At 33.9% G+C, this 54,042-nt stretch carries 51 protein-coding genes (1 of these 51 running past the window's edge); 28 read left to right on the top strand and 23 right to left on the bottom strand.

From position 1 onward, the window contains the following. Positions 1–138: 138 nt before the first annotated feature. From ACM55F_RS13330 to ACM55F_RS13315, 4 genes are all read right to left on the bottom strand, one after another. Entirely contained in the window at positions 139–756 is a 618-nt protein-coding gene (locus tag ACM55F_RS13330; RefSeq protein ID WP_416854290.1) for a hypothetical protein, read from the bottom strand. Between the two features lie 175 nt (positions 757–931). Beyond that, positions 932–1,594, bottom strand: coding sequence for an FEKKY domain-containing protein (locus tag ACM55F_RS13325; RefSeq protein ID WP_416854289.1), 663 nt, complete (start codon positions 1,592–1,594; stop codon positions 932–934). A 1,551-nt stretch (positions 1,595–3,145) separates the two neighbouring features. After that, on the bottom strand, positions 3,146–3,298 hold the full coding sequence (locus tag ACM55F_RS13320) for a hypothetical protein (RefSeq protein ID WP_416854288.1): 153 nt from the start codon (positions 3,296–3,298) through the stop codon (positions 3,146–3,148). Positions 3,299–3,444: 146 nt separating this feature from the next. After that, on the bottom strand, positions 3,445–4,488 hold the full coding sequence (locus ACM55F_RS13315) for a tyrosine-type recombinase/integrase (RefSeq protein ID WP_416854287.1): 1,044 nt from the start codon (positions 4,486–4,488) through the stop codon (positions 3,445–3,447). 307 nt (positions 4,489–4,795) lie between these two features. Between ACM55F_RS13315 and ACM55F_RS13310 the strand changes: the two genes are divergently transcribed. After that, positions 4,796–6,205, top strand: a complete 1,410-nt coding sequence (locus ACM55F_RS13310; protein ID WP_416854286.1) for an APC family permease — start codon at positions 4,796–4,798, stop codon at positions 6,203–6,205. 180 nt (positions 6,206–6,385) lie between these two features. On the opposite strand, the gene ald is transcribed toward ACM55F_RS13310, so the two are convergent. Then, complete coding sequence (ald, locus tag ACM55F_RS13305; protein ID WP_416854284.1) at positions 6,386–7,510, bottom strand: alanine dehydrogenase; 1,125 nt, start codon at positions 7,508–7,510, stop codon at positions 6,386–6,388. A gap of 200 nt (positions 7,511–7,710) precedes the next feature. Here ald and ACM55F_RS13300 point away from each other — a divergent pair, with 200 nt between their 5' ends. Then, complete coding sequence (locus ACM55F_RS13300) at positions 7,711–8,169, top strand: Lrp/AsnC family transcriptional regulator (RefSeq protein ID WP_416849119.1); 459 nt, start codon at positions 7,711–7,713, stop codon at positions 8,167–8,169. Positions 8,170–8,497: 328 nt separating this feature from the next. Here the strand turns inward: ACM55F_RS13300 and ACM55F_RS13295 are convergent, their stop codons facing one another. Together ACM55F_RS13295 and ACM55F_RS13290 are read right to left on the bottom strand one after the other, a co-directional pair. Further along, positions 8,498–9,940 (bottom strand): glyceraldehyde-3-phosphate dehydrogenase, encoded by a 1,443-nt coding sequence (locus tag ACM55F_RS13295; protein WP_416854283.1) that lies wholly within the window; start codon positions 9,938–9,940, stop codon positions 8,498–8,500. Between the two features lie 153 nt (positions 9,941–10,093). Beyond that, a complete protein-coding gene (locus ACM55F_RS13290; protein WP_416854294.1) occupies positions 10,094–11,494 on the bottom strand; it encodes a S1C family serine protease in 1,401 nt (466 codons plus the stop codon). A 136-nt stretch (positions 11,495–11,630) separates the two neighbouring features. On the opposite strand from ACM55F_RS13290, the gene dapF reads away from it, so the two are divergent. The 5 genes from dapF (at position 11,631) to ACM55F_RS13265 (ending at position 15,708) form a co-directional block, all read left to right on the top strand. Then, on the top strand, positions 11,631–12,413 hold the full coding sequence (gene dapF / locus ACM55F_RS13285; RefSeq protein WP_416854282.1) for a diaminopimelate epimerase: 783 nt from the start codon (positions 11,631–11,633) through the stop codon (positions 12,411–12,413). A 25-nt stretch (positions 12,414–12,438) separates the two neighbouring features. Continuing rightward, positions 12,439–12,987: a GNAT family N-acetyltransferase gene (locus ACM55F_RS13280; RefSeq protein WP_416854281.1), complete on the top strand. Its 549-nt coding sequence runs from the start codon at positions 12,439–12,441 to the stop codon at positions 12,985–12,987. Positions 12,988–13,008: 21 nt separating this feature from the next. Then, positions 13,009–14,049 carry an endolytic transglycosylase MltG gene (gene mltG, locus ACM55F_RS13275; protein ID WP_416854280.1) on the top strand — a complete coding sequence of 347 codons (1,041 nt, stop codon included), beginning with the start codon at positions 13,009–13,011 and terminating at the stop codon, positions 14,047–14,049. 2 nt (positions 14,050–14,051) lie between these two features. Continuing rightward, complete coding sequence (locus tag ACM55F_RS13270) at positions 14,052–14,969, top strand: DUF2279 domain-containing protein (protein ID WP_416854279.1); 918 nt, start codon at positions 14,052–14,054, stop codon at positions 14,967–14,969. A gap of 97 nt (positions 14,970–15,066) precedes the next feature. After that, positions 15,067–15,708: a peptidoglycan-binding protein LysM gene (locus ACM55F_RS13265; RefSeq protein WP_416854278.1), complete on the top strand. Its 642-nt coding sequence runs from the start codon at positions 15,067–15,069 to the stop codon at positions 15,706–15,708. 72 nt (positions 15,709–15,780) lie between these two features. Here ACM55F_RS13265 and ACM55F_RS13260 read toward each other — a convergent pair whose 3' ends face one another. The 5 genes from ACM55F_RS13260 to udk form a co-directional block, all read right to left on the bottom strand. Further along, positions 15,781–16,296, bottom strand: coding sequence for a hypothetical protein (locus tag ACM55F_RS13260; RefSeq protein ID WP_416854277.1), 516 nt, complete (start codon positions 16,294–16,296; stop codon positions 15,781–15,783). A gap of 319 nt (positions 16,297–16,615) precedes the next feature. Continuing rightward, positions 16,616–18,754 (bottom strand): methylmalonyl-CoA mutase, encoded by a 2,139-nt coding sequence (gene scpA / locus ACM55F_RS13255; RefSeq protein WP_416854276.1) that lies wholly within the window; start codon positions 18,752–18,754, stop codon positions 16,616–16,618. A gap of 67 nt (positions 18,755–18,821) precedes the next feature. Then, complete coding sequence (locus ACM55F_RS13250; protein WP_416854275.1) at positions 18,822–20,186, bottom strand: methylmalonyl-CoA mutase subunit beta; 1,365 nt, start codon at positions 20,184–20,186, stop codon at positions 18,822–18,824. 126 nt (positions 20,187–20,312) lie between these two features. Next, the gene (locus ACM55F_RS13245; protein WP_282710459.1) at positions 20,313–20,633 is read right to left on the bottom strand and encodes an FtsB family cell division protein; all 321 of its coding nucleotides are present in this window, start codon (positions 20,631–20,633) and stop codon (positions 20,313–20,315) included. A gap of 140 nt (positions 20,634–20,773) precedes the next feature. Then, positions 20,774–21,382: a uridine kinase gene (udk, locus tag ACM55F_RS13240; RefSeq protein ID WP_099714582.1), complete on the bottom strand. Its 609-nt coding sequence runs from the start codon at positions 21,380–21,382 to the stop codon at positions 20,774–20,776. A gap of 153 nt (positions 21,383–21,535) precedes the next feature. Between udk and ACM55F_RS13235 the strand changes: the two genes are divergently transcribed. The 4 genes from ACM55F_RS13235 (at position 21,536) to ACM55F_RS13220 (ending at position 23,954) form a co-directional block, all read left to right on the top strand. Further along, positions 21,536–22,117 carry a Crp/Fnr family transcriptional regulator gene (locus ACM55F_RS13235; protein ID WP_416854274.1) on the top strand — a complete coding sequence of 194 codons (582 nt, stop codon included), beginning with the start codon at positions 21,536–21,538 and terminating at the stop codon, positions 22,115–22,117. 90 nt (positions 22,118–22,207) lie between these two features. Then, positions 22,208–22,960, top strand: a complete 753-nt coding sequence (locus ACM55F_RS13230; RefSeq protein ID WP_416854273.1) for a pirin family protein — start codon at positions 22,208–22,210, stop codon at positions 22,958–22,960. Between the two features lie 80 nt (positions 22,961–23,040). After that, positions 23,041–23,571, top strand: coding sequence for a YceI family protein (locus tag ACM55F_RS13225; protein WP_416854272.1), 531 nt, complete (start codon positions 23,041–23,043; stop codon positions 23,569–23,571). A 71-nt stretch (positions 23,572–23,642) separates the two neighbouring features. Beyond that, entirely contained in the window at positions 23,643–23,954 is a 312-nt protein-coding gene (locus tag ACM55F_RS13220; protein WP_416854271.1) for a response regulator, read from the top strand. Between the two features lie 78 nt (positions 23,955–24,032). Here the strand turns inward: ACM55F_RS13220 and ACM55F_RS13215 are convergent, their stop codons facing one another. From ACM55F_RS13215 to dnaA, 6 genes are all read right to left on the bottom strand, one after another. Next, positions 24,033–24,914 carry an SDR family oxidoreductase gene (locus tag ACM55F_RS13215; protein WP_416854270.1) on the bottom strand — a complete coding sequence of 294 codons (882 nt, stop codon included), beginning with the start codon at positions 24,912–24,914 and terminating at the stop codon, positions 24,033–24,035. Between the two features lie 76 nt (positions 24,915–24,990). Then, a complete protein-coding gene (locus ACM55F_RS13210) occupies positions 24,991–26,118 on the bottom strand; it encodes a methionine aminotransferase (RefSeq protein ID WP_416854269.1) in 1,128 nt (375 codons plus the stop codon). Positions 26,119–26,307: 189 nt separating this feature from the next. Then, positions 26,308–26,844 (bottom strand): hypothetical protein, encoded by a 537-nt coding sequence (locus ACM55F_RS13205; RefSeq protein ID WP_416854268.1) that lies wholly within the window; start codon positions 26,842–26,844, stop codon positions 26,308–26,310. A gap of 494 nt (positions 26,845–27,338) precedes the next feature. Next, on the bottom strand, positions 27,339–28,061 hold the full coding sequence (locus ACM55F_RS13200; RefSeq protein ID WP_416854267.1) for an SAM-dependent methyltransferase: 723 nt from the start codon (positions 28,059–28,061) through the stop codon (positions 27,339–27,341). A gap of 115 nt (positions 28,062–28,176) precedes the next feature. Further along, complete coding sequence (locus tag ACM55F_RS13195) at positions 28,177–28,644, bottom strand: low molecular weight protein-tyrosine-phosphatase (RefSeq protein WP_416854266.1); 468 nt, start codon at positions 28,642–28,644, stop codon at positions 28,177–28,179. Positions 28,645–28,651: 7 nt separating this feature from the next. Next, positions 28,652–30,079: a chromosomal replication initiator protein DnaA gene (gene dnaA, locus ACM55F_RS13190; protein ID WP_035674283.1), complete on the bottom strand. Its 1,428-nt coding sequence runs from the start codon at positions 30,077–30,079 to the stop codon at positions 28,652–28,654. A gap of 184 nt (positions 30,080–30,263) precedes the next feature. Between dnaA and ACM55F_RS13185 the strand changes: the two genes are divergently transcribed. After that, the gene (locus ACM55F_RS13185) at positions 30,264–30,668 is read left to right on the top strand and encodes an acyl-CoA thioesterase (RefSeq protein ID WP_416854265.1); all 405 of its coding nucleotides are present in this window, start codon (positions 30,264–30,266) and stop codon (positions 30,666–30,668) included. A 29-nt stretch (positions 30,669–30,697) separates the two neighbouring features. Here ACM55F_RS13185 and ACM55F_RS13180 read toward each other — a convergent pair whose 3' ends face one another. From ACM55F_RS13180 to ribD, 3 genes are read right to left on the bottom strand one after another with little or no spacing between them, the layout of a single operon-like run. After that, positions 30,698–31,327: an IMPACT family protein gene (locus tag ACM55F_RS13180; RefSeq protein ID WP_416854264.1), complete on the bottom strand. Its 630-nt coding sequence runs from the start codon at positions 31,325–31,327 to the stop codon at positions 30,698–30,700. Positions 31,328–31,341: 14 nt separating this feature from the next. Further along, entirely contained in the window at positions 31,342–31,944 is a 603-nt protein-coding gene (locus ACM55F_RS13175; RefSeq protein WP_416854263.1) for an HAD family hydrolase, read from the bottom strand. Continuing rightward, positions 31,937–32,980 (bottom strand): bifunctional diaminohydroxyphosphoribosylaminopyrimidine deaminase/5-amino-6-(5-phosphoribosylamino)uracil reductase RibD, encoded by a 1,044-nt coding sequence (gene ribD / locus ACM55F_RS13170; protein ID WP_416854262.1) that lies wholly within the window; start codon positions 32,978–32,980, stop codon positions 31,937–31,939. Before ribD ends, ACM55F_RS13175 begins: the two co-directional genes overlap by 8 nt. 140 nt (positions 32,981–33,120) lie before the next feature. Here ribD and ACM55F_RS13165 point away from each other — a divergent pair, with 140 nt between their 5' ends. Together ACM55F_RS13165 and prmC are read left to right on the top strand one after the other, a co-directional pair. Beyond that, positions 33,121–33,606, top strand: a complete 486-nt coding sequence (locus ACM55F_RS13165) for a GNAT family N-acetyltransferase (RefSeq protein ID WP_416854261.1) — start codon at positions 33,121–33,123, stop codon at positions 33,604–33,606. A 46-nt stretch (positions 33,607–33,652) separates the two neighbouring features. Beyond that, entirely contained in the window at positions 33,653–34,513 is an 861-nt protein-coding gene (prmC, locus tag ACM55F_RS13160; RefSeq protein WP_416854260.1) for a peptide chain release factor N(5)-glutamine methyltransferase, read from the top strand. Positions 34,514–34,622: 109 nt separating this feature from the next. Here the strand turns inward: prmC and ACM55F_RS13155 are convergent, their stop codons facing one another. Next, positions 34,623–35,867 (bottom strand): ABC transporter permease, encoded by a 1,245-nt coding sequence (locus ACM55F_RS13155; RefSeq protein WP_416854293.1) that lies wholly within the window; start codon positions 35,865–35,867, stop codon positions 34,623–34,625. Positions 35,868–36,257: 390 nt separating this feature from the next. On the opposite strand from ACM55F_RS13155, the gene hisS reads away from it, so the two are divergent. From hisS to aspA, 12 genes are all read left to right on the top strand, one after another. Then, complete coding sequence (gene hisS / locus ACM55F_RS13150; protein ID WP_416854259.1) at positions 36,258–37,628, top strand: histidine--tRNA ligase; 1,371 nt, start codon at positions 36,258–36,260, stop codon at positions 37,626–37,628. Positions 37,629–37,931: 303 nt separating this feature from the next. Next, positions 37,932–38,510 carry a nucleotide exchange factor GrpE gene (locus ACM55F_RS13145; protein WP_416854258.1) on the top strand — a complete coding sequence of 193 codons (579 nt, stop codon included), beginning with the start codon at positions 37,932–37,934 and terminating at the stop codon, positions 38,508–38,510. Positions 38,511–38,589: 79 nt separating this feature from the next. Continuing rightward, entirely contained in the window at positions 38,590–39,705 is a 1,116-nt protein-coding gene (gene dnaJ / locus ACM55F_RS13140; protein WP_131992288.1) for a molecular chaperone DnaJ, read from the top strand. Between the two features lie 238 nt (positions 39,706–39,943). Beyond that, the gene (locus tag ACM55F_RS13135) at positions 39,944–40,867 is read left to right on the top strand and encodes an ABC transporter ATP-binding protein (protein WP_416854257.1); all 924 of its coding nucleotides are present in this window, start codon (positions 39,944–39,946) and stop codon (positions 40,865–40,867) included. 70 nt (positions 40,868–40,937) lie between these two features. Next, the gene (locus ACM55F_RS13130; RefSeq protein ID WP_416854256.1) at positions 40,938–42,254 is read left to right on the top strand and encodes an ABC transporter permease; all 1,317 of its coding nucleotides are present in this window, start codon (positions 40,938–40,940) and stop codon (positions 42,252–42,254) included. 246 nt (positions 42,255–42,500) lie between these two features. Further along, complete coding sequence (locus ACM55F_RS13125) at positions 42,501–43,664, top strand: sigma-54-dependent transcriptional regulator (RefSeq protein WP_416854254.1); 1,164 nt, start codon at positions 42,501–42,503, stop codon at positions 43,662–43,664. A gap of 247 nt (positions 43,665–43,911) precedes the next feature. Further along, positions 43,912–44,637 carry a DEAD/DEAH box helicase gene (locus ACM55F_RS13120; RefSeq protein ID WP_416854253.1) on the top strand — a complete coding sequence of 242 codons (726 nt, stop codon included), beginning with the start codon at positions 43,912–43,914 and terminating at the stop codon, positions 44,635–44,637. A gap of 16 nt (positions 44,638–44,653) precedes the next feature. Further along, positions 44,654–44,872 (top strand): DUF2007 domain-containing protein, encoded by a 219-nt coding sequence (locus ACM55F_RS13115; RefSeq protein ID WP_416854252.1) that lies wholly within the window; start codon positions 44,654–44,656, stop codon positions 44,870–44,872. A gap of 34 nt (positions 44,873–44,906) precedes the next feature. Then, a complete protein-coding gene (locus tag ACM55F_RS13110; RefSeq protein WP_416854251.1) occupies positions 44,907–45,152 on the top strand; it encodes a hypothetical protein in 246 nt (81 codons plus the stop codon). A 1-nt stretch (position 45,153) separates the two neighbouring features. Further along, on the top strand, positions 45,154–45,459 hold the full coding sequence (locus tag ACM55F_RS13105; RefSeq protein ID WP_416854250.1) for a type II toxin-antitoxin system RelE/ParE family toxin: 306 nt from the start codon (positions 45,154–45,156) through the stop codon (positions 45,457–45,459). Positions 45,460–45,497: 38 nt separating this feature from the next. Beyond that, entirely contained in the window at positions 45,498–46,295 is a 798-nt protein-coding gene (locus ACM55F_RS13100; RefSeq protein WP_416854249.1) for a Cof-type HAD-IIB family hydrolase, read from the top strand. Between the two features lie 204 nt (positions 46,296–46,499). After that, the gene (aspA, locus tag ACM55F_RS13095; RefSeq protein ID WP_416854248.1) at positions 46,500–47,897 is read left to right on the top strand and encodes an aspartate ammonia-lyase; all 1,398 of its coding nucleotides are present in this window, start codon (positions 46,500–46,502) and stop codon (positions 47,895–47,897) included. 217 nt (positions 47,898–48,114) lie between these two features. On the opposite strand, the gene ACM55F_RS13090 is transcribed toward aspA, so the two are convergent. After that, positions 48,115–50,148, bottom strand: coding sequence for a S9 family peptidase (locus ACM55F_RS13090; RefSeq protein WP_416854247.1), 2,034 nt, complete (start codon positions 50,146–50,148; stop codon positions 48,115–48,117). A gap of 618 nt (positions 50,149–50,766) precedes the next feature. On the opposite strand from ACM55F_RS13090, the gene ACM55F_RS13085 reads away from it, so the two are divergent. Both ACM55F_RS13085 and ACM55F_RS13080 read left to right on the top strand, forming a co-directional pair. Further along, on the top strand, positions 50,767–53,511 hold the full coding sequence (locus ACM55F_RS13085) for a class I SAM-dependent DNA methyltransferase (protein WP_416854246.1): 2,745 nt from the start codon (positions 50,767–50,769) through the stop codon (positions 53,509–53,511). Position 53,512: 1 nt separating this feature from the next. Beyond that, a protein-coding gene (locus ACM55F_RS13080) for an SIR2 family protein (protein ID WP_416854245.1) crosses the window boundary here: on the top strand, positions 53,513–54,042 show its start. Its footprint extends 697 nt past the window's final position; the window shows 530 of its 1,227 coding nt (coding positions 1–530); its start codon is at positions 53,513–53,515; its stop codon lies off the right edge, out of view.

Here is a 54,042-nt window from a genome sequence, read left to right as displayed (position 1 = left end):
GGAGATTTACATGGAACTCAACCCATCACTTTGCGAACCGCCGTATACGAGACCCGTACGTACGGTGGTGTGAGAGGCGCACTCCGTTAGTTTCTAGCGGAGCCGTCTACTCGATTATAGCCAGTTTCTTTACATAGGTTATTTGTAAAACTCTCCATTCGTTATCACTTGGAAATCGGGCATATTGAAGCACAATATAATCATAGTAGTTATGAAAATTATAATCGCAATGATATCAAACGGAATAGCATATGATTTATTGTTAAATTTATAATATGGTCTTTTTTTAAAAAACTGAACTATAATACAGAGTGGAATGTTTGGAATAAATAGGTATGCAATAAAATAAACTACTAATCCACGGTTAGTTTCGGCTTTAGCATAGTTTAAATAGTTAAATCCATTTTTGGATAAGCAATGAATTTCATTAGAAGTCCGTGCAATTTCCAGTGTGTCACCAGAATTGATTTGTATGAAGTCTTCATATCGAAGAAAATTATAGTCAATTCCAGTAATCCTATATTCTCGTTTATCTCCAACGAAATTTAATTTTACAAAATGTTCAGTTCCACTTTTACCATGACTTTCTTGATCAAAAAATGGTTTTGACTGGAGAATTACAGTTTCTCTTATAAAATCTTCTTGTGATGTATCTATTTTATTCCCTGGCCATATTAATGATGCAAACACTATAATAGAGGAAGCAATCAGACCAGTTCTGAATTGCTTTTTAGTTTCTAACCATTCATTATACATTCTTGTAAATCTTTTGTTTCTATTAAATTGGCTATAACGTTCCCTTGCTACAAGAGGTTTGGGACTAAATTAAGCCTTGTTTTCGGATTTGCCTAAACATCCCAAACACAAAACCATTTTCAAATTAAGCCAATTGCCCAAATCTCTTGTGAGCAAGTGTTACCTGATGTTTTTTTTATCTGTACTGATTCCATTCCATTTCGGCGTCTTCTATTTTCCTCACTTTATTCGCTTTTATGTCCACCGTAACTCTCATAAAACTTACATTAGATGAATCGTTATAGATTTTGCCTCTCCATTCAATACTAATTATTTTTAGAAATTTTTCAGGCGTTGCATAACATTTATAATTTGGATAAACTTCATACTTATATTTCTTGGATTTTACTTTAATTCTGTTCTTTACAGAAATATCATTTTTAGCAATATTTACGGAAGTTGTATCTATAATATACAAACTATCAACAGTTTTTTCAAACTTCTCTTTCCAATTTTTTCCAATTCTCTTTTTTAAAATACTGTCTGTTATGTTATTATGTTTATAATCTATATCATTATTACTTGGATCAGTACAAGTAGTTCCATTTACTTCAAATCTAAAATTATACCATTTTGAAGCTACTAAAAAACGGTAGTGGTCATCTACTTTTGGAAAACCTCCTTGAACAGAATAAGTTGGATGATTATTTTCATATTCTCTTTCTTCATTTACTTGTGCAGTGTCTATTTCTTTTTCATTTTCTGAAATTGAGCTGTTTTTAAATTTTGTTTTGCCTATCCAAATTCCAATTAGAAAGGTTAATGAAATTACTAAAATTATTGTTATTCGTTTTTTCATAAAATATCAGGTAACGTTTGGCAGCTACAAGTGGTTTGGGACTAAATTAAGCCCATTATTCGGATTTGCCAAAATATCCCAAATACAAACCGATTTTTCCATTAAGCCAATTACCCAAATCACTTGTAGGTGCGGTTGTGAGCTGGTTGTTTCTAACCGATATTCCAATTAATAACCGATTTTAAACCTATTACTGGCAGACACAAAAACTAATTCTTTTCCAAATATTGGCTAATTTTCGCTCCCTTTTTTAATCGATTTCCAACCTATTTTTGGCGTATTAAAAGCCCAATTCTTGCCTAAATATTTGCCCAATTTCACGCTTCTTTTTCACGGCAATTCGAGAATCAAAACGATATGTTTTTTTCCATTCGAAAAACGCAAAATTTGCGTTTCTGCTTTCCCGATTAGAAACCCCGTAATTCAAGTTCTGTATTTCAAGTTTCAATTAGAAATTCCAATATTCACGTTTGCTTCGCCTATTCGCTTTCGCTTGAGTCTGCTTTTCAAGTTCCGATTAGAAACCCCAATATTCAAGCTTCTGCTTTTTTGTTATTCTGAGCAATTGATTGGTTTTAAAAACCTGATTTTAACTGAAATTCTCTTCTTCAACTAGCTCACAACGTTCCCACGCTACACGCAGGTTGGGGTTAACATTCTCTATTTTTCTGTTTTGCCGAATCTCGGCTGGTATGCACATTCTTTAAATTCAACACTTTGTCCAGCTTGCTTGTAGCGTGTGTTAGCCGTCGTTGTTTCTGTTGGGCGTGTGTATTTTTAAATATTCCGCAATTCCAAATAATTTATGTTAAAAAAATTAGGTTCGTATTTAATCAAACACTATATTTGTATCTTAAAATGAAAAATTTGAGAAAAAGTAATTGATGTAGTAATTTTTAGCGGTACACGACTCTTCTGTTGATAGGTAGACGTCGTGTTTTTTATTGCCTTTTTACCAACTGTTAGCGCAGTCTGGCTGTAACTTGTTGTGCATTTTTGGCACACTCTTTTTGCCGAGGCAGACGTTAGTTTCTGTCCATGTTAACCCTTAAACAACTAATTAAGCTAATGGAGTTTACAGAACATTATATCTATTTAGCCGTTTATCTTATCTACAAGTGTTACAAGAAGTACTTAAAGCACTTAGATAAGAAGATTAAAAACTGTGGATGCTAGACAGCTTTTAATTAGATTCTTCTAACGAAAGTCATTAATCGTACTTGTTTAACTTGAGAGGTCGTTAGTTTTCGACGACAGCGACTTCTCATAATTTTTATCTTTTACGATGGTGCAAATATAAATACAACAGATTAATAAACAATACTTTTTCTCAAAAATTTCAAAGAACTCAATTTAACCTTTAATAATAAAACAAAATGAACGTAATTAAAATAATAGACTGCAACGACAACGAACAAAACTTAAATGTAAATTTTATCTACAATGTATCTCCTTATGATCCTGGTTTTAAGCAACCAATTATTACAGAAATCTGTTTACACCGTAAAGGAGAGAAACAGCCATTTTCAATATTTAAAACTTATGAAAGTGTTAACTCTCTTCTGTCAAGATTGGCAGCTTACAACTAGTTTCTGCTATTTTTTTAAGGTATCTTGCGGTTTCAATTACGAAGTCGTAAGATTTTCCTTGTAAGTATTTTTCGGCAAACATTCCTGCTAAATCATTCGGATTTTCTTTGGGCATTACTCTGTTATTTATACTCAGTCTGCTATATAATGACGGCTAACTTGTATATAGGCGCTACAAAATAGCGCATATACATCTTATTTTGGGTGGATAGGCGCTACTGCGTAGCGTATTACTTTCAAATATACACTTTAATTTTTATCTTACAAATCATCAAATGGACTTTTTATTTGTTGGATACTTTTGGTACTCACATGGGTGTAAATTTCTGTAGTTTTACTGCTATTATGGCCTAGTAATTCTTGTATATAACGCAAATCGGTTCCGCTTTCTAGTAAATGAGTGGCGTAACTATGTCGCAACCAATGTAGTGTAGCTGGTTTTGTAAGTTGGGCTTTATGTAATGCTTGTTTGAGTACTTGTTGTAAACTCCGACTATCATAAGGAACTCCTGCTACTTGTCCTTCAAACAAATATTTTTTTGGTTTATATAAGGAGTAGTATTCTCTTAGCATATCGAGTATTTTTGGGCTTAAGGGCACAATTCTATCTTTTTTTCCTTTTGCGTTTTTAAGTAATACAATATTCCTTTTGGAGTCAATATGAACGGGCTGAAGTGCTAATAATTCACCACAACGCAAGCCACAACTATAAATTAAGCTTAGCATCATTTTATGCTTGATATTATTGTGTGCGTTCAAGATTAATTTTACTTCCTCTTTACTCAATACGTTAGGTAATAACTTTGCTCTCTTTGGCCGATGAATTGTATCGATGTCAATTTTAGTTCCTCTTACTGTTATAAAGAATAATTTAATGGCGTTGACCGTTTGATTCTGGTACGAAGCCGAAAGATTATTCTTTAGTATATACTCGTTGTTATAGATAATAACGTCCTCATTATTGATTTCTACAACTGATTTTTCTCGATAGAAAATCAGGAAAGATTTTAAGGCTTCGCTATAGGTAGTAATGGTGCTTTCGCTATAGCGTTTAGAACGAAGCCATTGTTTGAATTTCTCTATTTGAACAATCCCCTCGGCGGAAGGGAGCGAATTTGCAAGGGGTTCTATTTTAAATCGTTCTCTGTTTTCAATTGTATCCGGAATGTGCCAAACGGTATTTTGCTGGCTCCATCTGGCTCCTTCAACTTGTTTAATACGTTCAATAAAATCAGCATTTTTTTCAAAATAAACAGCAATTCTGTTTTCTCCCTTATGTTTTATCAGTTTTGCTGCCCAAGTCATATAGCGTTGATTTTGTGATTGAAAGATACTGAATATTTTAACAAATGCTGTTTTATTGTAGCAATGGTTCTTGTGGTATTGAAGGGGTTGTTTTGCGTGAGTGATGGAAGCGGCATCCTTTATTTACTTTCTTTAAGAAAATAAAGATATAGCGTACAGCACGACCCGTAGTTTTTACGGAGGGTCACGCCCAAATAAATAGTTTTCTTTCTCAATCATCTAATTTATTTGTCATCTGTTCCTCCATTTTCTTAAATTTCCAAAAAAAGTATATCTTTAGCCAACTAAAACCCCAAAACCCAAAAATATGGAAGACCAAAAACCAGAAGATTTTAAAAGAGAATTAGGATTGCTCGATGGAACCATGCTTGTGGTGGGTTCTATGATAGGTTCAGGGATATTTATAGTAAGTGCTGATATTGCGCGACAAGTAGGATCAGCGGGTTGGTTGATTTTGATTTGGTTGATTTCGGGATTGATTACCATGATTGCGGCGGTGAGTTATGGTGAATTGAGCGCTATGTTTCCCAAAGCGGGTGGTCAATATGTGTATCTTAAAGAAGCGTACAATAAACTGATTGCTTTCTTGTATGGTTGGAGTTTCTTTGCCGTGATCCAGACGGGGACAATTGCGGCGGTTGGTGTTGGTTTTTCAAAATTTGCTGCTTATTTGATTCCGCCATTAAGTGACGAAAATATTCTGTACGAAATAGGTTCTTTCAAGCTCAATGCAGCGCAAATTGTTTCTATAATCACGATTATTTTATTAACCTACATCAACAGTCGCGGGGTGAAGAACAGTAAAATAATGCAAACAGTTTTGACGGTCATTAAAATTCTATCATTGTTTGGTTTAATAGTTTTTGGATTTATTCTTGCTGCCAAAGCGGAAATTTGGAATGCCAACTGGACGAATGCTTTTAGTTCCAGAGCATTTGATGTTGAAAGTGGTTCTTGGATGCCAATAGGTGGAGCAGCTTTGTTAACTGGAATTTCAGCAGCGATGGTGGGTTCTTTGTTTTCCAGTGATGCTTGGGTAGGAGTTACTTTTATAGCGGGTGAAATTAAAAATCCAAAACGAAATGTTGGTTTGAGTTTGTTCTTGGGAACTTTCATCGTTACTATTATTTATGTTCTTACCAATTTGATGTACCTCGCCGTAATTCCTTTGGACGAAATTGCAACGGCAAAATCAGACAGGGTAGCGGTTGTGGCTTCTCAATATACTTTTGGCGACATGGGGACGATTATCATTGCGGTGATGATTATGATTTCGACTTTTGCCTGTAACAACGGATTGATTATGGCAGGTGCGAGAGTCTATTATACGATGGCAAAAGACGGTTTGTTTTTTAAGAAAGCAGCAGTGCTAAACGATGCCAGTGTTCCGGCCTGGGCTTTATGGATACAGTGTGTTTGGGCTTCGTTATTATGTTTGACAGGGAAATATGGTGATTTATTGGATTTTGTAATTATCATTGTATTGATTTTTTACATCTTGACGATCTACGGAATTTTTATTCTTCGCAAGAAGATGCCAGATGTGGAACGACCTTACAAAGCGTTTGGATATCCTTTTCTGCCGTTTTTATATATTATTGTAGCTTCGGCAATATGTATTTCTTTATTGTTGACTAAATTCTCGACTTGCGGTTGGGGAGTGTTGATTATGCTTACAGGAATTCCGGTTTATTATATGACAAAACCAAAAGAGTAGTTTTTGGAGTGATTAGTATTCAGATTACAGATTTTAGATTGTATCTGAGACTGAATACTGGAATCTGATTTCTGGTTTGATTGAGGTCACGCGAAAAACACTTTACTTTATAGTATAAAAACAGAAAACCCGCCTTGAGACAAGGCGGGTTTTTCTAGTGTAGTAAGCACTTGTTTAATGTTAGTTAACTACGTTTTCTAACACTAAGTCTTCATGAAAAGGTAGATTCCAAGCTTCGGCAACTCCTTTGTAAAGAATTTTTCCATTAGCAATGTTTAATCCTTTTTTCAATTCTTCATTTTCAGCACACGCTTTTTGCCATCCTTTGTTTGCTAATTGCAACGCGTAAGGTAAAGTAGCATTTGTAAGGGCCAATGTAGAAGTATAAGGAACGGCACCTGGCATGTTAGCCACGCAGTAATGTACGATATCGTCTATGATAAATGTTGGGTTTTCGTGTGTTGTAGGAGTACATGTTTCGATGCAACCTCCTTGATCAACAGCTACGTCAACTACTACCGTTCCCGGGCTCATTAATTTCAACATATCACGAGTGATTAAATGCGGCGCTTTGGCTCCTGGAATTAAAACGGCTCCAATAACTAAATCAGCAGTTGCTATTGCTTCACGGATATTATAGTGATTTGAGATTATAGTGGTAACATTCGCCGGCATCACATCAGATAAATAACGCAAACGCGCTAAGCTTACATCCATAATGGTTACTTGCGCACCAAAACCTGCAGCCATTTTTGCTGCTTGTGTTCCTACGATTCCACCACCTAAAACCAATACTTTAGCAGGAGGAACTCCCGGAACGCCACCTAAAAGGATTCCTTTTCCTTTCAATGGTTTTTCTAAATATTTAGCACCTTCCTGAATTGACATACGACCTGCCACTTCTGACATGGGTACCAATAAAGGCAAGCTGCGGTCTGCTTTTTCAACAGTTTCATATGCTAAGCATACTGCGCCACGCTCAATCATAGCATGAGTCAATGGTTCAGATGATGCAAAGTGGAAATAGGTAAATAATAATTGGTCTTTTTTGATCAAAGGATATTCAGAAGCAATAGGTTCTTTTACTTTGATTATCATTTCAGCAATGCTGTAAACGGCTTCAATTGTTGGCAATAACTCCGCTCCAGCTTCAGCATATGCTTTGTCGCTAAAACCACTATTTTCACCAGCACTTGCTTGTACATAAACGATATGACCTTGTTTTTTGAATTCGGCAACACCTGCAGGAGTAAGTGCTACACGGTTTTCGTTATTTTTGATTTCTTTAGGAATTCCGATTATCATAGTGATGAGTTTTAATGTTTGAATTTAATTGCATTACAAATTTATATATAAAGAAAATATTATTGCTATATGGTATTAAATTAAGAAAATATTCATTTTATTTAGTAATTTAGCATAAAATATTTCTGAATATGAGTTTTTTTATATTTCTAAAAAGAAAAAAAGACTGCTTTTGTACCTAAAAAAAGAATCAATAAATTATGATACTGGACGAAACCGACAAAAAAATCTTACGTCTTCTTCAGGAAGATGCCCATTTAACTTTGAAAGATATTGCCAATCAAATCAACCTTTCGCTGACACCGGTTCATGACAGGGTAAAACGATTGGAAAAAGAAGGCATTATTGAAAAGTATGTCTCTATTTTGAATAAAAAGAAACTGGGGAAAAACCTGACGGTCTATTGCCAGGTGACACTTGTAAAACAGACCTATGATATCTCAGAAGGATTCAATCAAGCGATACTGAATTTACCCGAAGTAGTGGAATGTAATTTCGTTTCGGGAAGTTTTGATTATATGTTGAAAATTGTATTGCCGGATATGGAAAGTTACCATCATTTTCATCAGAAAAAATTATCAGTTTTACCGGAGGTTTCTTTAATTAATAGCTTTTTTATTATTTCGGAAGTAAAGAGTACCACTGTTTTGCCGATTTAAATTATAGGTTTGTTCTGGATGTGTTCTAAAAAGCTAAAAAATGGAACACAGATGACACGGATTAAGCGGATTTCCACTGATCTCAAAAGTATAAAATTAGTGAGATTTGTGTAATTCGTGGCGGAAAATAATGTAGTATGAATTACGGATAGTCACATTAAATTAAATAATATCCTTATTTTGGATGATTCAGTTTAGAACAAAAAAAATCCGTCCCGATTTATCGAGACGAATTTTTCTATTTAATTCAGGTTGGGTTGCTATTATCTAAAACTAAAAAAAAAACTAAAAACTAAAAAAAGGCAACGCACAACCTGTAATCTAAATGCTAGTAATACGTAAAACGTCTTACTTTGGCAATGTATTTTGCTAATCGGATTACTTGGTGACTGTACCCATATTCATTGTCATACCAAATGTACAGTACAATATTCTTCCCATCATTGGAAACAATAGTTGCATTACTGTCGTAAATTGATGGTGCCGAAGTACCTACAATATCCGATGAAACCAATTCGTTATTCAAGGAGTATTTGATTTGTTCTACCAATTCACCTTCTAAAGCATATTTTTTCATGATGGCATTAATTTCCTGAATTGAAGTTGTTCTTGAAACTTCAAGATTCAGAACTACCAGTGAACCGTTAGGAACCGGGACTCTGATGGCATTGGAAGTCAGTTTGCCTTCAAGCGATGGTAATGCTTTTGCAACAGCACTTCCTGCACCCGTTTCGGTAATTACCATGTTTAATGCTGCGGCTCTACCACGACGGTATTTTTTATGCATGTTATCGACCAAATTCTGGTCGTTAGTATACGCATGAATGGTTTCTAAATGTCCTTTTACAACGCCTAAAGTGTCTTCGACCGCTTTCAAGATTGGAGTTATCGCATTCGTTGTACATGATGCGGCCGAAAAAATATTTATTTCATCCGGATTATATTCATTTTGATTTACACCGTGAACGATATTTGGAACTCCTTTTCCAGGAGCGGTAAGCAAGACTTTATCTACTCCTTTTGAAACTAAATGCCTGCTTAAAGCTTCATGATTTGTGAAAGCGCCCGTATTATCAATAACCAAAGCATTGTCGATTCCATATAATGTATAATCAATTTCTTCGGGTGCATTTGCCGTGATAATGTGAACGGTTGTGCCATTAATTATCAAAGCATTGTTTTTTGAATCAGCAACTACCGAACCTTGAAAATCACCATGAATAGAATCATAACGCAATAATGAAGCTCTTTTTTCCAGCGAAGTTGCGTCGTTTTTATCACGGGTTACAATGGCTCTCAATCGCAATTGATTTCCTTTTCCTGTTTTCGAAAGTAACTCACGTGCCAGTAATCGTCCAATTCTACCAAAACCATATAAGACTACATCTTTAGGTTGAATTTCTTCAGAGTTTTTAGCGTCTTTTAATTTGTCAATTACAAAATGCCTTGTGTCGGGATATTTTTCATCTTCCAAACGATATTCATAGGTAAGTTTGCCAATATCCAGTTTTGAAGGCGGTAAATCCAATTCTAAAACAGCTCTGGCAATTTCTACTGAATCAAATACAGAAATTGGTTTGCCTACAAATTCACCCGCATAATCATGCAAGTTGATGATTTCGCTTACGTTTTTGTCAATTAGTTGATTTCTAAATAAAACCATTTCAATTGATTTGTCATACCATAAATCACTGATGATTTTTATCAATTCTACTCCTGCACGTCGTCTGTCGGCTTGAAAAGAAACTTCTTTTTCGTATGTAATGCTCATGTGAAAATTTGTAAAATAAATTAATAATTTTTTTAAATTTTGCGCAAAATTACCTATTTCAATCGATTTCGTAACCTATTTTGTGATTTATTTTTAAAATAAAAAAGCCACCTTGGTTTTACAAGATGGCTTTCATTTTTGAGATTAGAAGTATTAGATGATAATTTTTATAATTTCTCCGTTTTTATTTATCATTTCAATTCGGATACTTTGATTTTCCTCTTTTTTGTCTAAAAGTTTAGATACGGTTTCGATGTCTTTAGCTTTTACATTATCAATGCTCAGAATGATATTTCCTTTAAGTTCTTCTTCATATTGCTTCAGATTCTGATTGGTTATGGATTTAATTTTAACACCATAGTCCAGATTGAATTTCTTTTTGTCAGTTGTATCTATGTTTTCTAATTCCAGGCCTTTAAATTCGGTACTAAAAAACTCATTTTTGCTCAAAATTACGGGTACAACTCTATTTTTCCCGTCTCTTAAAATAGTTACTTGAACCTTATCATTCGGTCTTTTGGTATTGATATAACCCGATAGATCGGCATAAGTAGCCACATTCTGATCGTCTAATTTTACAATAATATCTCCTTTTTGAAGACCGGATTTTTCTGCACCGGAATTTTTGGTAACCCTATTGATGTAAAATCCTTGTGTTTGCGAAATACCTAATTCTTTTGACGCAGTTCCATTTAATTCGCCTCCTTCAACCCCAAGAATACCTCTTTGGACATTTCCATACTCCATGATATCTTCAATTATTTTGCGGGCATTATTTGATGGAACGGCAAATGAATAGCCTACATAAGAACCTGTCATGGAGGAAATCATCGTGTTGATACCAATTAATTCCCCGCGGGTATTTACCAATGCACCACCACTATTTCCAGGATTTACGGCAGCATCCGTTTGTATGAAAGATTGAATTCCACTAGTGTCCAGATTTCTGGCTTTTGCCGAAACAATTCCTGCGGTCACCGTAGAAGTTAAGTTATATGGATTTCCCACTGCCAAAACCCATTCTCCAATTTTCACCGAATCAGAATTAGCAAAAACAGTATACGGTAATTTTTCGTCAGCATCGATTTTCAATAGCGCGATGTCCATTTTAGAATCGGTTCCAATGAGTTTGGCTTTATATGATTTTTTGTTGTTTAAGGTGATTTCAATTTCCGAGGCGTCTTTTATCACGTGATTGTTAGTCACGATATAACCATCTTCAGAAATAATTACACCGGAACCCGTTCCCACTTGTTCTTGTTGCTGCTGTCCGCCGTAGCCATAAAAATATTCAAGCATTGGGTTAGTGACGGTTTTACGGGATACATTTTTTACGTGAACCACGGTATGAATGGTTTTTTCGGCAGCTTCCGTAAAATCAACATTCTCGGCTGATAATCCCACGTGTTTTCCATACGAATCAGAGGCGACGGTTGTGATTGAGTTTTTGTTATTCGAGAAATAGCCATCATTGTCAAATAATAATTTGTAAGCCCCTAATGTTACGGCTCCACTCAGCAATGATATTAAAAATAGTGTTGAAAATCGTTTCATATTAGAATTCATTTTTAAATTATTTTAAGGTAAAAATAGCGTTAATTTATTTTTTTGAAAAACAGTTTAACGCTCTTTAACAATGATTAACATTTCATTAATAGTTTGTACTTTTGTATCTCTCAATTTAAAGAAAATGCAAATAGAATTTTATAAATACCAAGGAACAGGAAATGATTTTGTGATGATTGATAACCGTCAGGAGATTTTTCCAAAAGAGGATACTAAACTTATAGCTCGCTTATGCGACAGACGTTTTGGGATAGGTGCGGACGGACTTATTTTATTAGAAAATGACCCTGAAACTGATTTCAAAATGGTGTATTACAACTCAGATGGGAATCAAAGTTCCATGTGTGGGAACGGGGGAAGATGTTTAGTGGCTTTCGCCAAAAAGCTAAACGTTATTGACGATAATACTACTTTTATAGCGACAGATGGTTTGCATCATGCGGCAGTTGCTGACAATGGCATAGTTTCTTTGCAAATGATAGATGTTGCGGATGTAAAAATCACTCCGGAATATGTCTTTATGAATACGGGTTCGCCTCATCATATACAATTGGTTGATGATTTAGAACACTATAATGTGAAAGAAAACGGAGCAAGCATTCGATATGGTGAGTTATATGGAAAACAAGGAAGTAATATCAATTTTGTAAAAAAAATAGATGAAACTACTTTTTCATTAAGAACGTATGAAAGAGGAGTTGAAGATGAAACATTGGCTTGTGGAACCGGAGCAACTGCAGTAGCAATAGCGATGAATGTATTAGGTGAAACAAAAGCAAACTCGATAGATTTGAATGTTGAAGGTGGAAAATTAGTCGTTTCTTTTGATAAAAAAGATGGACATTTCACCAATGTTTTCTTAAAAGGACCTGCTGAATTTGTGTTTAAAGGAACGATTGAGATATAACCTAAAACCAAGACCTAATACCTAAATGATAACATTAAAAGGAGAAAACATATATATTCGAGCATTAGAACCCAATGATCTGGAGTTTGTCTATGCTATTGAAAACGACCAAAGTATTTGGGAAGTGAGCAATACGCATACACCTTACAGTAGGTTTTTGGTAAAGCAATACTTAGAAAATGCGCATCAGGATATTTATGAAGCCAAGCAATTGCGATTGGCCATTTGTCAGGATCAGGATTTTCCGGCTTTGGGATTAATCGATTTATTTGATTTTGATCCAAAGAATAATAGGGCAGGAGTTGGGATTGTAATTCAAAGCAATGAAAATCGCAAACACAATATCGGTTCGGAAGCATTAGGACTATTAATTCGGTATGCTTTTCATCATCTTAATTTACATCAATTATATGCAAATATAGGTACTGAAAATGCAGCTAGTAATGCTCTTTTTACTAAATTTGGTTTCCAAAATATAGGAATAAAAAAAGATTGGAATTTAGTTAATGGCGTTTATAAAGACGAAGCTATTTTTCAATTAATTAATCACACGAGCGTCAGCGAACTGGCGTAGCAATTTTAAAAAATAATTATTTTGAACTTAAAGAAAATTATAACAATCGTATCTGTTGTTTTGATATCCGTATTAATGATTTACGGATTTATTTTGTTGCGTCAGATTTTTTCGGCTAATACAAAATTTGCAGACAAAGAGGTTTATGTATTCATTCCAACAGATTCTGAATATGAAGATGTCAAAAAAATAATAGCTCCTTATGTTGAAAATATGGACCGTTTTGAAACGGTTGCAAACAAAAGAGATTATCCTGAAAATGTAAAACCAGGTCGTTTTTTGTTTACAAAGGGAATGAATAGTTATGAATTGGTAAAAACCTTGAGATTAAATGTACCGGTAAATTTAGCTTTCAATAATCAGGAACGATTAGAAAATTTAGCGGGACGCGTGGGTTCTCAAATTGAAGCGGACAGTTTATCTTTGTTGACCACTTTTAAAGATTCTGTTTTTTTGAAAGAAAATGGATTTACCGAAGAAAATGTTTTGGCGATGTTCATTCCTAATACATATGAGATTTATTGGAATACTTCGGCTGAAAAGTTTCGAGATAAAATGATTAAAGAGTATAGAAATTTTTGGAATAAGGAACGTGTAGAAAAAGCTAAAAAACAGGGATTAACCCCAATTGAAGCAACTATTCTCGCTTCCATAGTGCACAAAGAATCCGTAAAAAAAGACGAAAGACCTAGAATTGCCGGTGTGTATTTGAATCGTTTGAGAGCTGGAATGCCACTTCAAGCAGATCCAACCGTTATTTATGCTATAAAAAAGAAAGCAAACGATTTTGATCAGGTTATCAAAAGAGTTTTCTACAATGATTTGACAATGGCGCATCCTTATAATACGTATATGAATCTGGGACTTCCCCCTGGACCTATTGCTATGCCTGATATCACAGCATTAGAAGCTGTTTTAGATCCTGAGAAAAATAATTTTATTTATTTCTGCGCCAGTGTGGAACGTTTTGGATACCATGAATTTGCTGCTACTTTAGAAGAGCACAATAAAAACGCCAAAAAATATTCGGATTGGATCAACAGCCAAGGTGTAAAAAGATAGTTTTGAAATTTAAAAGACTACTTTTTTTATTCTTATTCTTGATTGGGTATCAAACGGGTTTTTCACAAAATATAATTGATATTTTCCTTACACCATCGGATTCTTTAAATAAGAAAAGACAAAATACCGTTGTGATTTCTGAAGCGATATTGACTTCAGGAGTTTTGGTAGGTTTAAACCAACTTTGGTATACCAATTATCCCAAGTCTGATTTTCATTTTATAAATGATAATTCCGAATGGCTTCAAATGGATAAACTGGGGCATTCTTTCTCTTCGTATCATTTAGGCAGGTTTGGCGCCGAAATGTTGCAATGGAGTGGAGCCAATAAAAAGAACCAATTAATTTACGGAGCAGGTTTGGGATTTGCTTTTTTGACGGCTGTTGAGGTTATGGATGGATATTCTTCTGAATGGGGCGCTTCATCCGGTGATATAATTGCAAATGCTTCTGGAACTGCTTTATTTGTTTCGCAAGAATTAATATGGAAAGAACAACGCATAACTCCCAAATTTTCTTTTCATTCAACCCAATATGCCAGTCAAAGACCAGAAGTTTTAGGGAGTTCATTTACGGAACAAATTCTAAAAGATTATAACGGACAAACCTATTGGCTTTCGATCAATTTATATTCCTTTGCTAAAGGCTCAAAAATACCAAAATGGTTGAATCTTGCATTGGGTTATGGAGCCGAAGGAATGATAACCGGAAATAGACAAAATGAGGTTCAATTTTCGACTCCAAATCCGCAAACATTTCGACAGTTTTACCTCAGTTTTGACGTCGATTTGACTAAAATTAACACCAAATCACATTTTTTAAAGACTCTTTTTTCAGTTTTGAATACGGTAAAAATACCAGCTCCAACGATTGAAATGGTGCACTTCAACGATGTTAAATTACATTTAATCTATTTTTAGTAAACTTTAACTTGTTGATTATCAGTATAATTATTTTTTACGTATATTTGCACGTAGAAATTTCTTAACGGGACAGCGTTTTGAAGAAAAACAATTTATGATAAAGAAATGGTATTTTTATACAGGTTTGACAATTATTATTGCCTTTTTAAGCTCGGGTTTTAAACCCTTTAATTTAGACACCAACACTTGGTTTCTAGTTCACGAAGAAGATGGATCACACTACTTATTTCCATCTGAAAAACAAGAAGATTACATCAATTTGAATATCCCTTTTACTGGAAATTTCTTCATTGGCTTCAGAGAAGCGATCGGATACAGAGAATCTGAAAGCAAATACAAAAAAATTAATTCACTTGGATATTTAGGAAAATATCAGTTTGGTATAGAAACACTAAAAACAGTCGGCGTACATAATAGATCCGCTTTTTTGAATAGCCCTGAAATGCAAGAAAAAGCATTTATTGCCCTTTTAGCAAAAAACAAATGGGAGTTAAAAAAGGAGATTGAAAAATATGCGGGTACAATAATGAACGGAATTCATATAACTGAATCCGGAATATTGGCTGCTGCACACCTTGGTGGTGCAGGTTCTGTAAGGAAATATTTCAAAAATAAAGGTAAAAGATATTTTAGAGATGCTTATGGTACATCTATAAGAAGTTACATGAAAGCGTTTGGAGGTTATGATACATCATTTATCGTTGCTGACAGCAATGCAACTGTGAAAAATATATAAAATACAACTTCACTAAAAAAAAGGCTATCAGAAATTATTTTTCTGACAGCTTTTTTTTTACCCTAAATTGGATTATTTTTCTTTTAGAATTTCGCCATCAGGACGAACTATTAATTTAATAGTTTCCTTGTCTTTTTTAATCTTAACATTATACTGTTTCTTAATAACATCCCCTTCCGATTGGGTATATAGGAATTGATCATTTACAATTGCCCATCCTGGGTAAGCTCTGTAAATAGAATAAATTACCTCACTGGGAAGTCTCACATTTTTATATTCTTCAACTACACGCATTAATTTTCCATTTTCATCATAAGTTGCTGATAAAGTTCCTTTTTTGGTGCTCATAACTAAAAGATATTCTTCAAACCCTTCATTATCTTTACCGAGATCATAGGCGATAAATTTTTCTTCTACCGCTCTAACGGTTTGATCTGGGTTATTGTCAGGAAGATAAACTGAAAAATCTTTTCCCGCACTTTTGATTACAACACCTGGTAATTCTTCGATTTTAATTTTCCCCTCGTCTTGTGAATAAGACGGCACAGCAAAACCGAGAAATAACAAAATAATAATTAATGATTTCATGATATTTGGTTTTAAATTAATATTGAATAAAATAAAATTTTTATGAACAAATAAATACTAAGGCTTATCGTTTTACGTCCCTTTTTTTATATGTCGTAATTAGCTATTAGTCAGTATTTTAAAAAAAAATACCTTATGTAAATTTAGCTTTTTTATTTAACGATAACCGTTAAATTTTACAATAAATTATGTTAATAAAATAGCGTCAATATTCTTTATTTTAATAGGAATTAAACATCATTTAGTTGGATTGAAAACAAAAAAAAACACCAATCGAAAGATTGGTGTTTTTACTATTTCTAGATGCTGTTCTTTTTATTTATTCGAAACTTTCCATTAAGATTTCTAATATTTTGATAGCCGCTTCACTAATTTTTGTTCCGGGTCCAAATACGGCAACCGCACCGGCATCAAATAAAAACTGGTAATCTTGTGCAGGTATTACTCCGCCTACTACCACCATGATATCTTCTCGACCGTACTTTTTTAGTTCTTCGATCACTTGCGGCACAAGGGTTTTGTGTCCTGCCGCAAGAGAGGAAACTCCTAAAATGTGAACGTCGTTTTCTATGGCTTGTTTGGCCGCTTCGGCTGGTGTTTGAAAAAGAGGGCCAATGTCTACATCAAAACCTACATCAGCGTAACCGGTAGCCACCACTTTTGCGCCACGATCGTGCCCGTCTTGTCCCATTTTGGCAATCATTATTCGAGGGCGACGTCCTTCTTTTTTAGCAAATTCATCTGCTAATTGTTTTGCTTTTTCAAAACTTTTGTCGTCTTTTATTTCTTTACTATACACACCGCTAAAGGATTTAATTTGTGCTTTGTATCTTCCAAAAACCGCTTCCAACGCATCACTGATTTCTCCTAATGTTGTTCGGTTTCTAGCGGCTTCTACGGCAATTTCCAATAAATTACCTTCTCCTGTTTGCGCACAAAGGGTTAGTTTTTTTAATGAATTTTGGACTTTTTCAGTATCTCGAGTCGCTTTGATTCGGTCTAATTGTTCCAATTGTTGCTTGCGAACCATTTGGTTATCTACATCCAGAATCTGTAAAGGATCTTCTTTTTCTAATCGGTATTGATTTACGCCCACAATAATATCCTGACCGCTGTCTATTCTGGCTTGTTTTCTGGCCGCAGCTTCTTCTATTCGAAGTTTTGGAATTCCGGATTCAATGGCTTTGGTCATTCCGCCCAGTTCTTCCACTTCTTCAATAAGCTTCCAAGCATTTTCGGCAATCTCATTCGTCAAGCTTTCTACATAATAACTACCGGCCCAAGGGTCAACGGTTTTGGTGATTTTAGTTTCTTCCTGTAAATAAAGCTGTGTGTTTCTGGCAATTCTTGCCGAGAAATCCGTTGGTAAAGCGATGGCTTCATCCAAAGCATTGGTATGTAAAGATTGTGTTCCTCCAAAAGCGGCTGCGGCTGCTTCAATACAGGTTCGAGCCACATTGTTAAAGGGATCTTGCTCCGTTAAACTCCAACCGGAAGTTTGACAATGGGTTCGCAAGGCTAATGATTTATCATCTTTTGGTTCGAATTGTTTCACCAGTTTCGCCCATATCATTCTGCCGGCGCGCATTTTGGCAATTTCCATAAAATGGTTCATTCCAATCGCCCAGAAAAAGGATAATCTTGGAGCGAATTCATCAATTTTCATTCCGGTCGCTAATCCTGTTCTAATGTATTCCAATCCATCGGCTAGGGTATAAGCCAATTCAATATCTGCAGTGGCTCCAGCTTCTTGCATGTGATATCCTGAAATGGAAATCGAGTTAAATTTGGGCATTTTTTTGCTGGTGAATTCAAAAATATCAGCAATGATTTTCATCGAAGGTGTTGGTGGATAAATATAAGTATTGCGCACCATAAACTCTTTCAGAATGTCATTTTGTATTGTTCCGGAAAGTAACTCCGGTTTTACGCCTTGTTCTTCGGCAGCGACAATATAGAAAGCCATAATGGGTAAAACGGCACCGTTCATGGTCATGGAAACTGACATTTCGTCCAGCGGAATTTGGTCGAATAATACTTTCATGTCTTCCACGGAATCAATCGCAACTCCTGCTTTTCCTACATCGCCTACCACACGTTCGTGGTCCGAATCATACCCACGATGTGTAGGTAAATCAAAAGCGATGGAAAGTCCTTTTTGACCTGCAGCCAGATTTCTTCTGTAAAAAGCATTGCTTTCTTCAGCAGTCGAAAATCCTGCATATTGACGCACAGTCCATGGACGGCGGACGTACATTGTTGCATAAGGTCCGCGTAAATTTGGTGCGAAACCAGCTCCAAAATCAAGATGGTTAAGATTCTCAATGTCTTGTTCCGAGTACGTTGGTTTTAGTTCGATTCCCTCTGCTGTAAGAAATACATCAGCCAAAGAATTTTCATTCTCTACTTTCAAGGGCGTACTTTCTAATTTTATATGTTGTAAATCTTTTCTTTTCATTTGTTTAGTACCAAATTACACGAATGCTGATGAATTTTTAATTTTGATTAATCGAAATTGGGGAATGTTATTCAAGATCCAATCGCTCTTGTTCTATTTTTTCTGCCAGACGTTTTTCGATTATTGGTGTAATCAATGTTTTTCTTGGTTTGACTTTTACAAAAGGGAACAGCTCTAAATCATGTTTCATCTTATCCTGTTTGTTTGGATGATTGTTTGTTCCCAATAAAATTTCTTTACCGTTGTCAAATAATGCTTGTGCGGTATCAGCACTTTCCTGAATTTTTCTTTTGATGATTCCATCATTAAGTTGTTTCAGGAAACCGCCATTTGCCTCAATATCTTTGAATAAAGCCAATGATTTTTCGGCTAATTGATTGGTAAGATTTTCGATATAATAACTGCCGTCAGCCGGATTATTAACTTTGTCAAAATAACTTTCATTTTTGAGAATCAACAATTGATTTCTCGCGATTCGGTCGCCAAATTCATTGTCTTTGTGATACAACGCATCGTAAGGTAAGTTGGCAATAGCATCTGCTCCTCCAATAATAGCACTCATACACTCGGTTGTGGTTCGCAACATATTCACGTTATAATCATATAATGTTTTGTTTCGTTTGGTAGGCGAAACGATGATGTTGCAATCTAAGTTGTGGTTGTATTCTTTGGCAATTAAATTAAAAAGTAATCGTAAGGCACGCAGTTTTGCAATTTCAAAAAAGTAATTTGTCCCAACGGCAACTTCAAAAACAATGGGTTTATTTATAGCATCAATTCTATTGAAATATTCATTAACATGTCCTAAACTATAGGCAATTTGCTGCACCATGTTGGCACCGGAATTTTGATACAATGACGCATTGATGCTTATTAACGATACAGAAGTTGTCGCTGCTGAAAGTAAATTCAGGGTGTCAAAATTGCTCTTTTCTTTGGTTATAAACCAGTTTCCGTCTTTGGCTAATTGCCCAATTGGATCCAGATTACAGAAAATAGTAGTATTGTTTTTCTTTGCAAAAGCATCAATTTTTTTGACGAAATCGATTGAGATGAAATCCAAATGAAAGTAAACGGTAACTTTTTTTAAAGGTAATTTCTCCAATAGATTGGTAACATCAATCGATTCGTTTTCTATTGTAAAACGAAGGCTGTCAGCACCACGACTCAAGGAATCTAATGCTCTTTCGATTGATTTATCAATATCGTAAACAAATATGTTTTGGCAAATTCTGAAATTTGTCGCTTTAGTAGTTACCGAAAAAACTTTTGAGAACTCATCTTTGTGATAAAAAGGTTTCACTTGGATGTCTTCGGGAGAATTCCAAACTAAGGTTTCATTATAATCAGCTCCATTGAGTTCAAACTGAATTTTTTGTTTCCATTGTTTGGAGGAAATGGGATTGAAATCATCGAAAAGATTTGTTGTCATTTTGTTTATGGTTTTCCTAATCCCAGCATCACCAAAGGAAAGTGAGCTGAAACTGGGTGTTGCGTTTTCAATAATTACTATAAATTTTACACTCCCTTCCCTTTGGGAAGGGTTGGGGATGGGATTTTATTTTTCAATCGTGTCGCCTTCGAATTCAATGATATAAATATCTTCACTATCTTTTTTCATATAGTACTTTTCTCGGGCGTATTTTTCTATCTGTTCTGAATTTTTTAATTGCTTGATATTCTCTTGGTCTTTTTTTATTTCTTCCTTATAATAATTGGCATTGTCTTCCAATTCGTTGATTTGTTTGTCTAAAACACGATGTCCGAAATAAGAATAGTTATCCAGAAAAATCATCCAAGTAGTAAAAAATAACAAGACCCAGACATATTTGTTACTTAAAAATTTAAACCAAGGTTTGTCTTTATACGGATTTGTCATTTTTTATTTTTTTTAGCCCCGATTAAAGTGAAAATCCTTTTAGGATGTGATGATGACGAAGGAAGATTCACATACTAAAAGATTGAAACGGAAAGCGGGAAATAGCTCCTAATAATTATTACACTAAAATTACAACTAAATTATAGAATTTTTTGATTTATTACCGCACGAACTACATCAATGGCGACCGTATTGTACTTGTCGTTTGGTATGATGATGTCTGCAAATGCTTTGGTAGGTTCTATAAACTGTTCGTGCATTGGCTTCAATGTTGTTTGGTATCTGTTGATTACTTCATGCATATCACGGCCACGTTCAGCGATATCGCGTTTCATACGGCGGATTAATCTTTCGTCAGAATCAGCATGAACGTATATTTTTACATCAAATAATTCTCTTAATTCTGGGTTTGCCAAAATTAAAATCCCTTCTACAATCATCACTTTTCGAGGATGTGTAAAAACGGTATCGTCCGTTCTATTGTGCGTTACAAACGAATAAACAGGTTGATGAATGTTGTTTCCTTCTTTTAATTCCTTAAGGTGAGTTACCAATAATTCGAAATCAATGGCACGTGGATGATCAAAATTAATTAATGCTCTTTCATCAAATGACAGTCCGTGATTTTCTTTATAATACGAGTCTTGCGAAATAATCCCTACTTCGGTTTCTGGTAATTCATTCATAATCTGATGCACTACGGTTGTTTTTCCGCTTCCTGTACCACCTGCAATTCCTATAATGAGCATAAAAGATGTATTATTTATTTGTCAAAGCAAAAATAGGAATTTAATTGCGAGTGGTTTTTGTTTTTTGAGGAAATGTTGCTAATTTAATATATTTATTGGGTGTTATTAATTAGCATTTTTTTCTACCTTTAGTTTTCTAAAAATAGAAGAATTTTGTATTCACAAATCAATAAAAATATTAGTCGTTATGTCACTTTTGAACCGGAAGAATTAGAAATTTTTAATTCTTTATTGGAATATAAAACGGTTCCTAAGAAAACGATTTTGCTTCATGAAGGCGAGATGTGCAATTTTGAAGCTTTTGTTATCAAAGGTTGTGTCAGGAAATATTATATTGATGCCAATGGTTTTGAAGTCATTCTACAATTTGCCATCGAAAATGCTTGGATTAGCGATATTTCTTTTAGTATTTACGAAGATAAACCGAGTCGGGTATATATTGAAACATTGGAAGATTGTGAGTTCTTTATGTTCAACCCAGACACTAAAGAAGAGTTATTCGCTAGAGCACCAAAGTTTGAACGCGCTTTCCGCATCCTAATGCAACGCAATCTGGCGGTTACCCAAGAACGCTTATTCAATACTATTTCTAAAACTGCCACCGAGAAATATTTGGAATTTCTCGAACATTATCCCACACTTTCACAGCGCGTTGCCCAGCATTACATTGCTTCCTATTTGGGTATTTCGGCGGAGTTTCTTAGTAAAATAAGAACTAAAATAGCCAAACACTAAATTCTCGTTATTTTTCATTTCTTGTCCTAGTTCAATGCATGCGCTTTTTTTTTGACGCAACTTTGTACCACAATATTAAAGAACAGAACAATGGAAAATACAGATAAAATAATAGAAGGAGCAATTACGAATTCCGTTTTGCATAAAGCGGATACTCGCGGTCATGCGAATCACGGTTGGTTAGAATCCTTTCACACTTTTAGTTTTGCAAATTACCACAATCCAGAACGAATGAATTTTGGAGTGCTGCGCGTTTTGAATGATGACAGAGTCAATCAGGGAATGGGTTTTGGGAAACATCCGCATGACAATATGGAAATTATTTCCATTCCGCTCGAAGGTGATTTAGAACACCAAGACAGTATGGGAAATACTACCGTAATCAAAGAAGGCGATATTCAAGCGATGAGTGCCGGTACCGGAATTTTTCACAGTGAATACAATAAAAACAAAGACCAGTTGGTTAAATTTTTACAGATTTGGATTTATCCAAATCAGAAAAATGTAACGCCTCGTTATGACCAAATCACTTTAGACTTAAAGGATCGTCACAATAAATTGCAGCAAATTTTGTCACCAAATCTAGAAGACGAAGGGGTTTGGATTCATCAGGATGCTTGGTTTCATATTGGGAAATTTGACAATGATTTTTCTATTTCGTATGAATTGAAAAAACCGGGAAATGGAATCTATGCTTTTGTTTTGAAAGGGGATTTCACTATAGGGAACATCGTTCTAAATGAACGTGATGGATTAGGAATTTGGGATACCAATACTATTAAAATTACCGCTAATTCCGCCAATGCCGAAATCCTATTGATGGAAGTACCGATGAGTATTTAAGGTAATTTCAATGGCAATGGCAATGGCAATGGCAATTTCAATGATAATAAATAATAACAATTTCAATAAAAAATAATACTATGTCAACAACAAAATGGGTAATTGACCCAACACACTCAGAAATTGGTTTTAAAGTGAAACACATGATGTTCACCAATGTTTCAGGTAAATTTTCAAAATTCGATGCAACGATTGAATCAGAAGATAACGATTTTGAAAATGCAAAAATTGAATTTACCGGAGCAATTGATTCCATAACAACAGGAAATGCAGATAGAGATACTCATTTATTGAGTCCAGATTTTTTTGATGCTGCACAGTTTCCAGAAATTAAATTTAGCGCTACTTCTTTCACCAAAATTAATGAAGGTGAATATGAATTGGTTGGTGATTTAACCTTACACGGTGTTACAAAATCAGTAAAATTAGCTGCAGAATACGGAGGATTAATGAAAGATCCATGGGGAAATACTAAAATGGCACTTTCGTTAGAAGGAAAAATCAATAGAAAAGATTGGGGATTAAACTGGAATTCGGCTCTTGAAACTGGAGGTGTTTTAGTAAGCGAAGAAGTTCGTTTGAATATCGAATTGCAATTTGTGCAACAATAATTTTAAAATAAATAAGCACAAATCTCAAAGAATTATTTCTCTTGGGGTTTGTGTTTTTTAAAAGTCGAATGATGGAAACCATAAATATTTTATACATAGGAAGACATCTGGAAATTTTGGCAACTGTAGTCCGATTAATAAATGCAAATGATAATTGGAATGGAATAGGTGTTATGAATGATGAGGAAGCGAAGGATATTTTTCTAAAAAAAGATTTTTCCCTTGTATTGTTGGGTTCCGGAATTCAGGAAGAAAGCGAAACTGAATTGTGCGCTTTTTTCAAAAATCAAAATCCGAATATAAGTATTGTACAGCATTATGGCGGTGGAAGTGGTTTGCTGAAAAGTGAAATTTCACTCGCCTTGGATAATAATAAAAATTAAACCATTAAGAAAGTAAGTTTTATTAAGCGTTAATTCTTAATTTTTCTTAATCTCTTAATGGTTCAATTTATAAAAATATTATTTATTCTTTTTTGCTTTAATCATCATTTCCAGCTGATCCCAAAGTTCTTCGGGAATAGCTTCCAGAATATTGAATTGTCCGGCTCCTTTCAGCCATTCGCCTCCATCAATAACAACCACTTCACCGTTTACATAAGCTGAGAAATCAGAAACTAAATAAGCCGCTAAATTGGCTAATTCCTGATGATCTCCAACACGTTTTAACGGCACTTTTTTTGCCATATCAAATTTTTCGGCTAAATCTCCTGGCAATAATCTGTCCCACGCACCTTTAGTTGGGAATGGTCCCGGAGCAATGGCATTAGAACGAATTCCGTATTTTGCCCATTCTACCGCAAGACTTCGTGTCATGGCCAAAACTCCAGCTTTTGCAGTTGCGCTAGGCACTACATAAGCCGAACCTGTCCAAGCATAAGTCGTAACGATATTTAAGATGGTAGATGATTTTTGTTTGGTGTCAATCCAATGTTTACCAAAAGCAAGGGTGCAGTTTTTGGTGCCTTTTAAAACAATATCAATTACAGTATCAAAAGCATTGGCAGATAATCTTTCGGTTGGAGAAATGAAATTTCCGGCAGCATTATTCAGTAAAACATCTACTTTACCAAAAGCTTTCAACACTTCTTGGAGCATGTTTTCGACTTCTTCATAATGACGCACATCACATTGAATGGGAAGACAAGTTCCGCCTGTTTCCGTTTCAAGTTCTGCAGCAGTATTTTTTAGTTTTTCTAAATCTCTGGAAGTGATGGCAACTTCTGCACCCAATTCCAAGAAATATTTAGTCATTGCTTTTCCTAAACCGCTTCCGCCTCCGGTTACGACAATCACTTTGCCTTTTAGGGCATCGTCACGTAACATTTTATCTGTATAACTCATATTTTCGATATTTTTTTATTGTAAATATAATAAAATTAAATAGTATGCATGCATAATAAAAACAAAATAGTTTCTTTTAAATAGCATACAATCTTTTAGCGGCTTCTTCCAGCGTTGCATTGTCTTTGGCAAAACAGAAACGTATTAATTTCAGGTCTTTTCCATCGGCATAAAAAGTAGAAATAGGAATTGCAGCTACACCATGTCCAATGATGAGGCGTTTACAAAAATCAACATCATTCTCATTTGATATAGCTGCATACGAAGCCACCTGAAAATAAGTTCCCTCGCATGGCATGAGTTCGAAGCGGCTGTCTTTTAATAATTGTCTAAAGTAATCCCGTTTTTCCTGATATAATTTCCCAATTTCAGCTATAGAAACGATATCTAAATATTCGCTAATGGCAAACTGACAAATGCTATTTACGCTAAAAACTAAAAACTGATGTACTTTTTTGATTTCCTTCATTAAGTATTCAGGAGCTACTAAATAACCCACTTTCCATCCCGTAACATGGAACGATTTTCCAAAAGAGGAAACCATCACGCAACGATTTAATAGTTTCTCGCGTGTATGAGCCGAAATATGTTTTTCCTCGAAAGTGATGTATTCATACACTTCGTCAGAAAGAAGCAGGATATTAGGATATTTTTCCAACAGGATTTCCAAGGCTTCAAAATCAGATTCTGTCAAAATTTTCCCCGTTGGATTATGCGGATTATTAATGATAATCATTTTGGTTTTTGACGTACACGCTTTTTCGATAATTTCCCAATTTGCAGTATAATCATCGTTTAGCGCTACCCGAACCGGATTTGCGTTGCATAATAATACGGGTGCTTCATAGCAATCATAACTTGGATCTAAGATAATTACGTCATCATTATTTTTTATTAAAGCTGTTATAGTGGTGAAAATGGCTTGGGTCGCTCCGGCGGTAACCAGCAATTCTGTTTCAGGTTGAACAGTTCTTCCATAGGAGTTCTTAACTAGTGTCGCTATTTTTGATAATAATGGTGCGTAGCCAGACATTGGTGTGTATTGATGCACATTTTCTTTAGCCAGTTTGGCTACTATATCAGTTAATCTTTTGTCAACGGGAAAGTTTGGAAAACCTTGTGAAAGATTGATGGCGTTATATTCAGCGGCCATTTTTGACATAACCGTAAAAATACTCGTGCTGATATTTGGAAGTTTACTCATAAAATGATTGTAATTTATTATGTTATAAATGTACTGGTTTAATCATGATTTTGATTTTCGGAAACTATTATTGTCAACTAAAAATATCCATTTGCTGTTTAGATTTACGTAAACGTCAAGATGAATATTTGTATTTGTTTAAAAAAAAAGCTACCCGAACGATAGCTTTTAATTTATAGTTATTTGTGATTAGATTCCTTTAACAATATCTCCATTTGTATTGACAACTAATTTTCGAGTTTCTTTGTCTTTTTTTATTCTGAGATTATATTCTTTTTTAATTACATCACCTTCTTTTTGAGAATATAAAAATTTATCATTTACAATTTTCCATCCAGGGAAAGCTTTGTAAACAGAGTAAATTACACTACTAGGAAGTCTTACATTTTTATAGTTTTCTACAACACTAGTTAATTTTCCGGTTTCATTATAAGTAGCTGATAAAGAGCCTTTTTCGGTTTCCATAACCAGTAAGTATGTCTCATATCCTTCATAATCTTTCCCCAAATCATAAGCTATAAACTCTTCTTGCAGAGCTCTTACGTCTTTATCGGGATTTCTATCTGGTAAATATACAGAGAAGTCCTTTCCAGCACTTTTAATTACAACTCCCGGTAATTCTTCCATTCTGATATTCCTGTCTTCTGAGTCACTTTCTTTTTTATCTTGTGAATAAGACGCTGTGGTTATGCTTAAAAATAACAAAAAAATAATAAAACATTTCATGACATTTAGTTTTAAATTATAATCAAGTCAGGCTACTATTATGATTAAAATATATTTGTCAAGGTTTATAATTTTCTTCCCCTTTTTGTTTTTTAGGTTGTTTAAATCATAATAGTTAAAAACATTAGAGGTTTTGTTTTTTTTGAATTTTAAATCAAAAAATGATATAGGGCACTAGTAAAGTTACTGTTTTTTTCAAAGTCATTGGGTTAATTTTTTCTGTAAATAACGTTAATATGACAGGGAGATTTGTCTTTATTTTTAGCAAGAAAATCCTCTTGTGACTATGAAATAAAGAAGAATTGTCGTTTTTTATTTCCAATAAAAAAATAAATTTTCGGCAAGTGATATTTTTGCAATACGTGGACATTTTCCAAACGTTTAATTTTGGAGATTAATTTTTTAGAGCAAAGCAAGTGTATCAGTATAATTTTCAAAACCATTGATTCGTAAATACGACTTTGGTATGACTTTGAATTCTAAAACCTTTGGTTCTACATTTTATGAATTATAAAAATAGTAGGGCGATTGTGTAAATCCACCTGTGTTTTTTTCCAATCAGAAGCTCGCATAGTTTTGATATATTCTGTAGGCAAAGTAATATCAGTTGCAATACAAAGATAGGTTGCAGGATTTAAGGCTTGTAAAATATCCTCCAACATTTTATTGTTTCTATAAGGAGTTTCTATAAAGATTTGAGATTGGTTTTTGTCTTGAGAAAGCTTTTCCAGCGTTTTAAGAGCCGTTTTCTTTTCGCCTTTTTCTATTGGTAAATACCCATTAAATGTAAAACTTTGTCCGTTCATTCCAGAAGCCATCATTGCCAAAAGAATAGAAGAAGGACCTACGAGAGGAACAACTTGTATTCCTTTTTCATGAGCCAGTTTTACAATTACTGCGCCAGGGTCGGCAACGCCAGGACAACCAGCTTCACTCATTAATCCTACATTTTTTCCTTCTAACAAAGGCTTGATAAAATCTAAATGCGCTGCAGTTTCAGTGTGTTTGTTTAAAACAAAAAGTTTTAGCTCCGATTGTTTCTTTTCAGGGCTAACTCCTTTGATTGATTTTCGGGCTGTTTTTTCGTTTTCAACGATATAATAATCAATAAAATCGATACTTCTTTTTATGGTTTGTGGCAAGACATCCATAGGGTCACTATCTCCCAATGTAGTTGGTATTAAATAGAGTTTTCCTAAAAGAGGGATTGATTTCATCAGTTTGATTTTATGTTTTTAAAGTAAATTGTTTGTGGAACTTTTTTTGTAAATACTAGAATTGCTTTTAAATCAACACTAAGTCCTTCTAAAATAAATTTTTAAAACCGAGAGATTATTGATGTTTGGCTATTAATTTTTTAGCAATTAGGTCACAAACTTCATCAAGCATATTGTAAACTATTTCGAATCCGTTTGGTAAACCAAAATAAGGATCAGGGACATCTACATTTTCATTTGGAAATAACTCATTCAAAATAAGGTTCACTTTTTCTTTTTGATCTTTGGTTTCAGCCAGCTCAACAACATTTTCGTAATTAGAATTATCCATTACAAAGATATAATCATAAGTGTCAAAATCAGATGTGCTGAATTGTCGTCCTTTTTGATTTGAAATATTTATTTTATTTTTTTTTGCAACAGCAATAGAACGAACATCAGGTGAATGACCAATATGCCATGAACCTGTTCCTGCTGAATCAACTGTGAATTTATTTTTTGGGAGTTTTGATGCTAATATACCTTCGGCTAAGGGAGACCGACAAATATTTCCTAAACAAACCATTAAAATTTTTATGGACATGATGCTCTTATAGCGTTAATTTTTTATTGATATCCTCAACAAATTTTTTGAATTGTTTGTCGGTAGCAACTAAATTGTCAACGGTTTTGCATGCATGTAATACTGTAGCGTGATCTCTATCTCCAATTTGTGAACCTATGTTCGCCAAAGATGCTTTTGTGAATTTTTTAGCAAAAAACATAGCTAATTGCCTCGCTTGTACAACATGCCTCTTTCGAGTTTTTGATTGTAGCGTTTCTAAATCCAATTGAAAATAATCGGAAACAATTTTTTGAATATAATCGATAGAAATTTCTCGTTTTACATTTTTTACAAATTTTTCAACAACACTTTTAGCAAGTTCTAAAGTAACTTCTTTTTTATTAAAAGACGATTGTGCAATCAAGGAAATAATTGCTCCTTCCAATTCTCTTACATTTGATTTGATGTTTCTTGCAACGTATTCTATTATTTCTTCAGGTATTTCTACACCATCTCTATATAATATATTTTTCAAGATAGAAATTCTGGTTTCATAATCCGGTTGGTGCAATTCTGCAGACAATCCCCATTTGAAACGAGATAATAAACGTTGTTCAATATCTTGCATGTCAACTGGTGCCTTGTCAGATGTCAAGATTACCTGTTTTCCATTTTGGTGCAAATAATTGAAAATATGGAAAAATACATCCTGAGTTCCTGATTTTCCAGAAAGGAATTGTACATCATCAATAATTAAAACATCAATTAATTGATAGAAGTGTATGAAATCATTTCGGTTATTTTTCTTTACCGAGTCAATGTATTGTTGCGTGAAAATTTCAGCAGATATATATAAAACAGTTTTTTCAGGGTATTTATCTTTTATTTCCACACCAATAGCATGCGCTAAGTGGGTTTTTCCAAGACCAACTCCTCCAAAAATTAATAATGGATTAAATGAAGTTCCCCCAGGTTTATTGGCAACAGCCATACCAGCAGAACGCGCTAATCTATTAGAGTCTCCTTCAAGAAAATTATCAAAACTGTAATTTGCATTAAGTTGAGATTCAATTTTTAAATTCCGAATTCCCGGGATTACAAATGGATTTTTTAATTCAGGGTTCAAGTTTTTAAATGGAGCATCAACTTCTTGGGGCTTCATAGGAACTCTATTAGCACTTGGCAATTGTTCAGTAAACGGTTGTTTATTGCCATAAGTGTTTTCCATTCTGATTTTATAAAGTAACTTTGCATTTTTTCCAAGTTCTTTGGTAAGCGCCACTTTTAATAATTTCACATAGTGCTCTTCCAGCCATTCGTAGAAAAATTTACTTGGAACTTGAATATATAATGCGTTATCGGTAAGTTCAACTGATTTGATTGGTTCGAACCAAGTTTTGTAAGCTTGATCCTGAATGTTGTCTTTTATGAAAGACAAACAGTTTTCCCATACTGATTGAGCAGTTTTGTTCATATATTCTGTTAAATTATTTTTATTCGGTAATTATTGTCCTACTAAAAAAAGTGTGAAATTTTATTGTTTTTCGGGGTAACAAATATGTGAACAAATTTCTGTAAAAAAAAATAATTTAGGGGATAATTTTATAAATTATTGTTGTAAGGCGCTTTTTAAATTTATAATTTTTAATACATAATTAATGAAAGATCATCAAATTCAAGTTCGTGTACGTTACTCAGAAACGGACCAAATGGGCGTTGTATATCATGGAAATTACATCCCCTATTTTGAGATAGGAAGGGTGGAATGGCTTAGAAATAAAGGGGTTTCATATAAAAGTATGGAAGAAAGTGGTATTGGGTTGCCAATTGTTTCGATGAATATAAATTATAAAAAATCAGCTCGGTATGATGAGTTGCTTACCGTTCATACCACTTTCAAAAGTCAGAGTTCTGTGAAGATTGAATTTGATTGCGCTATTTATAATGAGTCTGATGAGTTATTAACAACTGCCCAATTTATTTTGGTTTTTGTGTCTCTAAAAACGGGTCGTCCAACAGCTCCTCCAGATTATATTTTAGAATTGTTAAAAAGGATAGAATAAATTATAAAAATAGCAATTTCGAATAGAAATTAGAGTCGTTTTATATCGATTTCAAACATCAGATTGAAAATGTCGAATACCATTTCGGCATTTTTTTTTCGGGTCTTTATTTCGATTTTGCCTATCGGAAGCCCGGAATTTTCGTTTATTTCCATTTCTTGAGTTACAATTTCCAACCTTTTCTCCTTAATTATGCGCATCACTTTGTTCATGTTTTTATAATCAAATGTGATCGAATAATGAATATTTATAGTTTTTTCGATTATTTCACAAGTTTGAAGAACCATTTGAGCGGTCATCTTATAAGCAGATATCAATCCACCAACACCTAGTTTTACACCACCAAAAATCCGAACTACTACAATTAGTACATTGGTTACAGAAAATGACAGAATTTGTCCATAAATAGGCGTGCCAGCAGTGTTGCTGGGTTCGCCGTCATCATTAGCTCTATAAATTACGGTTTCAGTGCCTATTTGGTAAGCATAACAAAAATGTCCTGCGTTGGGGTGCTGTTTTCGTAAAATTTCGATTAGCGGTTTTACTTCGTCTTCAGATTGTATTGGGTAAGCATAACCAAAGAATTTGCTGTTTTTTTCTTTGAATAGTATTTCTGAAGAGGGAAATTCAATGGTGTTGTACGTGTCTTTAAAGTCCAAAAGGGGATTATTTTCTAAATTATTTTTTTGTCAAATAAATTAACGACATCTTCTTTTCCAACTTGTAAATTCCAAACTTGAAATCCTAATGCGAGTGCCGCATCTGTATTTTCTTTTTTATCATCAATGAATAAAGTGCGTTTTGGAGCCAAATCATGTTTGTTTGCCAAGTAATTGAAAATTTCAGGATTTGGTTTTCTCATTTCCACCTCAAATGAAAAATATACTTTCTCAAAACATTGATAAAAATCGCTGTAAAATGAAATTCCGTTTTTTTGTTCGAAAGTTTCTATATGGATGGCATCAGTATTGGACAATAAAAACAGACGGTATTTTTTGGAAAGCATTTGAAGAAATTCTAATCGATACAATGGAAAATCAAGAAGAATAGCATTCCAAGCGGCTAAAATTTCTTTTATAGAAGCATTTGGAATGTGTTTTTGAATACCGAGAAGGAAATTTTCACGTGAGATTTGACCTGTTTCAAACTGAATATTCAAATGATCTAAGTCTTCATTCCACTCGGGTAGGCCTAGTTTTTCTAAGGCATCCATAGTGGCTTGTTTATCTAAATTGATAAAGATATCCCCAAAATCAAAAATAATAGCATTAATCATGGTTTCTAGAAATTATAAGTTCATCATTGTCAATCGAATATTTTTCGAACGGATTTTTATCTAATATTGGGGCTTTTGTACCTGCAGTAAATTGAACGTTTCCAATAAAGATTCTTGCTTCGTCCCAAAGATTGGTATCGATAAAAGTCTGTAGGGTTTGTCTTCCGCCTTCAATAATTACGGATTGAATTTGATGCTGATATAGCGCTTTTATTATTTGTTCTGCTATGTTTTGTTCAAAATCAATTACTTCAAAGATAGTGTTTTCTTTTTCAATTTTTGTTTTCGATTTTGAAAACAGGATAGTTTTTACCCGATTGTCAAAGATATGACCGTCCTCAGGAATGCGATTGTTTTGGTCTAAAACTAATCGGATTGGGTTGTTTCCATGCCAATCCCTTGCATTTAGTTTTGGATTGTCATCAATAACGGTTTGCGTTCCCACTAAAATAGCTTGTTCTTCAGTTCGCCATTTGTGTACTAATTGTCTCGAATAAAGATTGGTAATCCAGACTGGTTTTTTTTCGTTTTTTTCTAAAGGAGCAATAAAACCATCCTGAGTTTCGGCCCATTTCAAAATGATGTACGGTCTTTTCTTTTCGTGAAAAGTAAAAAAGCGTTTGTTCAGTTCATGACATTCTGCTTCCAGAATGCCAACGGTAACCTGTATTCCAGCTTCAATAAGTTTTTTGATTCCGTTTCCAGCCACTTTAACATTAGGGTCAATAGTACCGATAACCACATTTGGAATTTTATTTTTGATAATCAAATCGCAGCAAGGTGGCGTTTTTCCAAAATGACTGCATGGTTCTAAACTTACATAAATAGTCGCTTTTTTCAATAACGATTTATCTTTTACTGAATTCACGGCATTTACTTCGGCGTGTGGTTCTCCAGCTTTTTTATGCCAGCCTTCGCCAATGATTTTATCTTCATAAACAATCACACTGCCCACCAAAGGATTGGGATAGGTTGTCCCTAAACCATTTTTGGCTAACTCGATGCATCGTTTTATATATTTTTCATGTATTTTCACATTACAAAAGTAGTAATTTTTGAGTTTAGCCCCAATCCCGTCCCGAAACTTCGGGATCGGGACGGGATTAGTTTTGAAACTTTCGAAAATAACAATAAACAATTTCTATTTTTGTACGTAAAATTAGTTTCTGAAAGAAAATGGAAGAGTACAGCATTAGAAAAATAAAAAAAGAAGACAATCAGGCGGTTGCACAATTGATACGAGCTGTTTTTGACGAATTGAATATTCCAAAAGTAGGAACTGCCTATGAAGACCCTTATTTAGATTTAATGTTTGAAGAGTATAATAAACCTAAATCAGTTTATTATGTTGTTGAGAAAGACGGAAAAATAATTGGCTCTGCCGGAGTAGCCCCACTAGAAAATGAAGCAGAAACTATTTGTGAATTGCAAAAGATGTATTTTCTACCAGAAACCAGAGGTCTTGGAATTGGCAGTAAAATGATGGCCATGTGTTTGCAAAGTGCTAAAGATTTTGGTTTCGAAAAATGTTATCTGGAAACTATGCCATTTATGCATGATGCCCAGAAGTTATACAAAAAAGTAGGTTTCGAATACATTTGTTCTCCAATGGGAAGTACAGGTCATATCAGTTGTCCGGTTTGGATGTTGAAAGAGTTATAAGTTTTGAATTGATTAACAATAATTCACAGAACCGATACCTAATAAAATGAAAATAAAAGAATACAGGACTCAATTTATTTATGCGCTTACTCCAATTTACGATGCCGATGAAGCCGAGAGTTTTTTCTATTTGATTTTAGAAGAAAAAAAGCAGTTGAAAAGAATTGATCTGGCGTTGCATCCTGATTTAGTTTTTTCGGAAGAGGAAATTTCGGTTTGGAATTCTATTTTGGAACAATTGTTACAGGAGATTCCAATACAGTATTTATTAGGTAAAACCAGTTTTTATGGATTGGATTTTGAAGTCAATGAAAACGTTTTGATTCCAAGACCGGAAACGGAAGAATTAGTTGAATGGGTTTTATCTAATAATCTAATAATCCAAGAGTCTAAAAATCTAAAGATTCTGGATATTGGAACAGGAAGTGGCTGTATTGCTATTTCATTGGCGAAAAATATTCCTAATGCAAAGGTTTTTGCAATTGATGTCTCCGAAAATGCTTTGGCTACAGCCCGGAAAAATGCAGCAATCAACGAAGTGAATGTTACTTTTATAAATCAAAATATTCTTGAAACGGAGGATTTAAAGCAAGAATTTGATATCATTGTTTCGAATCCTCCTTATGTTCGAAATTTAGAAAAAGAGGAAATCAAGAAAAATGTTTTGGAGAATGAACCGCATTTGGCACTGTTTGTAGAAGATAATGATGCGTTGATTTTTTATAAAAAAATAGCTGAATTGGCTCAAAAAAATCTTGTGCCAAACGGACAATTGTATTTTGAAATAAACCAGTATTTAGGAAAAGAGATGATGGAGTTGCTCGAAAAAATGGACTTTGCAACGATTAAATTACGTAAGGATATTTATGGAAATGACAGAATGATGAAAGCAGATTTAAGTGTTTAAACTTCTGAAATGCTTCGCCTGTTCGCACTTTCAGGCTCGGGTCAAAAATCGTTAATCAGCATTCAAAAATCAAAAAAAAGAGCATTCAATAATTTTTTTAATCTGCTAACTACTCATATCGCAACGCCTCAATTGGGTCAAGCATAGCTGCTTTTACTGCCGGATACAAACCGGAAACAATTGCCACGATAAAACTGGTAATAAAAGCTGCCATAATAGCTCCCCACGGAATTACAAACACAAAATTCATTGCGGTAGCGATTCCAAAGCCAATTAAGATTCCAAAAATAATTCCTGCCAAACCGCCTAATTGCCCAATAAGTAATGTTTCTATAAAAAACTGAAAAGCAATCGTAGTTTTTTTGGCTCCCAAGGCTTTTCGAACTCCAATTTCTCGGGTACGTTCCGTTACCGAAACAATCATGATATTCATTAAAGCAATCGAAGAACCAAGAACGGTGATAATACCAATAAGCCAGGATGCAAGTCCAAGATATTTCGTAATTCCTAAAATTCTATTGATAAGATCATCACTACGAACGACTCCGAAATTATTGTCTTTTACAGGGCTTAATTTGCGAACTCTGCGCATAGTGCTTGTTGCATTGTCAATGGCCTGATCCAGTAATTCTTTTTTGGAAACCATGATGCTCATCGTGTAATTTATGTTAGGTGCCGTAAACAAAGAGCGAGCCACTTGAATTGGAATTAAAACTCTTAAATCTTGGCTATTTCCAAAGGTAGATCCCTTTTCTTTCAGTACGCCGATAACTTTAAATTTAGCACCACGAATAGAAATTATTTTGTCAATAGGATTCACATCTTTCAGCAATCCTTTTTCAAAGTCAGATCCCACGACACAAACATAAGAATTGTTATCGATATCAAATCCGGTAAAATTTCGTCCCAAACTGGTTTCTAAACCGGAATTAGTTATAAAATGCTGATCAACACCTAATATACTAATTTCAGGATCGGTTTCTGTGGCTTCATATTTCACTTCGGCAGTGGAAGTTGCCGTAAAAGAAAGTGAGGTTTCGGTAAAGGGATAGTTGAATTTGTTTTGGAATGCAACAGCTTCGGGATAGGAAATGATTGGATTTATAATTTCACGTTCCTGTCCGCCACGATTTCGGATTTCGTTTTCATATTGATTAATATTAAAAGTATTCGCTCCCATCGAAGCAAAATCAGATGAAATAGTGTTTTCTAAAGCAGAAACAACGGTTAGGATTCCAACTAAAGCGGTAATCCCAATTGCAATAATCAGCACCGTTAGTATGGTTCGCAACAATTGTGTTCTGATAGAACCAAAGGCAATTCGGATATTTTCTTTGAATAATTTTAGCATCATACGAGTTTGACACGAAAATACAATTTTTGTTACAAATTTTCTTTTCAAAAATCCTAATTTATTTTTAGGAGCTATTTCCAGCTTTTCGCTATAATCGGTTCATGAAAATAATTTGTTTTCAATTGCCTGAAAGGAGCTTCCTTTGGTCGCTCTTTCAGGCAAGAAAACAATATTATTTTTCACTTCCGGATTTTCGCTGTAAACGAAGTTCACTGAACTCCTATGAAAATAGAAATTAAGTGAAGTAATCTGGGCTAGGCTATCGGGTAATAAAATGCGAAAATTTGTAAACAGATTTATTTTAAAAATAAGATATTTGCAAAGAATTAGAATTTGGAGTTTTTTCAACAATTCCTAAATCTGAAAATCTAAAAATCCAATAATCAAAAAATGGCATCAAAACCGAGCATTCCAAAAGGGACTAGAGATTTCTCACCAACTGAGGTGGCAAAACGTCAATATATCATTCAGATTATAAAAAGTAATTTCGAAAAATTTGGTTTCCAACCTATAGAAACACCTTCATTTGAAAATTCCGAAACCTTAATGGGGAAATATGGAGAAGAAGGCGATCGTTTGATTTTCAAAATATTAAATTCCGGAGATTATTTGGCGAAAGCCAATGCAACTCATTTAGAAAATAAAGACAGTACTAAATTAACAGCAAGTATTTCTGAGAAAGCCTTGCGTTATGACTTAACGGTTCCGTTTGCCCGTTATGTAGTACAACATCAAAACGAAATTGAATTTCCATTCAAAAGATACCAAATCCAACCGGTTTGGCGTGCTGACCGTCCACAAAAAGGGCGTTTCAGAGAATTTTTTCAATGTGATGCTGATGTGGTGGGTTCTAAATCCTTATGGCAGGAAGTAGAGTTGGTTCAATTATATGATACAGTTTTTACGACTTTGGGTTTAGAAGGTGTAACTATCAAAATCAATAACAGAAAAATTTTATCGGGAATTGCAGAAGTAATTGGCGCATCAGATAAATTAATAGATTTTACAGTAGCGCTTGACAAACTGGACAAAATAGGCGAGGACGGCGTGAAAAAAGAAATGATGGAGAAAGGCATTTCTGGTAAAGCTATTGAAAAAGTACAACCGTTATTTAATTTCACCGGAACGATTTCGGAGAAAATAAACCAACTTTCTGTTTTACTTGCTGAATCCAGTGAAGGGATGAAAGGGGTTGAGGAGTTGCGTTTTATTTGTGACAACGTGACGAAACTTGGATTGAACACTTCTATTTTAGATTTAGATGTCACACTGGCAAGAGGTTTGAATTATTATACAGGAGCAATTTTTGAAGTGGCTCCGCCAAAATCAGTTGCCATGGGATCCATCGGTGGTGGTGGAAGATACGATGATTTGACCGGGATTTTTGGACTTAAAAATATGAGCGGTGTTGGGATTTCTTTTGGATTGGACCGAATTTATTTGGTTATCGAAGAATTAAATTTATTTCCTGAAACCGTAACAGCAACTTCTAAAGCGTTGTTTATTAATTATGGTGACACAGAAGCGTTTTATGGATTGCAAGCCATACAAAAATTAAGAGCTTCCGGAATAAAAGTAGAATTGTATCCTGATAATGCAAAGGTGGCCAAACAGTTTCAACATGCGGATAAACGAGGCATTCCTTTTGCTGTAATTGTAGGAGCGCAAGAAATGGAATCTAATTCTTTTTTGCTTAAAAATTTAGTGACAGGAGAGCAGGTTTTTCTGGATTTTGAAGGTCTAAAAAACGCATTGTTATAGTTTTTATTTTAAAAGCATAAAAAAAGCTTCGTCTATCAAACGAAGCTTTTTTTAATATAAGGTAATGGTGAATTAATAATTTTTTAGTGGGCAACCTTTTGTGTTTTCTTTAAAAAAACATTAACAAATTTATGTAATCTTTATCGATATAGTCTTAAAATTATATTAAAATTTCAGTGCGATCCATTAAAAATATTTTGCTGAAATGAATTAAAAACAAAAGAGTGTTTCAATAGTAAGGTGACAATTTGACATTTTATAAGATTTGGCAGTACTTTTGCAATCCAAAGAAAAGAATAAAAAATGAAGTTTAAGAATTTTTTTAAAAACACAAGTAATATGACTACTGAAAATACAGAAATCGATCAAGAAATAGATGACCTAACATTAGAACAGAATGCGAATGGTGAGCAGCTTATTGTTGAGGAATTAGGTGTTGAAGAACAATTAACTCAAGACTTAGCCAAAGAAAAAGATAAGTATTTACGATTATTTGCTGAATTTGAAAATTACAAACGAAGAACTTCAAAAGAACGTATCGAGTTGTTTAAAACAGCAAATCAAGAAGTTTTACTTGCTATGTTGCCTGTTTTAGATGATTTTGACAGAGCTATTGTGGAAATAAGCAAATCTGAAGATGAACTACTATTAAAAGGAGTAGAGCTTATTCATGAAAAATTAAAAAACACATTAGTTTCTAAAGGATTAGAACAAGTTGAGGTTAAAGCTGGAGATGCATTTGATGCTGATTTTGCTGAAGCAATAACTCAAATTCCTGTGCCATCAGACAAAATGAAAGGTAAAATTGTCGATGTTCTTGAAAAAGGATATAAATTGGGAGATAAGATTATTCGTTTTCCAAAAGTTGTTATAGGGCAGTAATAGATTCGCGATTTATCGCGTCTTTAACATCACGCGTAGAGGTGCACTGCAGTGCGACTCAACAAAAGAAAAAATAAAAATGAAAAAAGATTTTTACGAAATATTAGGCATTTCAAAGAATGCTGATGCTGCCGAAATTAAAAAAGCATATAGAAAACAAGCAATAGCGCATCATCCTGACAAAAATCCTGGAGACAAATCGGCAGAAGATAAATTTAAATTAGCTGCTGAAGCTTACGAAGTATTAAGCGACCCTCAGAAAAAAGCAAAATACGATCAATATGGTCATCAAGCTTTTGATGGTTCTGGCGGTTTTGGCGGAGGTGGTCACGGCGGAATGAATATGGATGACATTTTCAGTCAGTTTGGTGATATTTTCGGAGGCGGTTTTGGTGGTTTCGGAGGCGGTGGAGGCGGCGGCGTTCGTCGTGCTAAAGGAAGCAACCTTCGTATCAAAGTAAAATTGACATTGGAAGAAATTGCCAATGGAGTTGAGAAAAAAGTAAAAGTAAAACGTAAAGTTCAAGCACCTGGAGTTACCTATAAAACGTGTTCTACATGTAATGGTCAAGGACAAGTGATGCGAGTTACGAATACAATTTTGGGTAGAATGCAATCTGCTTCTACATGTCCAACATGTAGTGGTTCAGGTCAAATTTTAGATAGAAAACCATCAGAAGCAGATTCACAAGGAATGATTCTTGAAGATGAAACTGTTTCAATAAAAATACCTGCAGGTGTGGTTGACGGAATGCAATTGAAAGTTTCTAATAAAGGAAACGATGCTCCAGGAAATAGTATTCCGGGAGATTTGATTGTTGCTATTGAAGAATTGGAGCATGAGTTCTTGAAACGTGAAGGTGAGAATTTACACTACGATTTGTACATTAGTTTCGCTGAAGCTGTTCTTGGAATTTCCAAAGACATCGAAGCTATAAACGGAAAAGTGAGGATCAAACTGGAAGAAGGAATTCAATCCGGTAAAATTCTGAGGTTAAAAGGAAAAGGAATTCCTAGTATCAATGGGTACGGAAACGGAGATTTATTGGTGCATGTAAATGTTTGGACTCCAAAAACGCTGAACAAAGATCAAAAACAGTTTTTTGAAAAAAATCTTACTGACGAGAATTTTATTCCAAATCCTGAAAAATCAGACAAATCATTTTTTGAGAAAGTGAAAGACATGTTTTCATAATAAAAAAGTTAGACTCGATTTATCACCTCTAATTTAAAAAATACATTCCCCCATCCTTGTTAAAATAAGGATGGGTTTTTTATGAAATCGCCACTAACAATTTGTTTGTTGCAAACAAACACCAATAAATATAAGGCGATAACATATATGACCGCTAAAAATTAAATGCTACATATATGAAACTATTCTAAGTATTTCGGTACTAATTATTTACTTTTACACCAATTAAAAAATGAGCATGAGTACTATTCTTGAAGTGAATAAAGTTGTCAAACAATACGGTGATTATGTGGCACTTAACGAGGTTTCATTAATAGTTCCAAAAGGAAGTATTTACGGACTTTTAGGTCCAAATGGAGCCGGAAAAACATCACTTATCCGAATTATAAATCAAATTACATTGCCTGACAGTGGCGAGATTATTTTGGATGGTGAAAAATTGCAACCCAAACACGTTCAATATATAGGCTATTTACCGGAAGAAAGAGGATTGTACAACACGATGAAAGTGGGAGAACAATGCTTGTATTTGGCTCAAATGAAAGGACTTTCTAAGGCTGAAGCCAAAAAACAACTGGAGTATTGGTTCGAAAGATTAGAAATTCAAGGTTGGTGGAATAAGAAAATCCAGGAACTTTCTAAGGGAATGGCGCAGAAAATTCAGTTTGTGGTATGTGTGTTGCACAAACCAAAACTGTTGATTTTTGATGAACCTTTTTCTGGTTTTGATCCCGTAAATGCCAATATTATCAAAGATGAAATTCTGGCGTTGCGAGAAGAAGGAGCGACCATAATTTTCTCGACCCACCGTATGGAAAGTGTAGAAGAATTATGTGACCATATTGCACTGATTCATAAATCGAATAAACTGATTGAAGGAAAACTGGATGATGTCAAGAGACAATTTAAAACCAATAGTTTTGAAGTGGGTATTTTATCAGAGAATGTAGAAGGTTTGATGTACGCTATAACACAAAAATTCACCGTGGGATCGGCTAATTTTAAATCATTGAACAACGAATTAAAACTGGAAATCCAACTCGGGAATGCCACGCCAAATGAATTATTGAATATCCTGACACCACGCGGTCAGGTAACGCACTTTGTGGAAAAAATACCAAGTGTCAATGATATTTTTATACAAACTGTAACAGAAAAATAAAAAACAATAAGGAAATTCCAAATTCCAAAGTATTGGATTTTGGAATTTTAAAATTTGAAATTTGCGAAGCATGAGTATAATATCATTAATTATAAAAAGAGAGTTTATTGCCAAAGTGCGCAATAAATCTTTTATTGTTATGACTTTTTTAAGTCCGTTACTATTTGTGGGAATAGCTGTTTTTGTGGCATATTTAAGTTCCATGAAAGCCGATACAAAACGAATCGCTATTCATGATGAATCGGGCATGTTTGTAAAAGAATTTACGTCACAAAACAATAAAAACAGAGAATATAAATACCTTGATTTGTCTGTAATAGATTTAAAATTCCTGAAAGACAGTATCACAAATGAAAGCTATGAAGGATTGTTATACATTCCAAAAGCGAGTAATGCCAAGGATTTCGAAAGTAAAATCCAGTTTATTTCAAACAGTAGTCCTAGTATTTCATTCATTGAAAATGTTCAGGATGTAATTGCAAATAAACTGACCAAAAATAATTTAGAAAAAGCACATTTAGATACGCTAGCTATTAAAAATGCCCAATCAAAAGTGAATATCAGCTTAACAAAAGCATCTGGTGAAGAAAGTGTCAAAGGACTTAACGAAATCAAAATCGGGATTGGCGGTGCATTTGGATATCTTATAATGATGTTCATAATTATCTACGGAAACATGGTCATGCGAAGCGTCATTGAAGAAAAAACCAGCCGAATAGTAGAAATCATAATTTCCTCAGTGAAACCATTTCAATTGATGATGGGAAAAATCATAGGCACTTCATTAGCAGGATTGCTACAATTCCTTATTTGGGCAATAATCGGAATGTCATTAATGTTTGCAGCCTCTGTATTTTTTGGAGTAAATGTGGGGCTAACAGCCAGCGTTTCACCTGAATTGATGCATTCTGCACAGCAAGAAATGACTGGAACTGCCCAAATGTATATTAAGGAATTATGGAATTTACCCATTGCAAGTATCCTTGTTGGCTTTGTAATTTATTTCATTGGCGGCTTTTTTCTGTATAGTTCATTTTACGCGGCAATTGGCGCTGCAGTCGATAATCAAACGGATTCACAGCAGTTTCTGTTGCCTATCATTATGCCATTAATGTTGAGTGTTTACGTTGGATTTTTTACTGTTATCAATGATCCACATGGGACAATTGCAGTCGTTTTTTCAATGATTCCGCTTACTTCCCCAATCGTTATGCTGATGCGAATTCCGTTTGGCGTACCTTTGTGGCAAATCGCAATATCAGTAACGTTATTATTCGGAAGCTTCTTTTTTGTAGTTTGGTTTGCCGCAAAAATATACCGAATAGGAATACTCATGTACGGCAAAAAACCAACGTGGAGTGAAATGTATAGATGGTTGAAATATTAAATAAAGCTCGGTTCAACTTCCGTTAAAATTTAATTAATTTATGGAGCTATTTCCCGCTTTCCGTTGCAAACGAAGTTCACTGAACTCCGCTGAAAATAAAAGTTAAGTGAAGTAATCTTTTTATTTTTAAAGAAAAATAAAAAGGATTTTCACTTTAATCGGGGCTAGGGCATCAGTTTTCAAAAAACATTGTCTGTTATTAGAAATAAAAATTTTGTGCCTTCGTGGCTAAACAAAAATAAAAATATGTCAAAAATACTAATCATAGAAGACGAAGCCGCTATTCGAAGAGTACTCACAAAAATACTCTCTGAAGAAAACGACACCTATCAAGTTGAAGAAGCCGAAGACGGTGCTGCAGGTTTTGAAAAAATAAAAAACAATGATTACGATTTGGTTTTGTGCGACATCAAAATGCCAAAAATGGATGGTGTTGAGGTACTTGAAGCAGTCAAAAAAATCAAACCCGAAATCCCTATAGTTATGATTTCCGGTCACGGCGATATGGAAACGGCCATCAATACAATGCGTTTAGGTGCCTTTGATTACATCTCAAAACCACCAGATTTAAACCGATTATTGAATACGGTTCGCAACGCTTTAGACAAAAAACAACTCGTAGTGGAGAATAAAATTCTGAAGAAAAAAGTCAGCAAGAACTACGAAATGATTGGCGAAAGCGAAGCTATCAATCACATCAAAGTGATGATTGAAAAAGTAGCACAAACCGAAGCCAGAGTTTTAATTACGGGGCCAAACGGAACCGGAAAAGAATTGGTCGCGCATCAATTACACGAAAGAAGTGAAAGAGCCAATTTTCCTTTAATTGAAGTGAACTGCGCCGCTATACCATCTGAATTGATAGAAAGCGAATTATTTGGTCACGTAAAAGGAGCGTTTACATCGGCAGTGAAAGATCGTGCAGGAAAATTTGAAGCAGCTGATAAAGGAACTATTTTCCTGGATGAAATTGGTGATATGAGTCTTTCGGCGCAAGCCAAAGTATTACGTGCTTTACAAGAAAGTATGATTACCAGAGTGGGAGCAGATAAGGACATTAAAGTCGATGTTCGTGTTGTTGCGGCAACCAATAAAGATTTGAAAAAAGAAATTGCCGAAGGGCGTTTCCGTGAGGATTTGTACCATCGTTTGGCTGTTATCTTAATAAAAGTGCCATCATTGAACGACAGAAGAGAGGATATCCCGATGTTGATTTCGTATTTTGCTGATAAAATTGCTTCAGAGCAAGGAAATGCTATAAAAAAGTTTTCAAAAGAAGCGATTCATTTATTGCAGGAATACGATTGGACAGGAAATATTCGTGAATTACGAAATGTAGTGGAGCGTTTGATTATCCTTGGCGGAAGCGAAATTTCCGAAAATGATGTGAAGTTATTCGCAAGTAAATAAGTAATAGCCACAAATTCTGATAAATTGAATTTGTGACAGGAAAATATAAAATTACAAAAAGAAAGGAAATAGTATTGATTGTGATAGTAATCGCAACATTTTTTTTGAATTTAAAATATTCCGATTTATTCAAATAGATAATTGTTTTAGATAAAAGTGAAAGTGGATTATGAAAAATGTGAATGTGAAAACACATAATTTTTTTATCAAATCCTAAATCTAAAAATCTTAATTCCTAAATTAAAATATGAAACTAAAAAAAATAAACGAAGCGTTACAAGAAGCCCTAATTGAAAACGGTTTGACTGAGGCCAATGCAATGCAAAAAGAAACATTTTCGACAATGAAAAGTGGTTCGGATTGTATTATTATTGCACCAAAAGGAAGCGGAAAATCGACAACAATTGTGCTAAATGTAATTCAGAGATTGGCAGGCGCAACCGAAGAATCACCAAGGGCTTTGATTATTGTAGAAGACAAAGCCAAAGTATTGGAAATGGAATCACTTTTTGAAAAATACGGAAAGAATTCTAATTTAGAAGTCTATGGTGTTCATGATAAAGGAGATATGGAATATGATAAAAATTATATTTCTAGCGGAATTGACGTGTTAATTGGGACGCCAAATAAGTTAAGTGAAATGTTTACCACAGCTGGATTTAATGTAAACCGATTGAAAATGTTTATCCTTGATGATGCTGATCCAATTTTGAAATTGCGTCATGAAACTAAAATCATGCGTATTTCGAATAGCATTGTCAGAACCCAACGTATTATTTTCTCGGAACAATTTACAGATCGAATAGAAATCCTTGCTGAAAAAATGTTAGTGGAGCCTTTTGAATTCGATTTTGATGGAGAAGATGAGGACGAAGAAGGTGATGAAGATTTTGAGGACGAAGAAGATTTCGAACCTGAAGTTGGAGATGACTTCGAGGAGCAAGAAGGTGATGAAGAAAATGGTAATAAATAATTAAATAAAGAAAAAGATGGGATTAATGAAAGTGTTTTCGGGAAGTGAAATTTTAGCTTTAGCGTTACAACAGAAAATTGAAGCAATAGGAGTAGATACCGTTTTAAAAAACAACATACAATCAGCTCGATTAGGAGGTTTTGGAAATTCAGACTTGGCAGTGGAATTATTTGTTCAGGAAACGGAGTTTTCAAAAGTGAATCCAGTTATTGAAGAATTCAGAATGAGTATTTAAATTTGTATATTTGTTATTCAAATAACTCTGTAAGATGGACATAGCTGCAAAGAAAATAGAATTGATGGATTGGTTACTTCATATTACTGATGAAAGTAAACTAAAAAAAATAATAGCGCTTAAATCTGTTTTAGATAAAGAAGTTGTTGCTCATACTATTAGTGGTTATCCAGTTGACAAAGAAGAATACATCAATATGGTTAAAGAAGCTGACGAACGAATTTCATTAGGAAAATATACAACTATTGAAGATCTAGAAAAAGAAATCGAGAAGTGGTAATATGCAAAAGCCAATTACCATACTTTGGGATAATCAAGCCAAAGCCGATTTGAAATTAATATTTGAATTTATCAAGTTAAAATCTCCTCAAGGAGCAAAAAACGTTATTAGAGATATTGTGGTTCAAAGTAAAAATATTCATTTTGCGAAGCAATATCAAGAGGATGAATTTTTAGGAGAACCTTATAGAAGAATAATTGTTCGAGATTATAAAATCATTTATAAAATTCATTCTGAAAGGGAAATTCGTATTCTTCAAATTTTTGACACAAGACAAAATCTAAGTAAATTAAAAAATAATTTGTGAATTTCGGTATTTGAAATACTGCTTTTTAAAAAATAAAAATGAAATATAAAATGTTAGTTTTGGACATGGATGACACTTTGTTAACCGATGACCATATCATTTCAAAGGAGAATGCAGCAATGTTGTCTAAGGCACAGGAACTGGGTGTTTATGTTATTTTGGCATCTGGAAGACCAACACCTGCGATGATTGCTTATGCCAAAGAATTGAAATTGGATAATTCCTATATGATATCATATAACGGAGCCGTAATTACTGATTTAAAAGAAGATAAAATCATTTTTGAGCAGACGTTAACACAGGAACAAATTCATGAATTGTACGATTACAGTTTAAAAAGTAAGACCCATATTATTACATACCTTGATGGGAAAATTGTGAGTGAGACGGATTCTGAATACATTGATATTGAAAAAAACATCACCGGTTTAGAACACAATAAAGTCGTTAGTTTTAAAGATGAGGTTAAATCAGCAGCCATAAAATGTATTTTATTGGAAGAGCCAGCCTATCTAAAAGAAGTTGAAAAAGACTTGAGAGCAGCCATGCCACATCTTAGTGTATGCATGTCAAAACCGTTCTTTCTGGAAGTAGCACAAAATGGAATTGATAAAGGTGCCAGCATCAAATTTTTGGCCGAAAAATTGAATATTCATCAAAGTGAAATTATAGCCGTTGGAAATGCAGGAAATGATTTGACGATGATTCAATATGCCGGATTGGGTGTTTGGGTCGATAATGTAGATCCTGAATTGAGAGATAAAGGAGATGTGATTGTAGCCTCAAATAATAATCATGGCGTGGCTGAAGTCGTTCGCAGATTTATTTTGAACTAGTTTTTTTTCTAAAATAAAAAAATAATATAAGGTTTTATCATACTCAGCTGATTGTAAAAATCGGATAATTTATATAGCTAACTGTATAAATTATCCGATTTTTTTGTTTGTGTGATTTGAAAAATACGTTTTTGTGCTCGCTAAGTTTTATTTTAAAATAAGAGGTATCTTTAATGTGATTTTTTAATATAAAAAAAACTCAAAATGGATAGAATAGAAAACGATTTATTGGGTGATTTAAATGTTCCCATAAATGCTTATTACGGTGTTCAAACCCAAAGAGCAATTGAAAATTTTCATATTTCAGGAGTTAAATTAAGTCAGTTTCCAGAATTTGTCAAAGGTTTGGCTTACGTGAAATGGGCCGCTGCCGAAACCAATTTTGCATTGGGATTGTTAGATGAAAAATTGAAAAATGCTATTATTCAAGCCGCAAAAGAAGTTATCGCCGGTCAATTTAATGATGAATTTCCAATTGATATGATCCAAGGTGGTGCCGGAACTTCTACCAATATGAACATTAATGAAGTTTTGGCAAATCGTGCCTTGGAAATTATGGGGTATCAAAAAGGGGAATATCAATATTGTTCTCCCAATGACCATGTGAATTTGTCGCAATCGACTAATGATGCCTATCCAACATCGATAAAACTGGCGGCTATTAATTCGAATATTCAATTGATTGAACATCTTAAAAAGTTAATTCTATCATTCCGAAGAAAAGGGGTTGAGTTCAAACACGTTTTGAAAATGGGAAGAACGCAATTACAGGATGCAGTTCCCATGACTATGGGCCAGGAATTTGAGGCCTATGCAGCAACTTTAGAAGAAGAAATTGATCGATTGAGTCAAAATTCGGCGTTATTTTTTGAAATCAATATGGGGGCAACTGCCATTGGAACCGGTTTAAATGCCGCTCCCGGTTATGCCAAATTATGCGCGGAAAATTTAGCCAAAATTACTGGGCTTCCTTTTGTTTCAGCGCCTAACCTAATTGAAGCAACTTCAGATACGGGTTCGTATGTGATTTATTCTTCGGCTTTGAAAAGAATGGCGATTAAAATTTCTAAAATATGCAATGATTTACGATTGCTTTCTTCCGGTCCAAGATGCGGATTGAATGAAATTAATTTACCGCCAATGCAACCTGGTTCTTCCATTATGCCGGGAAAAGTAAATCCCGTAATTCCAGAAGTGATGAACCAAGTGTGTTTTCGTGTTATTGGAAATGACTTAACGGTAACTATGGCCGCCGAAGCTGGGCAACTACAATTAAACGTTATGGAACCGGTTTTGACTTATGCAATAATGGAGTCTATGGCTTTATTGTCTAACGGGATGGATACGTTAGCAACAAAATGTATTGATGGAATTACCGCTAACGAAGCCCATTGTAGAGATATGGTTTTGCACAGTATTGGTATTGTAACGGCGTTGAACCCGTATATTGGGTATAAAAACAGTACTAAAATTGCCAAGGAAGCGCTGGAAACTGGGAAAAGTGTTTACAATCTGGTATTGGAACACAATCTTTTATCAAAAGAAAAGTTGGATGATATTTTGAATCCTGAAAATATGCTGGGACCGAAAATGGAAAAATAATTTGCGAGAATATAAAATATTGATTTGTACGATTACAGTTTAAAAAGTAAAACGGAATCATGTCGTTGCTGAAGTAGTTTACAGATTTATTTTGAATAAAAAAATCATCATTCAAATGACCTAATTTTAATCTCCAATTAAGTTTGTCAGATTAAAAAAGCGAGAAGTAGTTGTAAAAAAAACAACTCCTTCTCGCTGATTAATTTTAAAAAAAATATTATTCCTTTTTAGATTCGTAAGTTACCATGTTAATATCAACAGTTATTTCCTTTAATCTTTTGGCAACATTTTCCGGCATTTCTTTTTGGTAATTACCACCTAAAATTCCTGCTAAGAATTTTTCTGTTTCGGCATACATTGCCATATTGTTTACTGGTTTTGCAAATCCATGACCTTCATCATCTGCTAACAAATAAGTTGCTTTTTTTCCTTTTTCTCTAAGAGCAACTATAATTTGATCTGCTTCTGCTTTTTTAACTCTAGGGTCGTTTGCACCTTGAATTATCAATAACGGTTTTACAATTTTATCGGCACTAAATAAAGGGCTTGCTTCATGAATTCTTTTTTTACCTTCTTCTGTATTTGGATCACCAACCATTCCGTATAAAAATGCTCTGCCAGATTCCCAATAAGCGGGTATTGATTCTAATAATGTAAAAATATTACTAGGTCCAACAATATCAACACCACATGCATATAAATCTGGAGTAAAAGCTAAACCAGCCAAAGTAGCATAACCTCCGTAGCTTCCTCCCATAATAGCCACTTTGTCTTTATTTGCAATACCCTCTGCAATTAAATGCTTGACACCCCAAGTAATATCGTCCTGCATCAGTTTTCCCCATTGTAAATCGCCTGCATTCAAAAATTCTTTTCCGTAACCGCCACTAGCTCTAAAGTTAGGTTGTAGAACGGCATATCCTCTATTGGCCAAAAATTGTGCCTCGGCATCATAACCCCAAGTATCTCTTGGTCCTTTTGGTCCACCATGAACTAAAATTACTGTAGGTAAATTCATACTGCTTTTTCCAACGGGTAAAGTTAAATATCCTGTAATTTCTAAACCATCGCTACTTTTATAACGAATCGATTTCATTGGAGCTAAATATTGTTCAGCCTTTTTTAAAGCAGGTCTTGGTACATATTGTAAAAGTAATTCTTTGGTTTCTGAATTAAAAAAATAAACTTCAGCAGCATATTTGTCTCCCCAAAGTGCTACCAAAAATTTCTTTTCGTCTTTAGTTTTACTTTGAAAATTCACTTCTCTACCAGGAAATTTTGATTGTAAGTATTTGTAATTTTTTTCCCATGTTTTATCTTTCCAGTTATATATGGTTTTGTCATCGGTATAGGATGTAGAAATTAATTCTCGGGTTAAATCACTTACCCGAAGACTTCCAAAATCTACTCTATTTTTTGGATCACTTTCTATTTTGGTGATTTTTTGAGTATCCAAATCCATTAATAACAAGGTAGAAAGATTTAAATCTCCTTTATTGCTTACAAAATAGGCTTGTTTGTTGTCCGGTGTCCAATTGGTGATGTACGCTTGTTCTGTTACTGACGTTTCGTAAATTTGAGTCAGTTTGTCCCCTTCTTTTTTAAATAGGATTGTAGTTCCTTTATCATCGGTTTTAGAAAGAACTCTCAGATTTTCGTCCCAATCAAAGTCATATCCTGTAACTCTGTCCTTGTTTTCATATGTTTTAGTAAGTTTTCCAGTAGAAATTTCCAGTTGATATAAATCGTGCCAAGCCTTATCTCTATCATTTAAAGAAACCATCATCAAATCTGGATTTTTCTTGCTAACCAAGTTTATTTGTGCTGTAATTTCTTTTAAGGGGGTTAGATTTCTAGAAACTGGAACCGTGTTTGTTTCTGCTGTTGTCATTGGGTCAACGGCAAAGACATTAACGTTTTCGTCGCCATTTTCATCTTTTACATACAAAATATATTTGCCGTCATTCGACCAGAAATAACCATACATTGGACGTTTGCTATTAGTAAGTGGACGTGCTTTTTCAAAAGGCTCATCAAATTTTTTGACCCAAATATTCATTATCCCTTCATATACTTTCATAAAAGAAATCCATTTCCCATCTGGGCTTAATTGCCCTCCTGCAATTTCAGGATTTCCAAAAAATAATTCTCTATCTAAAATAGGAGTGATTGCTCTTTCTGTCTTGTTTTGAGCTGCAATAGTACTAATCGCAATTAGAAATAAAAAAGTACATAAAATAGAATTTTTCATAAAAGAAAGTTTTAAATGGGTTGAAAATTAATTTACTGATTGTGGAAATAATTTACAAAATTTAATCTTTTTATTTCTTGTGTTTTCTTTGTGAATTTGCAAACTATCCTTAACATCTAAGTAAATATAATAATAAATTATGTAAGTATTTGATTGTCAATATTGAAAATAGAAAAATATTTATCTTTTAGACGTTGGGTTCAAAATAATATTTTCACTCAAAATTGTCTTAATTTTTCTTTTGAATTTTGGTGGTGGAAAAAATGGATTTGAGGGTTTAAACTATATGTTTTCAGAACAGTGTCGATTTTAAGGCAGAGTTTAGTTATCCATCTAAAACCCAATAGCATTTTTAGGTTTACTATTCCATTTTTCATTTTCGCAAAAAGAGAAGATTCTTTTGAAGTTGGGTTTTGGTTCATTTTATACGCTAACAAAAAATAAATCGCCATAATAACAAAAGTTTTAATGATAATTTGTGGTTTTACGGTTTTCCGTAAAATCATGAATTATTAAGTATTTACATTTGTTAATAATCAGGTATATCTACGTATAAATGATGGTGTTAAAATCATTTATATTTGGTAGGTTTGGGATATAACAAATTGCAATAATACTATGGCTTTAAGCTGGAATGAAATAAAAGACCGAGCATTACGATTTTCTAAAGAATGGGAAAATACTACTAATGAAGAAGCCGATGCTAAGTCTTTCTTAGATGCTTTTTTTGACGTCTTTGGTATCACCCGAAAAAAGATAGGAACCTTTGAACATAGAGTAAAAAAACTTTCTGATGCGGATGGTTATATTGACCTACTTTGGAAAGGAACGATACTTGTAGAAATGAAAAGCCGAGGAAAAAACCTGGACAAAGCTTTTCAACAAGCCATTGATTATACACATGGATTAAAACAAAACGAATTACCAAAATATGTTTTGGTGTGCGATTTTCATATTTTTAGATTGTATGACACCGAAGAACAAACTACTTTACAATTTACTTTAGATGAATTAGTTTTAAATGTGCAAAGTTTTGGCTCGTTATTAGGCTATCAAAAGAAAACCTATAAGGAACAAGACCCAGCCAATATAAAAGCTGCCGAATTGATGGGAAAACTGCATGACCGATTGGAGGAAATTGGATATGACGGACACCCGCTAGAAGTATATTTAGTTCGAATATTATTTTGCTTGTTTGCAGAAGACACGACCATTTTTGACAAACAACAGTTTCAAGATTACATAGAAAATAGAACTGCCGAAGATGGTAGCGATTTAGCTTCCAAAATTCAAGAACTGTTTCAAGTGTTGAATACACCCAAAGAAAAACGCTTTAAAAATCTTGATGAACAACTAGATGACTTCCCGTATGTAAATGGTAAGTTGTTTGAAGAAGTCTTACCTTCCGCAAGTTTTGATACCAAAATGCGATTGGCATTATTGGATTGCTGCTATATCGATTGGAGTAAAATATCACCTGCTATTTTTGGCTCGATGTTTCAAAGTGTGATGAACCCTAAAGAGCGCAGAAACTTAGGAGCGCATTACACCAGTGAAACTAATATTTTAAAATTAATTAAGCCTCTGTTTCTTGATGAACTATGGGCAGAGTTTGAAAGTATCAAAGGAAACAAAAATAAATTACCCGAATATCATAAAAAGATAAGTGAACTCAAATTTCTCGACCCAGCTTGTGGTTGTGGAAATTTTTTAGTCATTACGTATAGAGAGTTACGCTTGTTAGAAATTGAAATTCTAAGAGCGATGAATAAAAGTGGTACCGGTTTTCTTGATGTAAGAGAGATTATTTGGCTTGATGTTGATATGATGGGCGGTATTGAATACGAAGAGTTTCCTGCTCGTATTGCCGAAGTGGCCATGTGGCTGATGGATCATCAAATGAATATGATAATCAGTAATGAATTTGGGCAATATTTTGTGCGTTTACCATTAAAAAAATCAGCAAGAATTGTTCATGGAGATGCTTTAGAAACGGATTGGGAAGAAGTTGTTTCAAAAGACAAATTATCTTATATCATTGGAAATCCTCCTTTTATTGGTTCAAAAATAATGAGTCAATTCCAGAGAAATCAAATTGTAAAAGAATTTGATACTATTCCCGGATGTGGTGTTTTAGATTATGTCACAGGTTGGTATTTAAAAGCCGCTAAATACATTCAGAACACTACAATAAAAGTGGCTTTTGTTTCCACTAATTCTATTGTACAAGGAGAACAAACCAGTATACTTTGGGGGCAAATGCTAAATAAATATGCGATAAAAATTCATTTTGCACACCGTACTTTTAGATGGAGCAATGAAGCAAAAGGGAATGCGGCAGTATATTGTGTAATTGTTGGTTTTGCTAACTTTAATACTAATGACAAACGAATATTTGAATATGAGGATATTAAAGGGGAAGCTCACGAAATAAAAGCTAAAAACATTAATCCGTATTTAGTTGATGCAAAAGATGTCTTTATTGATAAAAGAAGAACTACGATATGTAATGTTCCACAAATAACATTTGGTAATATGCCAAATGATGGAGGTAATTTTTTTATTAAAGAAAACGAATATGAAAATTTAAAGACTTTAGAACCAAAGTCTCTTGAATATATAAAACCATTTTTGGGAGCTCAAGAATTTTTAAATGGTCAAAAAAAATTTTGTTATTGGTTCGTAGATGTTAATCCAAGTGATTGGAAATTAATGCCTATTGCTTATGCTAAAGTAAAAGAAGTTGAAAAATTAAGAAGTAATAGTAGTAGAGAAGCAACCCGAAAACTTGCAATTTTTCCTTCTCTATTTGCAGAAATTAGACAACCTAAAGATAATTTTATTCTAATACCAAGACACTCTTCAGAAAACCGAAAATATATTCCTCTCGGTTATTTTGATAGAAATAATATTGCTGGAGATACTTGTGCAACTGTTCCACATGCAACACTTTATCATTTTGGAGTTATTCAATCTTTAATGCATTTATCATGGATTAAAACTACTTGTGGTAGGATAAAAAGTGATTACAGATATTCTAATGAAATAGTTTACAACAACTATCCTTGGCCAGAAAATCCATCTGAAAAGCAAATAAAAAATATTGAAGAAAAAGCCCAAAAAGTTTTAGATGTTAGAGCATCATTTCCTACTAGTTCCTTAGCAGATTTATATAGTTCGTTAACAATGCCGCCTGCATTAGTAAAAGCGCATAATGAATTGGATAAAGCTGTTGATGCTTCTTATAGTAAACAAACCTTTACCAGTGAAGCGAAACGTATGGAGTTTTTGTTTGAGTTGTATGAGAAATATACGGCTGGGTTGTTTGTGAAGGAGAAGGGTAATAATGGTAAAAAGAAATAATATGATTATACTAAAAAATAAAAAGAAAAGTATTGAAATTGAATTAGATAAATCAAAAATTATTTCAGCAAATATTAATGGCGAAATAATTAAAGATGATAATCCAAAACTTGAATTATCTAATGGTAGTAGAAAAATGACTTTAGAAGAGTATGTGGAAAAAGAAAAACGAGACTTTTATACTAACCTACTCCAAAATCAGTATAGTGAAATAGAAAATATTGTTATTCTTTCAGGAGCAGGTTCTTCAGTTGAAATTGGAGAGATTAATAAAGGTTTAATAATGTCTGATTTATGGGCTGCATTTGAAAAAGAAAAAAAAACTGAATTAGATACATTAATCCAAGAAACGGGGTTTGATAGTACCAGTAAAAATTTGGAGTTACTTCTATCTGAAGCAGGAAAGTTTAATAGTGTTAAAAGAAATCTTGACAAAGAAATTTTAGAAGTAAAAAATTTTATTGTCGAGAAGTGTACTCTTAAATTACCCAATAATTCTCCTCATAGAAAATTTTTAGATAAAATTACATT

This window comes from Flavobacterium melibiosi, assembly GCF_048158545.1.
In the GTDB taxonomy this organism is placed as follows: domain Bacteria; phylum Bacteroidota; class Bacteroidia; order Flavobacteriales; family Flavobacteriaceae; genus Flavobacterium; species Flavobacterium melibiosi.
This window is presented reverse-complemented; position numbering and strand designations above follow the sequence as displayed.

Coding starts and splice junctions, on each gene's coding strand:
- ACM55F_RS13330 (WP_416854290.1), bottom strand. CDS start 756: ATGTATAATGAATGGTTAGAAACTAAAAAGCAATTCAGAACTGGTCTG.
- ACM55F_RS13325 (WP_416854289.1), bottom strand. CDS start 1,594: ATGAAAAAACGAATAACAATAATTTTAGTAATTTCATTAACCTTTCTA.
- ACM55F_RS13320 (WP_416854288.1), bottom strand. CDS start 3,298: ATGCCCAAAGAAAATCCGAATGATTTAGCAGGAATGTTTGCCGAAAAA.
- ACM55F_RS13315 (WP_416854287.1), bottom strand. CDS start 4,488: ATGACTTGGGCAGCAAAACTGATAAAACATAAGGGAGAAAACAGAATT.
- ACM55F_RS13310 (WP_416854286.1), top strand. CDS start 4,796: ATGGAAGACCAAAAACCAGAAGATTTTAAAAGAGAATTAGGATTGCTC.
- ald (WP_416854284.1), bottom strand. CDS start 7,510: ATGATAATCGGAATTCCTAAAGAAATCAAAAATAACGAAAACCGTGTA.
- ACM55F_RS13300 (WP_416849119.1), top strand. CDS start 7,711: ATGATACTGGACGAAACCGACAAAAAAATCTTACGTCTTCTTCAGGAA.
- ACM55F_RS13295 (WP_416854283.1), bottom strand. CDS start 9,940: ATGAGCATTACATACGAAAAAGAAGTTTCTTTTCAAGCCGACAGACGA.
- ACM55F_RS13290 (WP_416854294.1), bottom strand. CDS start 11,494: ATGAAACGATTTTCAACACTATTTTTAATATCATTGCTGAGTGGAGCC.
- dapF (WP_416854282.1), top strand. CDS start 11,631: ATGCAAATAGAATTTTATAAATACCAAGGAACAGGAAATGATTTTGTG.
- ACM55F_RS13280 (WP_416854281.1), top strand. CDS start 12,439: ATGATAACATTAAAAGGAGAAAACATATATATTCGAGCATTAGAACCC.
- ACM55F_RS13265 (WP_416854278.1), top strand. CDS start 15,067: ATGATAAAGAAATGGTATTTTTATACAGGTTTGACAATTATTATTGCC.
- ACM55F_RS13260 (WP_416854277.1), bottom strand. CDS start 16,296: ATGAAATCATTAATTATTATTTTGTTATTTCTCGGTTTTGCTGTGCCG.
- scpA (WP_416854276.1), bottom strand. CDS start 18,754: ATGAAAAGAAAAGATTTACAACATATAAAATTAGAAAGTACGCCCTTG.
- ACM55F_RS13250 (WP_416854275.1), bottom strand. CDS start 20,186: ATGACAACAAATCTTTTCGATGATTTCAATCCCATTTCCTCCAAACAA.
- ACM55F_RS13245 (WP_282710459.1), bottom strand. CDS start 20,633: ATGACAAATCCGTATAAAGACAAACCTTGGTTTAAATTTTTAAGTAAC.
- udk (WP_099714582.1), bottom strand. CDS start 21,382: ATGCTCATTATAGGAATTGCAGGTGGTACAGGAAGCGGAAAAACAACC.
- ACM55F_RS13230 (WP_416854273.1), top strand. CDS start 22,208: ATGGAAAATACAGATAAAATAATAGAAGGAGCAATTACGAATTCCGTT.
- ACM55F_RS13225 (WP_416854272.1), top strand. CDS start 23,041: ATGTCAACAACAAAATGGGTAATTGACCCAACACACTCAGAAATTGGT.
- ACM55F_RS13220 (WP_416854271.1), top strand. CDS start 23,643: ATGGAAACCATAAATATTTTATACATAGGAAGACATCTGGAAATTTTG.
- ACM55F_RS13215 (WP_416854270.1), bottom strand. CDS start 24,914: ATGAGTTATACAGATAAAATGTTACGTGACGATGCCCTAAAAGGCAAA.
- ACM55F_RS13210 (WP_416854269.1), bottom strand. CDS start 26,118: ATGAGTAAACTTCCAAATATCAGCACGAGTATTTTTACGGTTATGTCA.
- ACM55F_RS13205 (WP_416854268.1), bottom strand. CDS start 26,844: ATGAAATGTTTTATTATTTTTTTGTTATTTTTAAGCATAACCACAGCG.
- ACM55F_RS13200 (WP_416854267.1), bottom strand. CDS start 28,061: ATGAAATCAATCCCTCTTTTAGGAAAACTCTATTTAATACCAACTACA.
- ACM55F_RS13195 (WP_416854266.1), bottom strand. CDS start 28,644: ATGTCCATAAAAATTTTAATGGTTTGTTTAGGAAATATTTGTCGGTCT.
- dnaA (WP_035674283.1), bottom strand. CDS start 30,079: ATGAACAAAACTGCTCAATCAGTATGGGAAAACTGTTTGTCTTTCATA.
- ACM55F_RS13185 (WP_416854265.1), top strand. CDS start 30,264: ATGAAAGATCATCAAATTCAAGTTCGTGTACGTTACTCAGAAACGGAC.
- ACM55F_RS13175 (WP_416854263.1), bottom strand. CDS start 31,944: ATGATTAATGCTATTATTTTTGATTTTGGGGATATCTTTATCAATTTA.
- ACM55F_RS13165 (WP_416854261.1), top strand. CDS start 33,121: ATGGAAGAGTACAGCATTAGAAAAATAAAAAAAGAAGACAATCAGGCG.
- prmC (WP_416854260.1), top strand. CDS start 33,653: ATGAAAATAAAAGAATACAGGACTCAATTTATTTATGCGCTTACTCCA.
- ACM55F_RS13155 (WP_416854293.1), bottom strand. CDS start 35,867: ATGATGCTAAAATTATTCAAAGAAAATATCCGAATTGCCTTTGGTTCT.
- hisS (WP_416854259.1), top strand. CDS start 36,258: ATGGCATCAAAACCGAGCATTCCAAAAGGGACTAGAGATTTCTCACCA.
- ACM55F_RS13145 (WP_416854258.1), top strand. CDS start 37,932: ATGAAGTTTAAGAATTTTTTTAAAAACACAAGTAATATGACTACTGAA.
- dnaJ (WP_131992288.1), top strand. CDS start 38,590: ATGAAAAAAGATTTTTACGAAATATTAGGCATTTCAAAGAATGCTGAT.
- ACM55F_RS13135 (WP_416854257.1), top strand. CDS start 39,944: ATGAGTACTATTCTTGAAGTGAATAAAGTTGTCAAACAATACGGTGAT.
- ACM55F_RS13130 (WP_416854256.1), top strand. CDS start 40,938: ATGAGTATAATATCATTAATTATAAAAAGAGAGTTTATTGCCAAAGTG.
- ACM55F_RS13125 (WP_416854254.1), top strand. CDS start 42,501: ATGTCAAAAATACTAATCATAGAAGACGAAGCCGCTATTCGAAGAGTA.
- ACM55F_RS13120 (WP_416854253.1), top strand. CDS start 43,912: ATGAAACTAAAAAAAATAAACGAAGCGTTACAAGAAGCCCTAATTGAA.
- ACM55F_RS13115 (WP_416854252.1), top strand. CDS start 44,654: ATGGGATTAATGAAAGTGTTTTCGGGAAGTGAAATTTTAGCTTTAGCG.
- ACM55F_RS13110 (WP_416854251.1), top strand. CDS start 44,907: ATGGACATAGCTGCAAAGAAAATAGAATTGATGGATTGGTTACTTCAT.
- ACM55F_RS13105 (WP_416854250.1), top strand. CDS start 45,154: ATGCAAAAGCCAATTACCATACTTTGGGATAATCAAGCCAAAGCCGAT.
- ACM55F_RS13100 (WP_416854249.1), top strand. CDS start 45,498: ATGAAATATAAAATGTTAGTTTTGGACATGGATGACACTTTGTTAACC.
- aspA (WP_416854248.1), top strand. CDS start 46,500: ATGGATAGAATAGAAAACGATTTATTGGGTGATTTAAATGTTCCCATA.
- ACM55F_RS13090 (WP_416854247.1), bottom strand. CDS start 50,148: ATGAAAAATTCTATTTTATGTACTTTTTTATTTCTAATTGCGATTAGT.
- ACM55F_RS13085 (WP_416854246.1), top strand. CDS start 50,767: ATGGCTTTAAGCTGGAATGAAATAAAAGACCGAGCATTACGATTTTCT.